This is a genomic window from Streptomyces sp. NPDC055815 (assembly GCF_053616475.1).
Window position 1 is genome coordinate 54045 of the sequence record NZ_JBSHDU010000007.1, and the last position, 54585, is coordinate 108629.

General features: G+C 71.6%; 68 protein-coding genes and 2 tRNA genes (2 of these 70 running past the window's edge). 60 read left to right on the forward strand and 10 right to left on the reverse strand.

Annotated elements, in window-relative coordinates:
• The 3 genes from ACWGN5_RS07380 to ACWGN5_RS07390 form a co-directional block, all read right to left on the reverse strand.
• Positions 1 to 324 carry the 5' portion of a signal protein gene (locus ACWGN5_RS07380; RefSeq protein WP_453511963.1) on the reverse strand. It extends 261 nt beyond the left edge of the window, so 324 of the gene's 585 nt are visible here — the first part of the coding sequence; it begins with the start codon at positions 322 to 324; its stop codon lies off the left edge, out of view.
• Positions 325 to 730: 406 nt separating this feature from the next.
• Entirely contained in the window at positions 731 to 1300 is a 570-nt protein-coding gene (locus tag ACWGN5_RS07385) for a GNAT family N-acetyltransferase (protein ID WP_453511965.1), read from the reverse strand.
• Positions 1297 to 2070: a GntR family transcriptional regulator gene (locus ACWGN5_RS07390; protein ID WP_453511967.1), complete on the reverse strand. Its 774-nt coding sequence runs from the start codon at positions 2068 to 2070 to the stop codon at positions 1297 to 1299. Before ACWGN5_RS07390 ends, ACWGN5_RS07385 begins: the two co-directional genes overlap by 4 nt.
• 654 nt (positions 2071 to 2724) lie before the next feature.
• Here ACWGN5_RS07390 and ACWGN5_RS07395 point away from each other — a divergent pair.
• The 16 genes from ACWGN5_RS07395 to ACWGN5_RS07470 all read left to right on the forward strand — a co-directional run bounded on the left by ACWGN5_RS07395 (position 2725) and on the right by ACWGN5_RS07470 (position 14916).
• Positions 2725 to 2991: a DUF6284 family protein gene (locus ACWGN5_RS07395; protein ID WP_453511970.1), complete on the forward strand. Its 267-nt coding sequence runs from the start codon at positions 2725 to 2727 to the stop codon at positions 2989 to 2991.
• The gene (locus ACWGN5_RS07400; RefSeq protein WP_453511972.1) at positions 2988 to 3326 is read left to right on the forward strand and encodes a hypothetical protein; all 339 of its coding nucleotides are present in this window, start codon (positions 2988 to 2990) and stop codon (positions 3324 to 3326) included. Before ACWGN5_RS07395 ends, ACWGN5_RS07400 begins: the two co-directional genes overlap by 4 nt.
• The gene (locus tag ACWGN5_RS07405; RefSeq protein WP_453511975.1) at positions 3323 to 4360 is read left to right on the forward strand and encodes a DUF2637 domain-containing protein; all 1038 of its coding nucleotides are present in this window, start codon (positions 3323 to 3325) and stop codon (positions 4358 to 4360) included. Before ACWGN5_RS07400 ends, ACWGN5_RS07405 begins: the two co-directional genes overlap by 4 nt.
• Positions 4357 to 4584: a hypothetical protein gene (locus tag ACWGN5_RS07410; RefSeq protein WP_453511978.1), complete on the forward strand. Its 228-nt coding sequence runs from the start codon at positions 4357 to 4359 to the stop codon at positions 4582 to 4584. Before ACWGN5_RS07405 ends, ACWGN5_RS07410 begins: the two co-directional genes overlap by 4 nt.
• Positions 4584 to 4919 carry an RRQRL motif-containing zinc-binding protein gene (locus ACWGN5_RS07415; protein WP_453511981.1) on the forward strand — a complete coding sequence of 112 codons (336 nt, stop codon included), beginning with the start codon at positions 4584 to 4586 and terminating at the stop codon, positions 4917 to 4919. Before ACWGN5_RS07410 ends, ACWGN5_RS07415 begins: the two co-directional genes overlap by 1 nt.
• A gap of 14 nt (positions 4920 to 4933) precedes the next feature.
• Positions 4934 to 5254, forward strand: coding sequence for a hypothetical protein (locus ACWGN5_RS07420; RefSeq protein ID WP_453511983.1), 321 nt, complete (start codon positions 4934 to 4936; stop codon positions 5252 to 5254).
• 14 nt (positions 5255 to 5268) lie between these two features.
• On the forward strand, positions 5269 to 5505 hold the full coding sequence (locus tag ACWGN5_RS07425) for a hypothetical protein (RefSeq protein ID WP_453511986.1): 237 nt from the start codon (positions 5269 to 5271) through the stop codon (positions 5503 to 5505).
• Complete coding sequence (locus ACWGN5_RS07430; RefSeq protein ID WP_453511989.1) at positions 5502 to 7127, forward strand: hypothetical protein; 1626 nt, start codon at positions 5502 to 5504, stop codon at positions 7125 to 7127. The genes ACWGN5_RS07425 and ACWGN5_RS07430 overlap by 4 nt, the downstream gene beginning before the upstream one ends.
• 2 nt (positions 7128 to 7129) lie before the next feature.
• A complete protein-coding gene (locus tag ACWGN5_RS07435; protein ID WP_453511992.1) occupies positions 7130 to 9223 on the forward strand; it encodes a hypothetical protein in 2094 nt (697 codons plus the stop codon).
• A gap of 376 nt (positions 9224 to 9599) precedes the next feature.
• On the forward strand, positions 9600 to 10103 hold the full coding sequence (locus ACWGN5_RS07440; RefSeq protein ID WP_453511995.1) for a hypothetical protein: 504 nt from the start codon (positions 9600 to 9602) through the stop codon (positions 10101 to 10103).
• Between the two features lie 10 nt (positions 10104 to 10113).
• On the forward strand, positions 10114 to 10470 hold the full coding sequence (locus tag ACWGN5_RS07445; protein ID WP_453511998.1) for a hypothetical protein: 357 nt from the start codon (positions 10114 to 10116) through the stop codon (positions 10468 to 10470).
• Between the two features lie 11 nt (positions 10471 to 10481).
• Positions 10482 to 10838, forward strand: coding sequence for a hypothetical protein (locus tag ACWGN5_RS07450; RefSeq protein ID WP_453512001.1), 357 nt, complete (start codon positions 10482 to 10484; stop codon positions 10836 to 10838).
• An 81-nt stretch (positions 10839 to 10919) separates the two neighbouring features.
• A complete protein-coding gene (locus tag ACWGN5_RS07455; protein ID WP_453512004.1) occupies positions 10920 to 11879 on the forward strand; it encodes a bifunctional DNA primase/polymerase in 960 nt (319 codons plus the stop codon).
• A gap of 191 nt (positions 11880 to 12070) precedes the next feature.
• Positions 12071 to 13231, forward strand: coding sequence for a DUF3631 domain-containing protein (locus ACWGN5_RS07460; protein WP_453512006.1), 1161 nt, complete (start codon positions 12071 to 12073; stop codon positions 13229 to 13231).
• A 204-nt stretch (positions 13232 to 13435) separates the two neighbouring features.
• Positions 13436 to 13633: a helix-turn-helix domain-containing protein gene (locus ACWGN5_RS07465; protein WP_453512009.1), complete on the forward strand. Its 198-nt coding sequence runs from the start codon at positions 13436 to 13438 to the stop codon at positions 13631 to 13633.
• On the forward strand, positions 13633 to 14916 hold the full coding sequence (locus ACWGN5_RS07470; RefSeq protein ID WP_453512012.1) for a tyrosine-type recombinase/integrase: 1284 nt from the start codon (positions 13633 to 13635) through the stop codon (positions 14914 to 14916). Before ACWGN5_RS07465 ends, ACWGN5_RS07470 begins: the two co-directional genes overlap by 1 nt.
• An 80-nt stretch (positions 14917 to 14996) precedes the next feature.
• Here ACWGN5_RS07470 and ACWGN5_RS07475 read toward each other — a convergent pair.
• Positions 14997 to 15069 (reverse strand) — tRNA-Arg (locus ACWGN5_RS07475).
• A 332-nt stretch (positions 15070 to 15401) separates the two neighbouring features.
• A tRNA-Ser gene (locus ACWGN5_RS07480) sits at positions 15402 to 15492 on the reverse strand.
• 237 nt (positions 15493 to 15729) lie between these two features.
• Between ACWGN5_RS07480 and ACWGN5_RS07485 the strand changes: the two genes are divergently transcribed.
• The gene (locus ACWGN5_RS07485; protein ID WP_453512015.1) at positions 15730 to 16155 is read left to right on the forward strand and encodes an SSI family serine proteinase inhibitor; all 426 of its coding nucleotides are present in this window, start codon (positions 15730 to 15732) and stop codon (positions 16153 to 16155) included.
• Positions 16156 to 16270: 115 nt separating this feature from the next.
• Positions 16271 to 20110, forward strand: a complete 3840-nt coding sequence (locus tag ACWGN5_RS07490; protein WP_453512018.1) for a PAS domain-containing protein — start codon at positions 16271 to 16273, stop codon at positions 20108 to 20110.
• A 35-nt stretch (positions 20111 to 20145) separates the two neighbouring features.
• Here the strand turns inward: ACWGN5_RS07490 and ACWGN5_RS07495 are convergent, their stop codons facing one another.
• The 4 genes from ACWGN5_RS07495 to ACWGN5_RS07510 form a co-directional block, all read right to left on the reverse strand.
• Positions 20146 to 21798: a long-chain fatty acid--CoA ligase gene (locus ACWGN5_RS07495; protein ID WP_453512020.1), complete on the reverse strand. Its 1653-nt coding sequence runs from the start codon at positions 21796 to 21798 to the stop codon at positions 20146 to 20148.
• A gap of 97 nt (positions 21799 to 21895) precedes the next feature.
• Positions 21896 to 23524 (reverse strand): recombinase family protein, encoded by a 1629-nt coding sequence (locus ACWGN5_RS07500; RefSeq protein ID WP_453512022.1) that lies wholly within the window; start codon positions 23522 to 23524, stop codon positions 21896 to 21898.
• A gap of 78 nt (positions 23525 to 23602) precedes the next feature.
• Positions 23603 to 23911 (reverse strand): hypothetical protein, encoded by a 309-nt coding sequence (locus tag ACWGN5_RS07505; RefSeq protein ID WP_453512025.1) that lies wholly within the window; start codon positions 23909 to 23911, stop codon positions 23603 to 23605.
• Between the two features lie 41 nt (positions 23912 to 23952).
• On the reverse strand, positions 23953 to 24330 hold the full coding sequence (locus ACWGN5_RS07510) for a helix-turn-helix domain-containing protein (protein ID WP_453512028.1): 378 nt from the start codon (positions 24328 to 24330) through the stop codon (positions 23953 to 23955).
• 319 nt (positions 24331 to 24649) lie between these two features.
• Here ACWGN5_RS07510 and ACWGN5_RS07515 point away from each other — a divergent pair, with 319 nt between their 5' ends.
• The 21 genes from ACWGN5_RS07515 (at position 24650) to ACWGN5_RS07615 (ending at position 36946) form a co-directional block, all read left to right on the forward strand.
• Positions 24650 to 24889: a helix-turn-helix domain-containing protein gene (locus ACWGN5_RS07515; protein ID WP_453512031.1), complete on the forward strand. Its 240-nt coding sequence runs from the start codon at positions 24650 to 24652 to the stop codon at positions 24887 to 24889.
• Positions 24886 to 25101: a hypothetical protein gene (locus tag ACWGN5_RS07520; RefSeq protein ID WP_453512034.1), complete on the forward strand. Its 216-nt coding sequence runs from the start codon at positions 24886 to 24888 to the stop codon at positions 25099 to 25101. Before ACWGN5_RS07515 ends, ACWGN5_RS07520 begins: the two co-directional genes overlap by 4 nt.
• 64 nt (positions 25102 to 25165) lie before the next feature.
• Complete coding sequence (locus ACWGN5_RS07525) at positions 25166 to 25558, forward strand: hypothetical protein (protein WP_453512036.1); 393 nt, start codon at positions 25166 to 25168, stop codon at positions 25556 to 25558.
• Positions 25555 to 25941 carry a hypothetical protein gene (locus tag ACWGN5_RS07530; RefSeq protein ID WP_453512039.1) on the forward strand — a complete coding sequence of 129 codons (387 nt, stop codon included), beginning with the start codon at positions 25555 to 25557 and terminating at the stop codon, positions 25939 to 25941. Before ACWGN5_RS07525 ends, ACWGN5_RS07530 begins: the two co-directional genes overlap by 4 nt.
• Positions 25938 to 27041 (forward strand): phage recombination protein Bet, encoded by a 1104-nt coding sequence (bet, locus tag ACWGN5_RS07535; RefSeq protein ID WP_453512042.1) that lies wholly within the window; start codon positions 25938 to 25940, stop codon positions 27039 to 27041. The genes ACWGN5_RS07530 and bet overlap by 4 nt, the downstream gene beginning before the upstream one ends.
• On the forward strand, positions 27038 to 27652 hold the full coding sequence (locus ACWGN5_RS07540; RefSeq protein ID WP_453512044.1) for a hypothetical protein: 615 nt from the start codon (positions 27038 to 27040) through the stop codon (positions 27650 to 27652). Before bet ends, ACWGN5_RS07540 begins: the two co-directional genes overlap by 4 nt.
• A 66-nt stretch (positions 27653 to 27718) precedes the next feature.
• On the forward strand, positions 27719 to 28132 hold the full coding sequence (locus ACWGN5_RS07545) for a hypothetical protein (protein WP_453512047.1): 414 nt from the start codon (positions 27719 to 27721) through the stop codon (positions 28130 to 28132).
• Entirely contained in the window at positions 28129 to 29433 is a 1305-nt protein-coding gene (locus ACWGN5_RS07550) for a DNA cytosine methyltransferase (protein WP_453512049.1), read from the forward strand. The genes ACWGN5_RS07545 and ACWGN5_RS07550 overlap by 4 nt, the downstream gene beginning before the upstream one ends.
• A gap of 90 nt (positions 29434 to 29523) precedes the next feature.
• Positions 29524 to 30444, forward strand: a complete 921-nt coding sequence (locus tag ACWGN5_RS07555) for a mucin-2 (protein WP_453512052.1) — start codon at positions 29524 to 29526, stop codon at positions 30442 to 30444.
• Positions 30441 to 31160: a zinc finger domain-containing protein gene (locus ACWGN5_RS07560; RefSeq protein WP_453512054.1), complete on the forward strand. Its 720-nt coding sequence runs from the start codon at positions 30441 to 30443 to the stop codon at positions 31158 to 31160. Before ACWGN5_RS07555 ends, ACWGN5_RS07560 begins: the two co-directional genes overlap by 4 nt.
• Positions 31157 to 31696, forward strand: coding sequence for a hypothetical protein (locus ACWGN5_RS07565; RefSeq protein WP_453512056.1), 540 nt, complete (start codon positions 31157 to 31159; stop codon positions 31694 to 31696). The genes ACWGN5_RS07560 and ACWGN5_RS07565 overlap by 4 nt, the downstream gene beginning before the upstream one ends.
• Positions 31693 to 31881: a hypothetical protein gene (locus ACWGN5_RS07570; protein ID WP_453512059.1), complete on the forward strand. Its 189-nt coding sequence runs from the start codon at positions 31693 to 31695 to the stop codon at positions 31879 to 31881. Before ACWGN5_RS07565 ends, ACWGN5_RS07570 begins: the two co-directional genes overlap by 4 nt.
• Positions 31882 to 32032: 151 nt before the next feature.
• On the forward strand, positions 32033 to 32509 hold the full coding sequence (locus tag ACWGN5_RS07575; RefSeq protein ID WP_453512061.1) for an HNH endonuclease signature motif containing protein: 477 nt from the start codon (positions 32033 to 32035) through the stop codon (positions 32507 to 32509).
• A complete protein-coding gene (locus tag ACWGN5_RS07580; RefSeq protein ID WP_453512064.1) occupies positions 32509 to 33000 on the forward strand; it encodes a single-stranded DNA-binding protein in 492 nt (163 codons plus the stop codon). Before ACWGN5_RS07575 ends, ACWGN5_RS07580 begins: the two co-directional genes overlap by 1 nt.
• Positions 33001 to 33080: 80 nt before the next feature.
• Positions 33081 to 34106, forward strand: a complete 1026-nt coding sequence (locus tag ACWGN5_RS07585; RefSeq protein ID WP_453512066.1) for a hypothetical protein — start codon at positions 33081 to 33083, stop codon at positions 34104 to 34106.
• Positions 34103 to 34735, forward strand: a complete 633-nt coding sequence (locus ACWGN5_RS07590; protein WP_453512068.1) for a hypothetical protein — start codon at positions 34103 to 34105, stop codon at positions 34733 to 34735. The genes ACWGN5_RS07585 and ACWGN5_RS07590 overlap by 4 nt, the downstream gene beginning before the upstream one ends.
• A gap of 100 nt (positions 34736 to 34835) precedes the next feature.
• Complete coding sequence (locus ACWGN5_RS07595) at positions 34836 to 35213, forward strand: hypothetical protein (protein WP_453512070.1); 378 nt, start codon at positions 34836 to 34838, stop codon at positions 35211 to 35213.
• On the forward strand, positions 35210 to 35494 hold the full coding sequence (locus ACWGN5_RS07600) for a hypothetical protein (RefSeq protein WP_453512073.1): 285 nt from the start codon (positions 35210 to 35212) through the stop codon (positions 35492 to 35494). The genes ACWGN5_RS07595 and ACWGN5_RS07600 overlap by 4 nt, the downstream gene beginning before the upstream one ends.
• Positions 35491 to 35976, forward strand: coding sequence for a hypothetical protein (locus tag ACWGN5_RS07605; protein WP_453512075.1), 486 nt, complete (start codon positions 35491 to 35493; stop codon positions 35974 to 35976). Before ACWGN5_RS07600 ends, ACWGN5_RS07605 begins: the two co-directional genes overlap by 4 nt.
• The gene (locus ACWGN5_RS07610) at positions 35973 to 36125 is read left to right on the forward strand and encodes a hypothetical protein (protein ID WP_453512077.1); all 153 of its coding nucleotides are present in this window, start codon (positions 35973 to 35975) and stop codon (positions 36123 to 36125) included. The genes ACWGN5_RS07605 and ACWGN5_RS07610 overlap by 4 nt, the downstream gene beginning before the upstream one ends.
• Before the next feature lie 14 nt (positions 36126 to 36139).
• Positions 36140 to 36946 (forward strand): hypothetical protein, encoded by an 807-nt coding sequence (locus tag ACWGN5_RS07615; RefSeq protein ID WP_453512078.1) that lies wholly within the window; start codon positions 36140 to 36142, stop codon positions 36944 to 36946.
• A 1-nt stretch (position 36947) separates the two neighbouring features.
• Here ACWGN5_RS07615 and ACWGN5_RS07620 read toward each other — a convergent pair whose 3' ends face one another.
• The gene (locus ACWGN5_RS07620) at positions 36948 to 37118 is read right to left on the reverse strand and encodes a hypothetical protein (protein ID WP_453512080.1); all 171 of its coding nucleotides are present in this window, start codon (positions 37116 to 37118) and stop codon (positions 36948 to 36950) included.
• 123 nt (positions 37119 to 37241) lie between these two features.
• On the opposite strand from ACWGN5_RS07620, the gene ACWGN5_RS07625 reads away from it, so the two are divergent.
• From ACWGN5_RS07625 to ACWGN5_RS07725, 21 genes are all read left to right on the forward strand, one after another.
• A complete protein-coding gene (locus ACWGN5_RS07625; RefSeq protein WP_453512082.1) occupies positions 37242 to 37496 on the forward strand; it encodes a hypothetical protein in 255 nt (84 codons plus the stop codon).
• A gap of 76 nt (positions 37497 to 37572) precedes the next feature.
• On the forward strand, positions 37573 to 37959 hold the full coding sequence (locus ACWGN5_RS07630; RefSeq protein ID WP_453512084.1) for a helix-turn-helix domain-containing protein: 387 nt from the start codon (positions 37573 to 37575) through the stop codon (positions 37957 to 37959).
• 135 nt (positions 37960 to 38094) lie between these two features.
• The gene (locus ACWGN5_RS07635; RefSeq protein WP_453512086.1) at positions 38095 to 38733 is read left to right on the forward strand and encodes a DUF4352 domain-containing protein; all 639 of its coding nucleotides are present in this window, start codon (positions 38095 to 38097) and stop codon (positions 38731 to 38733) included.
• Between the two features lie 271 nt (positions 38734 to 39004).
• Positions 39005 to 39214 (forward strand): Acb2/Tad1 domain-containing protein, encoded by a 210-nt coding sequence (locus tag ACWGN5_RS07640; RefSeq protein WP_453512088.1) that lies wholly within the window; start codon positions 39005 to 39007, stop codon positions 39212 to 39214.
• A gap of 35 nt (positions 39215 to 39249) precedes the next feature.
• Complete coding sequence (locus tag ACWGN5_RS07645; RefSeq protein ID WP_453512090.1) at positions 39250 to 39825, forward strand: helix-turn-helix domain-containing protein; 576 nt, start codon at positions 39250 to 39252, stop codon at positions 39823 to 39825.
• Positions 39797 to 41032 carry a PBSX family phage terminase large subunit gene (locus tag ACWGN5_RS07650; protein ID WP_453512092.1) on the forward strand — a complete coding sequence of 412 codons (1236 nt, stop codon included), beginning with the start codon at positions 39797 to 39799 and terminating at the stop codon, positions 41030 to 41032. Before ACWGN5_RS07645 ends, ACWGN5_RS07650 begins: the two co-directional genes overlap by 29 nt.
• Before the next feature lie 9 nt (positions 41033 to 41041).
• Positions 41042 to 41257 carry a hypothetical protein gene (locus tag ACWGN5_RS07655; protein WP_453512095.1) on the forward strand — a complete coding sequence of 72 codons (216 nt, stop codon included), beginning with the start codon at positions 41042 to 41044 and terminating at the stop codon, positions 41255 to 41257.
• The gene (locus tag ACWGN5_RS07660) at positions 41238 to 42830 is read left to right on the forward strand and encodes a phage portal protein (RefSeq protein ID WP_453512097.1); all 1593 of its coding nucleotides are present in this window, start codon (positions 41238 to 41240) and stop codon (positions 42828 to 42830) included. The genes ACWGN5_RS07655 and ACWGN5_RS07660 overlap by 20 nt, the downstream gene beginning before the upstream one ends.
• Entirely contained in the window at positions 42790 to 43914 is a 1125-nt protein-coding gene (locus ACWGN5_RS07665; RefSeq protein WP_453512098.1) for a phage minor capsid protein, read from the forward strand. The genes ACWGN5_RS07660 and ACWGN5_RS07665 overlap by 41 nt, the downstream gene beginning before the upstream one ends.
• A gap of 55 nt (positions 43915 to 43969) precedes the next feature.
• Positions 43970 to 44662 carry a hypothetical protein gene (locus tag ACWGN5_RS07670; protein ID WP_453512101.1) on the forward strand — a complete coding sequence of 231 codons (693 nt, stop codon included), beginning with the start codon at positions 43970 to 43972 and terminating at the stop codon, positions 44660 to 44662.
• 12 nt (positions 44663 to 44674) lie between these two features.
• Positions 44675 to 45883, forward strand: coding sequence for an SU10 major capsid protein (locus tag ACWGN5_RS07675; protein ID WP_453512104.1), 1209 nt, complete (start codon positions 44675 to 44677; stop codon positions 45881 to 45883).
• Entirely contained in the window at positions 45880 to 46185 is a 306-nt protein-coding gene (locus ACWGN5_RS07680; RefSeq protein WP_453512106.1) for a hypothetical protein, read from the forward strand. The genes ACWGN5_RS07675 and ACWGN5_RS07680 overlap by 4 nt, the downstream gene beginning before the upstream one ends.
• Positions 46169 to 46678: a hypothetical protein gene (locus tag ACWGN5_RS07685; RefSeq protein WP_453512109.1), complete on the forward strand. Its 510-nt coding sequence runs from the start codon at positions 46169 to 46171 to the stop codon at positions 46676 to 46678. Before ACWGN5_RS07680 ends, ACWGN5_RS07685 begins: the two co-directional genes overlap by 17 nt.
• Positions 46679 to 46683: 5 nt before the next feature.
• Entirely contained in the window at positions 46684 to 47115 is a 432-nt protein-coding gene (locus ACWGN5_RS07690) for a hypothetical protein (protein ID WP_453512110.1), read from the forward strand.
• Positions 47109 to 47429 carry a hypothetical protein gene (locus ACWGN5_RS07695; protein ID WP_453512113.1) on the forward strand — a complete coding sequence of 107 codons (321 nt, stop codon included), beginning with the start codon at positions 47109 to 47111 and terminating at the stop codon, positions 47427 to 47429. Before ACWGN5_RS07690 ends, ACWGN5_RS07695 begins: the two co-directional genes overlap by 7 nt.
• Entirely contained in the window at positions 47426 to 47785 is a 360-nt protein-coding gene (locus tag ACWGN5_RS07700; protein ID WP_453512115.1) for a hypothetical protein, read from the forward strand. Before ACWGN5_RS07695 ends, ACWGN5_RS07700 begins: the two co-directional genes overlap by 4 nt.
• Positions 47775 to 48209, forward strand: a complete 435-nt coding sequence (locus tag ACWGN5_RS07705) for a minor capsid protein (protein WP_453512118.1) — start codon at positions 47775 to 47777, stop codon at positions 48207 to 48209. The genes ACWGN5_RS07700 and ACWGN5_RS07705 overlap by 11 nt, the downstream gene beginning before the upstream one ends.
• 67 nt (positions 48210 to 48276) lie before the next feature.
• Positions 48277 to 48753: a phage tail tube protein gene (locus ACWGN5_RS07710; RefSeq protein WP_453512120.1), complete on the forward strand. Its 477-nt coding sequence runs from the start codon at positions 48277 to 48279 to the stop codon at positions 48751 to 48753.
• On the forward strand, positions 48750 to 49205 hold the full coding sequence (locus ACWGN5_RS07715) for a hypothetical protein (RefSeq protein WP_453512123.1): 456 nt from the start codon (positions 48750 to 48752) through the stop codon (positions 49203 to 49205). Before ACWGN5_RS07710 ends, ACWGN5_RS07715 begins: the two co-directional genes overlap by 4 nt.
• A gap of 146 nt (positions 49206 to 49351) precedes the next feature.
• Positions 49352 to 52468 carry a hypothetical protein gene (locus tag ACWGN5_RS07720; RefSeq protein WP_453512125.1) on the forward strand — a complete coding sequence of 1039 codons (3117 nt, stop codon included), beginning with the start codon at positions 49352 to 49354 and terminating at the stop codon, positions 52466 to 52468.
• A 12-nt stretch (positions 52469 to 52480) separates the two neighbouring features.
• Positions 52481 to 54585, forward strand: the 5' portion of a protein-coding gene (locus ACWGN5_RS07725; protein ID WP_453512128.1) for a hypothetical protein. The gene runs 1213 nt beyond the window's last position; the window shows 2105 of its 3318 coding nt (coding positions 1-2105); its start codon is at positions 52481 to 52483; its stop codon lies beyond the right edge, outside the window.

A 54585-nucleotide genomic window follows, 5' to 3' on the forward strand; every position in this document is an offset into this window, starting at 1 on the left:
GGCCGCACAGTTCCGACGGTCTCCGAAGGTGTTGACGACAGGCGCAGCAAGCGGACGCCCGCCAGGAACCTCGCACGCGCGCTTGACCTGGCCGCCGAAGGTTCCGGCCAGGAACCACACGTCGTCCGGCTGATTTCGTCCGCACGCGCTTCCGTCCGTGTCGCTGACAGGATTGGTCGCGTCGGGCTCCGAGGCTGCCCATGTCCACCACCGGCCTTGCAGCTCCGCAGAGGGGAGGCGCACGGTCTCCTTCGCCGGAGCGGTGCTCGCCAGCGCGGTGCTCGCCGGCGCGGTGCTCGCCGGCGCGGTGCTCGTCGGCGCCACTCGTTCCGTGTCCTCCGAGCCCGCGGCTGCCTGGGTCCCGCAGCCCGCCAAGGCCGCCATCACCACCGCGGTCAGACCCGCTACTCCAGCTTTGAACCTCATGTGGCCCCTCCCGATCGGACGCGCCGCCTTGTCCCCACCACCGACGCGACATGAGCGGACACGCTACCTGCGGGGCAGGACCGGACTGTCTTCACAACGCAAGAGGCCCGGACTCTCGTCCGGGCCTCTTGTCTGTGTGCACTCGGCAGGATTCGAACCTGCAACCTTCTGATCCGTAGGCGCGTGCCACTCCTCGTGACGCCCGATTACACCTGCCGACACACGCGGTCAGGCGGGCGTCACCACGGCTACTCGTCTGTGGCTGTCTGCTGTTGTGCGTGGACGTTGATGTCAGCGACTGATGTCAGGCGTTGTCGAGCCGTGAGCCCGATCCCACCAGGTCAGTGAGCCCATGCGCCGTACTGGACGTCGCTCGACGCTGCGCGAGCCACCCGGAGACCCGAGGGCCACCGTTGACCGCTCCCCCCTCAGTGACCGTTCGCACGTGCTCGAACCCGTGGCGGAGGTAGTAGTCCTGGAGTGGCTTGTTCGTGGTCCACGCGTCGAGTCGGAGCCATGTGGCGCCGGAACGATTCGCCCAGTCGCCTGCCCAATCGAGCAGTCGGCCGCCAAGGTCTTGGCCGGCGTGCGTGCGCGCCACAGTCAGCTTGTTCACAAACCGGGACTCCTCCTGGAGTTCCTGATCGTTCCAGAGACCTTCCTCCGCGTCTGGGGTCACTGTGATGGTCGCCGCCGTCGCCGAACCGTCGCGGACCATGAACACCACTCCGGCCTCGATCGTGCTCAGCAACTTGTCGGCCGGGTAGGGGCGCTGCCACTGGTCAGTGCCGAGGGCGGTGAGCCACGACGCGGCCTCCTGGCGGAACGCGAGCAGGACGCCCAAGTCGTCTGCGGTCGCTCGCTCGATGATCACTGGGGTTCGTCCTCCTGCCGAGCGGACAGCGTGCCGATCTCGTAGTTCATCCGGTTCAGGTCGCCCCGGAAGGTCGTGATGGTGCATCGGATGACCTTGTCCGCCGAGTAGCCAGTACGGGTCCAGAGCAGCACTGGGACGCCCGCGCCGATGTCGAGCAGCCTCGCTTCATCCGGCGTGGGCATCCGGGCCGCGATCTCGTCGAAGTAGCCGACCTGCTCGACGCCGAGACCGGCCAAGTACCGAGTCGTCCCCTCAGCGATGTCGCCGGGCTCCGCCAGTCGCGGAGCCTCCTTCACGAGCCAGTCGGGGTAGTAGGTGGCCTGAGTCGACCACGGCACGTCATCCACGAACCGATGACAGAACCGGAGAACGGTGGTCGACTCCCGCTCGACCTTGAGCCGCTCCGCCACATACTCGGTCGCCGGAGTCACCTCGACGCGGAACGTCTGGGTGGGGTGGCGGCCGGCGTTGGTGACGTCGGTGCTGTAGGCATCGCCGTTCTGCGGGAAGGTCAGATTCTCGAAGCGGGACGCGTTGAGCTCGAACACCTCATGCTTCCGAACCTCGTAACCGAGCCCCTGGCTCGACGAGATCAGACCCTCGCTGACCAGCAAGGCAAGGCCGGAGCGGACGGTGTTCCTGGAAGCGTCGAAGCGAGTACACAGGTCGGCCTCGGAGGGCAGGCGAGAGCCCGGCTTGTAGACGTCGTTGTCGATGTCGCGACGAAGCGCGTCCGCGACCTGCCGGTACTTCGGCTGCTTGTTCATGCGTCCATCATGACGCACTCGCTCAACTTGTTGGTACATGTAGGCCCCGATCGCTTGACGACTCACTGTCCGTGGGTGCAACATCACTGCATCAGCTTGTACCAACAAGCTGAGCAAGTGGTGCAACACCATTAAGTGTGCCCACTTATGGCGGCATTCCCGCTGGTTGGGGGCAGCTCCTGGAGTTGCCCGGCGCCCGGAGAGCTCCGGCTCGAAGGAAGCGACTGCGCTTTGAGAACTGAACAGTGGACACAGAACGACAGGCATCTGCGACAAGCCGCAGGCCCTGCCGCACGAACACTCCGGGTCGCCCTTCGGGTCGGCCGAGGAGTCCTCTACGTGCGGTGAGACAAGGGCAGAGATCGCATCCACACCACGCACCCATGTCCGCCCCGACGGAGGCCGACGTGAAGCAACGAAGAACCTGGGCGCCGCTCCCGCTGGACCGGCGGAGCGGCCGCGCCCACCGCGTCACCTGACCAACCGCAGCCGCCCGGCTGCGGCCGGTTGCCTCCTCCGCCCGTCCGGGCCCCTTCTCGGGGTTCCGTACGGGCGGGGTCGAGGGGAGCCGGATGGTTCCAACGGCGAGAGGCCCCGGAGCGGCTACTCCGGGGCCTCGTTCGGGCCGTTCCTCTGAGAAGGGAGCACGACCCAATGAAGTCCATCATCACACTCCCCGCCACCAGCGGGGCCCTGGCGTTCGACGGTGAGCCGTCGGGCGCGGAGCTGGACGCGGTCGAGCTGGAGATGCCGCTGATCCTGGCGGAGGTCGACCTGCTCGACGCGGAGATCATGACGATCCACCGCCCGGCCACGGAGCTGGACGAGCGGCGGATCCGGCGGGCCCGTAACCGGGTGCTGGCCGAGCGTCGGGACCTGACGAACCGCGTCGGCGCGATGCTGACGGGCGGTGCCGCGTGAGGGCCCGGACGCTGGCGGACCTGTCCGCCCCGCTGATGGTGCTGCGGCTGCTGGCGACGGAGTTCCCGGACCTGCCGGCCATGTCCCTGCAGGTTTCGACGATCTTCCCGGACCGGTTGTCGCTGACGTTCCACGACGACTGCGCCGGGTTCGAGGCGTGGCGCGAGGCCCTGAACATCGCCCCCGAGTCGGTCGTTCAGGATGTTCAGGGCGGCGGCCGGACCCGGGTCCTGGCCGCTCGCACGGACTTCGCGGGGGCAGTGGTCGAGCTGACCGGCTTCGCGCCGGTCCCGGCCATCGAGCCGGTGCCGACGGGTGCGGGGGCGCTGTCGTGAACGGTGTTCAGATCCGTTCAGCGGAGCAGGCCCTGAGCGTGGGCACGTGGCTGATCGTGGGCGGGGCGATGCTGTACTCGGTCCTCACGGTCACCCCGCTGATGCGGGCCCACACCCCCGAGGACTGGCGGTGGACGGCGCCGATTCTGCCGCTCGTGGTGGACGCGGCGGTCGTCATCGTGGTCCGTCTCGACTCGGTCCTGGCCCGTCTCGGCGGGCACGGCGGCCGGTGGCCCATCGCGCTGCGGTGGATGACCGGCGGCATGACCCTGACCCTGAACATCGGCGACTCCGCGCTCAAAAAAGACCTGGTCGGGGTCGCGGTCCACTCGGTGGCGCCGCTGCTGCTGATCCTGACGGCCGAGACCGGTCTCGCCTACCGCCGCTCCATCACCGCCGCCGTGACGGCGCTGGAGGAGCGGGAGCGGGCCGAGCGCCGGCAGCGTGAACAGGAGGCCCGGCAGCGCGCCGAGGAGGCCGAGCAGGCCGACCGGCGGCGGGCCGATGAGGAGGAGCGCCGGGAGCGGGAACGCCGGGAGTTCGACGCCCGGATGGCCCGTGAACAGCGCGACCACGAAGCGGCACTGGCCCGTGAACAGGCCGAGCGCGAGGAGCGTGCGCAGCAGGCGGAGCGGGACCGGATCGCGGCCGTCGAGCGGGCGGAGCGGGAGGCTCGTGAACGCGCTGAACGCGAGCGTGAACAGCAGCGCCAGGCCCGTGAACGCCGTGAACGTGAGGCCGTCGAGCGTGCCGAGCGCGATCGTCGGGAGGCCGTCGAGAAGGCCGCGCGTGAACAGCGTGAGCGTGAGGAGCGGGCCGAGCGTGAACGCGCCGCGCTCCTGGCCGCCGGCCCCGCGCCGGTGAAGCAGTCCGAGGAGCAGGCCCGCCAGACCGTGGCCGCCGCGTACGCGACCGGAGTGCCGGTGCGGCAGGCCGCCGAGCTGTGCGGCTGGTCCGTCGGCTGGGTCTCCGCCCGCTACCAGGAACTGCGCGACACCACTGCCGCCCCGGCTCTGGAAGGAGTGTCCCAGTGAAGCTCTCCCCGAACACCAACCCGCCCGCGCCCACCAACTTCCTCATCCGGTTCCACAACCAGACCGGCGCCGCCGTCGACGTCACCAGCTCGGGTCACTCCGGCCGCTGGCACTGCCACGGCTGCGGCGACGGCTCCCACATGCCGCAGTCGATGCTGACCGCCCGCAGCATCGCCAACGAGCACGCCGCCACCTGCCGGGCCTCCTACCACCGGCTCCGGTGATGGGAAGCCTGCCCGTCTACCGCTGGCGTCTGGCCCCGGAGGGGCTGGCGACGTTCCGGCAGCTGAGGGCGCTGGGGCTGCGGCCGGCCGGTCAGCCGGTCGTGGCCCAGCTCGAACGCCCCCGCCGCCGGCGCGATCCGCTGGTCGCTTTCCTCTACCGCGTCGACCTGGCCCGCCCGGTCCGGCCGATGACCCCGGCCCGGTGGGCGGCCCTGGAGCGGGCGAACGCGGCCCGCCGGGTCTGCCCCTGCTGCGGGCGGGACGCCGGATACCGGATCCCTCCCTCGCTCGGCATGTGCGTCCCGTGCGCGGACGCCCCCCAACTCGCTGCTTGACCTGGAGGTTCTTCGTGAACACCAAGATTCGCCGGCACAACGCGGTGATGGCGGGCGCCGGACTGGTGGCCGTCGCCTGCGGCGCGGTCGTCGCGCTGCGGCTCGACGCGTACGCGGTGCCGTTGTGGCTGTCGGCGCCGTGCGGCTACGCGATCGCGTCGGGTCTGCTGACGCTCGCGGCCCGCGCGGCCGGCGCCCTCGGCACCACCACGTACGCGTGCACGGTGCTGGGCTGCACCTTCTCCGCCCGCCTGCGCTGGGCCGGTCCGGCCGAGCACCGGCGCTGGCAGGAGGCCGCCGCCACCCACCCCCAGCACCTCATCCCCCGTTCGTGACCTGGAGGTTCCCCATGCAGAACAACCATCCCCAGGGCACGCACATGTACGTGCTGTCCCTGCAGAACAGTCAGATGAGCGCCTGCACGATCTCCGGCACCTACACCCCGCCGCCGGGAGCCACCCGGTTCGACATCCTCAACCGGCTCCGGCTCGACGCGGTCCGTCAGTACCCGTCGATGGAGGGCTCCATCGTCGTCTACTTCGCCCTGGAGACGAACGACCTGACCGGCGAGGGGGTGGCCCGGTGACGGACCTCAGCACCGAGCCGATCCTCACCACCCCGGAACCGGTCCCCCCGGCCGACCCGGCCCCCAGCCTCGCACCGGAGCCCTCCGAGTCCGTGGGGAAGTCGGGTGTGGAGCACACGGCGGGCGGCTGGCCGGTCGTTCCCCTCGCCCTGACCGGCGCGAACGCCACGGTGACGATGCTCGCCGGGGCCGCGCTCGTCGGCGGCCCCATCGCGGCGGCCGTCGCCGTGACCGGCGCCGTCGTCCTGGGCGCCACCACTGCCCGCACCAGCAAGAACAACGCCCGGCAGGCCAAGGCGAGCAAGATCGGCACCGGATCGGTCGGGAAGTCGGCCGACGGGTCGGGCCGTGTCCCGTCCCAGCCCAAGCGCGGTTCCACCTCCGGGACCCGTACGGGGGCGAGTTCTCCCGCGTCGGGGAAGAAGACGGCCCGCTCCGGTGCCGCCGCGGGCACGCTCCGCTCCGCGAGCGGACCTGCGGCCGGTCAGCGCGGCGGCCGGAAGGCGGGTGGCCCGGCCGCCACGTCGGCCGGGTCCGTCTCGAAGGTCCCCGGTCCGAAGGGGCGGGTGTCCGGCAGGAGTTCGACCCCGTCGGCGGTGAAGCCACGGGGCCGGGTCGGGCAGGTCAGGGCGCTGCGTGAGCAGGCCCGTTCGGTGCAGCCGTCGAAGGCGGGGCGGCGTGCGGAGACCACGGCGGCCCGCCGTCAGGTCGCCGATGCCCGCCGGGCCGCGAAGCACGATGCCCGCACCACGGCCGCCGCGAAGAGGGGGCCGGTGGGCCGGTCGGTCGGGAAGGCCGCCGGCCGGGTCGGATCCGCCCGCGGCACCGCCATCGAGCGGCTGCGGAAGTCGCGGGACACCTCGGCGGCCGGGAAGGTCGCCGAGCAGCGGGCGGAGGTCCGCAAGGCCCCCGCCAGGGCGAGGGCCCGCAAGGCGCTGTGGAAGTCGGCCGCCCGGTTCCAGGGCCGCCGACTGCTCGCCGCCCTGCTCGCCGGGGCGCTCGGCCTGGTCGGCCTGGTCACCACCCCGCTCGGGCGCAAGCTCGGCTGGGCGTGGCTGCAGCACCCCGGCCGCCGCCTCTACGCCCGCCTGCTCAAGAAGGCGAGCGAGGAGCGGGAGGACCGGGACAGCGTCACCCGCGCGGAGCTTGTGGTCCTGGAGGCCGTCGCGGACGCCGAGGCCGCCGACGAGGCGGACCAGATCGGGGACACGGCCCAGCGTCCGGCCGGACTGGTCCCCAGCATCCCCACCACCAGTGAGAACAGCGAGGGAGAGATCGTGTCGGGTTTCCGGTTCGAGGAGTACGCGGCGGAGATGGAAGCGGCCGCCAACAGCTATGAGCCCGAGAACGCCATGGAGATCCTCGCCATGGTCGAGGGGCTGCCCGCCGCCCTGACCAGCGTGGCGAACGTGATGAAGGTCCTGGCCGAGCGCGCCGACTCGGAGTTCCCGCTGGAGAAGGAGGTCGCGGACGGCTTCAACGACATCTTCGGCGCCCTCATGTCGGCGGTCGCGGTCGCGGAGGACATGGGGCCGCTGTTCCGGCAGGCCCACGAGCAGGACATCGCCCGTCACGAGGACCCGCGCAACGGGCCCGAGGCCGAGAAGGGATGGAACGTCTGACCATGGCCCCCAACACCGCCACCACCACGGGGCCGGTGTGGGACTGGGCGGCCGGTCACGGACCCGTGACCGGCGCCCTGTCCGCCACCACCGGAGCCCTCGCCCTCGCCACCACCGGGGCCGCCACCGGCATGCCCGCCGGATGGGCCCTCGCCGCCGGCGCCGCCGGAGCGATCGGCCACACCGTCACCAGCCTCCGCGAGCGCCTCGCCGCCCGCACCATCGGCATGCGCGCCGCCTCCTGGCTGCTCGGGGCCGGGTGGACCACCTGGGCCATCACCAGCGGCCCGCTGACCTGGACCGCCCTCGGCTCCCTCGCGACCCTCGGCGTCGGCATCGGGGCAGCCGCCCGCTCCACCCTCCTGCACGAAGAGGCCCGCGAACTCGAGGCCCTCGCCGCGGCCGAACGCCAGGTGTCGCGCGAACTGTCGGCCGAGCGGCGGGCGATCGCCGCGGAGTGGGTGGACCGCATCCAGCGCGTGTGCGGGCTGACGGTCCGGGTCCTGGCGGTGGAGATGTGGCCGACCGGCACCGGCTTCACCATCGACGCCGAACTCCCCGCCGGCGGCACCACCTACGACCGCATTGCCCGCGAGTCCGCCCGGCTGTCGGCCGACGCCCGTCTGCCGCACGGCTGCACCGCGTCCGCCTCGCAGGGCATCGACCAGGGCCGCGTGCTGATCGACGTCACCACGGTGAACGTGCTGGCCGAGGAGGTCACCTACCCCACCGACTACGGCCCGCTGTCCCTGCTCACCGGGATTCCGTGGGGGCTGCGAACGGATGGCCGGCAGGTGCCGGTCTACCTGCGCGAGCAGTGCGCGCTGGTGGTCGGGCCGACCGGGTCGGGCAAGACGAACATGGTCCACACGATCCTGGCCGGGTTCGCCCGCACCACGGACGTGCTGACCTGGGTCATCGACCTCAACGCCGGATCCGCCGGGCTCCCGTGGGTCCGCCCCGCCCTCACCGGGAACGGGCAGGGGATGCGGCCGGGCGTGGACTGGCTCGCCTCCAGCCACGAGGAGGCCGCCCTGATGCTGGACGCGGCGGTGCGGATCGCCAAGCACCGCAAGATGGCGTATCAGGACCTGATGGCGCAGGCGAACACCGACCTGCTGCCGATCTCCGCGCGGATCCCGCAGATCGAGATCGTCATCGACGAGGGCGCGGAGATCCTCACCAGCATGGACCGCCCCTCCAAGATGCTCGCGGCGAAGATTCTGGAGGTGATCCGGATCGCCCGCGCCATGGGCATCCGCACCGTCCTGACCGCGCTCGGCGCCACCGGCTCGGTGCTGGGGAACCTGATGATCCGCCGGGAGGGCAAGGTCCGGGTCGCGCTGACCGGCGGGGAGACCGAGGGCATGGACCTGGGCAAGCAGTTCCCCGGCTCTCGGGGTCTGCGGGTGGACCAGGCCCCCTACAAGGGCTCCGGGTTCATCGGCACCCCCGAATCACCGGCCGGCCTGTTCAAGTCGTGGCGGATCCTGCCCAACCAGATCCGCGACATCGTCGCCGCCACCTCCGACCGCCACCCCGCCCTGGACGCCGTCTCCCTCAAGGCGGCCGGGCCGGACTACGCCCGCCGCTGGGACTCGGCCCGCACCGCGTGGATGCACGACCACACCCCCAGCGCGGCACCGGCCGAGCCGTCCCAGACCGGCACCGGGGGCGGGCTGAACCTCTCCGCGCTGCGGACCGCCGAGCCGTCCGTGGTCGAGTCGGAGGCGGACCGGCTGGCGCGGGAGTTCCGCGAGCAGATCGACGCCCAGTTCGCCACCGCCCCCGAGCCGAACCAGACGGAGCCGCCGGCCGAGCGGCCGACCGCGGGCGGCGGGCTGAACCTGTCCGCGCTCCGCGACGAGGACAACGCCGCCCGCACCGCCGCCCTCGCCCTGCTCCTCGCGGCCGGGCCCGAGGGCACCGGGGCGTCCGCGATCGCCCGGGCGCTGGCCGAGGAGCACGGCACCTCACGGCAGACGGTGGTCGGCTGGCTCAAGACGTGGACCGACGACGGCACCGCCGTCCGCGTCGGCACCGGCACCAAGGCCCGCTACGTCCACCACCGCCACGCCCCGCCCGAGGGCCCGTGAGCGGAGATGTGGGGGGTGGGGCCACGGAGTCCTCATTCCAGTCCCGAGCTGGCTGCCGGGGCCCTTCCATACCCACCCCCCATAGCCGCGAGTCCCTCACGATCTCCGTCCGGCCCAAGGCCCCGGACGCTACCGGAGACCACTGACAACACCCCGGGGCGGGACTGCTTGTCGCCTGTCGCCCACCCCCACCGGGAAGGTCCCTGGGCGGCTTGCCGAGGGCCGGAAACGGCTTGTGACCTGCAAGGCGACAAGTGACAAGACAAGACAAGCGACAAGCCGCACGACAAGTCAGACGACAAGCGACACGACAAGCATGACACCGGCCGGACCCCCACCCGCGGGGGCCGGCCGCCGTCGTTGAAGGGACCAAGTTGTGCACGCCGACACCCCGTACGAGATCACCCCCACCACCCCCTACAGCACCCCGCTCGACCGCCCGACCCCGGTGCAGCGGCCGGTGATCCTGCCCGCCGAGATCCCGCCCGGCGTCGACTGGGTCACCCTCCCCAACGGGGTCCGCACCCTCGCCTACACCTACCCCACCGCCCCGACGCCCGCCGCTGTTCCGGCCGCGCAGCCGATCCCTGCGTGGGCCAAGACCACCGCCCTGCTCGCCCCCACCGTCGGCGGCGGGATCGCCGCCGCCGGCATCGGACTCTCCTACGCCGCCCCGGGACTCATCGCCATGAGCCACGCCCTCTGGTCCGCCGCCCTCGTCGTCGCCGCCGTCATCGCCGTCCCCGTCCTCCTGCGCACCGCCCGCCGAGCAGCAACCGGCACCGACAGCCGCGGGGCGGGGTCGACGACGCACATCACGCAGAACATCACCGCGACCGGCCTGTTCGGCCGCGCCAACGGCACCATCAACCACCACTGAGGAGATCACCGTGTGCCAGTTCGTCGAGCGCCGCATCGACACCGCGACCACCGTCACCCGCGCCGGTCTCGAAGCCCTCCTGTTCGAGGCCAGGGGCGACCTGGACTGGGCCGACCGGCAGCACCTCCTCCACCACCTGTGCGAGCCCGAGAACGGCCACAAGGCGCTGCTCCGGCTCCTCGCCGAGCTCATCGCCGCCACCCGGGACACGGTGCGCGAGTGGCACCCGAACCACGAGGCCGTGATCGCGACCCTCGACCAGGCCGCGACCCACGTCGCCGACCTGACCGAGCTCATCGCCACCGCACGCACCCTGCTGACCCCCGCCGCCCGGCTCGACGTCCTCACCTTGCCCGACGGCCGGTAGGGGCCGGAGCCGTGGAACGGGCCCCGTGCCTGGACTGGGGCGACAGCAGCCACTTCGACCGCACCCGGGACCTGCCGTGCTGCCTGTGCGGCAGGCCCACCCCGATGCGGTCCCACAACAAAGAGCCCGTCCACAAGGTGTGCGCCGAGGCCTGGAACGCCGCCCACCCGGGCGAGCCCCGCCGCTACACCCGACCCGCCAAAGACCGCCCCCAGTACGACGTCGGCACCTGGCGGTTCCACAACGACGGCCCCGTCACCGACACACGCGCACCGATCCTCGGCCAGACCATCACCAACTCCCTACGCCCCGCCGCCCGCGCGATCGAGGGCCCCAGGCAGGAGCAAAGCGGCCTGTTCGCCGCGTGACAGCACGAAGGGCGGCCCCCGTCTCGGCAAAGTCCGGGGCCGCCCTCCATCCAGCACACTCACGAACTGGAGACATCCAGCATGACCCAACCGCCCCCCGCCCGGCGAGAGGACAGCGACCCGCTGTCCATCGACCTGCCGGGCCTGAACCTGCTCGCCCACGCCGTTGCCGCCGCCGAACGCGGCTGGCACGTCTTCCCACTCCGCCCCGGCGACAAGCGGCCCGCCGGCCACGCCGAATCCCGCTGCCCCCGTACCGGCCGGTGCGCGGACGGGCACAAGACCCCCGAGCAGCGCGCCACCACCGACCCCGACCTGCTCGCCGCCGCGTGGACCCACGCCCCGTACAACATCGGCATCGCCACCGGCCCGTCTGGGCTGCTGGTGGTCGACCTCGACACGCTCAAAGAGGAAGACGAAGAAGGAACGCCTGACGGCGTGACTTCACTCAAGGCGCTCTGCGAGCGCGCCGGGCAGGCCGTCCCCCACACCCACCGGGTGCGGACCGCGCGCGGCGGGATGCACCTGTACTTCACCCGGCCCGACAGCGTCCGGCTCGGCAACACCGCCGGACGACTCGGCAAGCGGATCGACACCCGGGGCTGGGGCGGCTACGTCGTCGCCCCCGGCAGCCGCACCCCCGACGGTGCGTACGAGGTCCTCGACGACCGCCCGCCCATCCCGCTGCCCGACTGGCTCCACACCGCGCTCACCGCCCCGCGCGAGACCCCCCACAGTCCGGCCCCGGCTCTGGCCGTCGCCCTCGGCGGCGGGACCCGCGCCGCCGAGGTGGCCCTGGAGCGCGAGACCGCCGCCGTCCGCTCGGTCCAGGAGGGCGGCAGGAACGCACAGTTGCTCGCGTCCGCACGGGCGGTGGGGCGGTTCGTCGCGTGGGGCGACATCCCCCGGCACGTGGCCGAGGAGGCTTTTCAAGCGGCGGGGGAGACCTCCGGACTGCCGGCGGCCGAGTGCCGCTCCACGATCCGCAGCGCCCTCGACTGGTCCATCCGCACCGCCCACCCCCGGCCGGCCGCCGCATGACCAGCCCCGAAACCTCCCCCTTGAAAAGCCCCACCCCCACCGCGCACCGGCCCGCAGCCGCCGAACCGGCCCCGTCACCGGACGCCGTGGGCGCCCCAAGGGTCGTCGCCGAAGGCGTCCCTTCTGGTTCTGACCCGCACCCGGCCGACCACACCGACCGCACCCCCGCTCCCGCACGGAGGGACACCCACATGCCCGAGCCCATCGACGGTGCCGCCCTGCTCGACGAGGTGGAGGCCTTCCACCGCCGGTTCAACGTCTTCCCCCGCGAGGCCGCCTACGTCGCCGTCGCCCTGTGGGACGCACACGCCCACCTCCTCGACTGCTTCGACTCCACCCCCCGACTCGCATTCCTCTCCCCGGAGCCCGGTTCCGGCAAGTCCCGCGCCCTGGAGATCGTGGAGACCCTCGTGCCCCACCCGATGGTCGCGGTCAACGCCAGCGCCGCCGCCCTGTTCCGCGCCGTGTCCAGCGGTGAGGGGCGGCCGACGATCCTGTTCGACGAGATCGACACCGTCTTCGGCCCCAAGGCTGGGGACAACGAGGAACTCCGCGGCTTCCTCAACGCCGGCCACCGCCGCTCCGGCGTCACCTACCGGTGCATCGGCGACGGTGGCAACCAGACCGTTCAGGCCTTCCCGTCCTACACCGGCGTCGCGGTCGCCGGTCTCGGCTCCCTGCCCGACACGATCCTGACCCGCTCCGTCATCATCCGGATGCGACGCCGGGCCCGGAACGAGAAGGTCGAGCCGTTCCGACAGCGGCTCCACGAGAAGGAAGGCCACGCGCTGCGCGAGCGCCTCGCCGCATGGGCCGAGCAGGTACGCGAGCAGGTACGCGACGCGTGGCCCGAACTCCCCGAGGGAGTCACCGACCGGCCCGCCGACGTGTGGGAACCCCTGCTCGCCGTCGCGGACGCCGCCGGGGGCGAGTGGGGCAAACGCGCCCGCGCCGCCTGCGTGGAACTGGTCAAGGCTTCCCAGACCGACGACAAGGGTTCCCTCGGCATCCGGCTCCTGACCGACCTGCGCGACCACGTCATGGTCGGCGTGGACCGCCTGCCCACCATCGCCGTCATCGACCGCCTCAACGCCCTCGACGACGCCCCCTGGGCCGACCTCCAGGGCAAGCCGCTCGACTCCCGGCGTCTCGCCCGGATGCTCGCCGACTACATGACCAGCGACAACGAGCCCATCGCTTCCCGCAACATCCGCACCGCCGGCGGAGTCCTCAAGGGCTACTACGCGACCGACCTGTACGACGCGTGGCAGCGCTACTGCCCGCCCCCCTCCCAACAGCCGCTACAGGCGTCACAGCCGCTACAGGCCAGCTCACAGCCGATCTTTGCGTAGCGCAGACCCCCTGATGTAGCGGCTACGCACACACGTCACACCCGCCCCGCCCGACCCCGTCGGCCGGGGCGGGAACGTGCTGTAGCCGCTACATCCAACCGATCCGCTACACGCAGCACGCCGCTGACCTGCGATGTAGCGGCGAAGCGCATGTAGCGGACCTCTCAGAGGGGCTCCAAGGCCCCACTCGTCAGGAGGCATCCAGTGGCGACCATGCTCCCGACCACCCACATCGCCGTGACCGTCCCCGAGGTCATGGCCGCGCTGAAGCTCAGCCGCTTCAAGGTCTACGACCTGATCCGCTCGGGCGCCCTGCCCAGCTACACCGAGGGACGCGCCCGTCGCATCCCGCTCGACTCCCTGCACACGTACATGCGCAACAAGCTTGAGGAGGCTGCCTGATGGCCAAGAGGCGCGCCAACGGAGAAGGCACCATCACGAAGCGTTCGGACGGCCGCTACCAGGCCGCCGCGTACGTCTTCCGGCCGGACGGCACCCGCACGCGGAAGTTCGTCTACGGCAAGACCCGCGACGAGGTGAGCGACAAGCTCATCGAGATGCAGAACCAGACCCGTCAGGGCATCCCCGCCGCCACGTCGGCCATGCCGTTCGGGGACTACCTGACCTACTGGCTCGGTGCCATCGCCCCGACCCGGCTCAAGCCCGCGACGCTCAACAGCTACGAGGGGCTCACCCGGCTCTACATCCGGCCGGCCCTCGGGAAGAAGCGGCTCAACCGCCTCTCACCCACGGACGTCCGGCTCTTCCTCGCCGCGTTCAAGGACGGCTGCCTGTGCTGCCTGCGTGGGGCGGACGCCGCCCGGCCCGAGGGCGAGCGGAACTGCTGCGCCGTGAACAAGTGCTGCAAGCGCGGCCCTTCGGCCCGGACCGTGCAGTACGTCCACGCCGTGCTCCGGTCGGCCCTCCAGCAGGCCGTCCGCGAGGAACTGATCGCCCGCAACGTCGCGAAGATCGTGGAGACCCCCACCGTGAAGCGTGAAGAGGTTCGTCCGCTCGACGCCGGAGAGGCCCGGCTGCTCCTGAAGACCGCCCGAGACCACCGGCTCTACGCCCTGTGGCTGCTCATGGTCTCCACCGGCCTGCGCCGCGGGGAGGTCCTCGGGCTCACGTGGTCGGACGTCGACCTCAGCGCCGGACAGCTCCGGGTCCGCCGGAACCTCCAGCGCATCAAGCGCGAGCTGCTCTTCGGCACGCCGAAGACCACACGGTCCATCCGTACGGTCTCGCTCCCGAAGCGGTGCGTGGACGCGCTCCACGTGCACCGAGCGACCCAGGATCAGGAGCGGAAGGTGGCCGGCGAGAAGTGGAAGCCGCTGGACCACCAGCCCGGCGGGCTCATCTTCACGACGTCGACCGGCAGAGCGACTGACCCCCGGAGCCTGAACCGCATGCTCACGATCCTGTGCGCGAAGGCCAAGGTGCGGCGCGTACGCGTGCACGACCTCCGGCACACGTGCGCCTCCCTGCTCCTCGCACAGGGCGTGGACGCCCGGATCATCATGGAGACGCTCGGGCACAGCACCATCACGATGACGCTCGACACCTACGCGCACGTCATGCAGACGACGCTGAGGGCCGCAGCCGATCGGATGGACGACGCCCTGGGGATCGACGACCTCGGCGAAGAAGGCGGTGAGGCGCCGGAGGAATCCCCAGCCGAGTGATCGGGTCGTACGCCCGCGTTGATGTCACCCGCTGATGTCAAAGGCCCCCTGGACGATGTCCGGGGGGCCTTTGACCTGTGTGCACTCGGCAGGATTCGAACCTGCAACCTTCTGATCCGTAGTCAGATGCTCTATCCGTTAAGCTACGAGTGCTTGTTTTTAGTTCTTGTCTCCGTTCCCCCGGCCCTTTCGGCCCGCTGTCCCGGCGACAGGAAGAACATTACATGAGTCCCGCCGTCATGTGAAATCCATTCCCCCCACCCCTTGTGACCTGCGAAAACGTCACGGTGAGGGTCGAGTGAGGGGTGGCGGGCGAGGGGGCGCGGGCCGGGTGGGTGGGGCGAAAAGGCGGGGAAAGAGACCGGGGTCACACCTTCGGGGGCCGGAGGCGGAAGTCGGCGGTCGAGCTCGGTGGTGGAGCGGTTCGCGGGCCGGTCCGGAACGGCCGAAGCCCCGGCCTTGTGGGCCGGGGCTTCGGTGTGGGGCGGAGGCGGAGGGATTTGAACCCTCGATGGGCTTTAAGACCCAAACCGCATTAGCAGTGCGGCGCCATAGACCGGACTAGGCGACGCCTCCATCGCACCTCGCGCATACGCGGGTGGTGCGTGCAGATGATGACACAGGCGAACCGGCTGTCACCAATCGATTCTCACCGTACTAGTCCTCCGGGGTCCAGGGCAAAGCCCTGCCCGCCCGAGTCCGCCCCGCCCGGCGCACCCCGGTTGCGCAACGCCGGGGCGCCCGGAGCGTTAGAGGGGGCGGGCGCGTCGTGCACCCGCGCCCGTCGTACTCCCCGTGCTTCTGGAGATCCGCATGCTGCGCAGTCTCGTCCTCTCGACCCTCGCCACCGCCGCCGTCGGGACCGCCGGCCTCGGCCCGCTTCCGCCGCTGGCCCTGTTCTCGTCGCCCGACTCGCTGACCGTGACGGTCGAGAAGAGCGGCCACCCGGACGCCGACGGCACCTTCGAGCTGACCTGTGGCGACCGCGCCAAGGGCAACCACCCGGCCGCGGACAACGCCTGCAAGCGCCTGGACCGGCTGGCGAAGGAGGGCGCCGACCCCTTCCTGCCCGTCCCCCAGGACCAGATGTGCACCCAGGTCTACGGCGGGCCCGCACTCGCCCACGTCACCGGCACCTGGCAGGGCCGCAAGGTCGACGCCCGTTTCTCCCGGGCAAATGGGTGCGAGATCGACCGTTGGCAGAATCTGGAGCCGCTGCTTCCCCTTGTCCGGGGATGACGGCCGGAGGCTCCCTTAGACTCCCCTCAGTGACAGGCTGCGGCCCGAGGGGCAAGATGGGGCCGGCCGGCCGATAGGGCGAGCACGTGCAGTGCGTCAGGGAGGAAGCGTCGTCGTGAGCAGCAGGCCATCCCGAGGCGCTGCTCGCCTCGCAGCCATACTCGACGCCCTCCCCGACGGCCTCGTGCTCGTCAACTGCAACGGCACGGTCGTCAACGCCAACACCATCGCCCTCGGCATGTTCGAGACGCCCGGCACCGCGCTCGTCGGGCGCGGCCTGCTCGATCTGCTGCCGAGCTTCGACTCGCGCCTCATCCCCGGCTCCATGCGCCGCCCCGAGGGCGCCGACGAGCGGGGCCGTACCAAGCCCGCGCGGATGATCGCCCGCCGTACCGACGGCAGCGAGTTCCCCGTCGAGGTGACCAGCGCCAGCCTGGAGGACGGCCGCGAGGCCTACGACTCGTACGGCGGCTACACCGGCGACGAACTGCTCATGCTCGTCGTACGGGACCTCACCGGCACCCTCGACACCGAGGCCGAACTCGCCCGCTCGCAGCGCCAGACCGAGATGATCCTGCGCGCCGCCGCCGAGGGCGTCGTCGGCACCGACACCGACGGCCGTGTCGTCCTCGTGAACCCCGCCGCCGCGCAGATCCTCGGCCACCGCGCCGGCGAGCTCGGCGGCCAGGAGCTGCACCCGCTGATCCTCGCCAAGCGCGCCGACGGCGAGCCCTTCCCGTACGAGGAGTCCCCCCTCGCCGACACCCTCAAGTCCGGGCGCAAGCACCGGGTCCGCGGCCAGGTCCTGTGGTCGAAGAAGGGCGAACGGGTCCCCGTCGACCTGACGACCGCTCCGGTACGGGACGGCGACCAGCTCGTCGGCGCGGTCATGACCTTCACCGACCGCAGGCCGTACGAGCAGCTCGCCGAGGAGCACGCCGCCGAGCTCACCCGGCTCACCGAGCGGCACGCGGCGGAGCTCGCCGACCTGGCCGAGCGGCACGCCGCCGAGCGCGAGACGCAGGCGGAGAAGTACGCCTCCCTCGCCGCCCGCCACGAGCAGCTGACCGCCGTCCTCGCCGAGTCGCTGCGCGGGCCCCTGGACGAGCTCCGCACCCAGCTCGGCACCCTCGCCGCCGACGACGCCGGACAGTTGTGGCCCGAGGCCAACCAGGTCCTGCACCACCTGGCCGCCGGCTACGCCCGGATGACGACCCTCGTCGACAACGTCCTCGGCTACCAGCGCCTCGACGCCGGTGCCGAGGAGCTCGACAAGGCCGTGGTGCTGCTCGACGGGATCGTGACCGCCGGCATCGACTCCGCCGTCGAGCTCATCGGGCCCGGCCGCGCCCAGTTCGCCGTCCACGCGCCGCCCATCGAGGCCGAGGTCGACGCCGCCCGTCTGACGACCGCGCTCGCCCATCTCGTCGCGGACGTCGCCGGCGTCGACGCGACCGGCAAGAGCAAGGCCGAGCGGACCCCCAGCGACTCCACGATCGTCGTCGCGGCCGCCCAGCGCGGTGATGTCGTACGGATCGAGGTCCGCGGCCCGTACGCGGGCGGCGACCCCGTGCACGGGCCCGTCGTGCGCGGCATCGTGGCGGCGCACGGCGGCGTCGTGCAGACCCACGAGGTGCCGGGGACCAGCGGCGGCGCGTACGTCCTCGAGGTGCCGCTCGGCGCGGGCCGGGGCACGGTTCCCGCGCCGCCGCGCGACGACGCGCCCTCGGGCGGCCGCGAGGCCCTCGCCCTCCCGGCCCAGGCCTCTGGCCCGAACCCGGGGGCGGACACGGGCATGAACCCGGGGGCGAACCCGGGGGCGGACACGGGCATGGGCATGGCCGGCGGGACTGCCGCCGGGACGGGCGCTGCGCTTGGCCTTGCCGCCGGGCCCGTTCCGGCCTCCGTGTCCGGTCCGGTGCCTGTTTCCGGTGCCTCCTCCCATCCCGTGCCCGTTCCCGGTGCACCCTCCGGTCCCGTCCCCGTTCCCGGCGTCAGCGCCGACTCCGCTTCCGTCGTCGCTCCCGGTGGGATTCCCGGCGCGGGGACGGCTCCGGGTGCGGCTCCCGGTGCCGCCATCGCCCTCGGTCCCGCCCCCGAGGCCCCCGGTGGCGGGCGGCGGCGGGCTCGACGGGCGTCCACCGATGCCTTCCTGGAGAGCGCCGTCGCGCCCGAGGGCGAGGTGCCGGGCGGTGCCGGGCCGAGTGGGCGGCGCCGTGCCCGTACGGGAGAGGCCGCCGAGCTGATCCCCGCCCAGCAGAACACCGCCGTCGACGCCCCCGTCGAGCCCACCGGGCGCCGCCGTGGCCGGCCCGCCGAGGGCTCCGTCGTGACCGCCGCCGAGGGTGCGCAGGGGCGTGCCGCGCTCGGCGCCGCCGTGCCGCCGCAGGGCGTCGCCGTCGAGCCGACCGGGGCTCCCGCCCTGGCCCGCGCCCTGCCCTCCGTCGCCTCCGAGGAGGCTCCGGCGCAGCCGAGCGGGCGCCGTCGGCGCGCGCTGGCCGCCGCGCAGGAGCGGGCCGCCGCGGCCGAGGCCGGGCCCCGTACGCCGTTCGCACTGCCGCCCGCCGATGCCGACCGTGGTCCCGAGACGGCCCCGCCCGGTCCGCTGCCCGTCTCCGACGAGGGGCAGCACGAGGCCGTGCGGGGTGTCCCGGGCGACGGCCACACGCCGCCGCAGGCCCATCCGCAGGCCGAGTCCCCGGTCGAGCCGACCGGGCGGCGCCGGGCCGTGGCGGTCCCGCAGCCGGAGGCCGCCTCGCGGCCGGCGCCCCAGCCCGCGGCCCCGTCCGTGCCCCGGCCCGTGGCGCCGAACACCACGGGTTCCGGCACCGGTTCCGTACCGCTGCCTCCCGAGCTGCCGATGCCGGCGACCGTGTCGAAGGACTCGACCCAGGGGCGGGCGTTCAGCGTCCGTACCCTCGGGCAGGGCGTCCCGTTCGTCCCGCCCGCGGCCGCTCCGGCCGCGCCCGCCGGGCCCTCCAACGGCTCCGGGCGGCGGCGCAGGCTCGCCACCCCGCCCGAGGTCGACCCGCCGGCCGTGGCCGAGGCCAGGCCGCATCCGCAGCCGACCGCCCCGGCCCCCTCGCCGCACGACACCCCGGCCGAGGGCCGCGCGTACGCCATAGGGGCGCCCGCCGAGGGCTCCGCCGAGGGGCCCGAGCCGCTCGACGGTCCCGGCGGCGCGGTCGAGGTCGCCAACCGGCCCGCCCCGCGTCCCGTCGACGACGAGCTGCCCCCGGAGCCCCTCGACAACCCGCGCCGGCTGCTCGTCTGGCCCGCGCCCGACGTCACCACCCAGCAGGCGCTGAGCGACCGCGGCTACCGGCCGGTGATCGTGCACTCCCGCGAGGAGGTCGACGCGCAGATCGCCGCCTTCCCGGCCGCGCTCTTCGTCGACCCGCTGACCGGTCCCATCACCCGTACGGCCCTGCAGTCGCTGCGTCAGGCGGCCGTCGCCGCCGAGGTGCCGGTGCTGCTCGCGGCCGGGCTCGGGCAGGCGACGCGGGAGGCGGCGTACGGCGCCGATCCGGCCGTACTCCTCAAGGCGCTCGCTCCCCGCGACAGCGAGCAGCACCCCTCGCGGGTCCTGCTGATCGAGGAGAACGAGACCATCGCGGAGGCGCTCGCGGCCACGCTGGAGCGGCGCGGGATGCAGGTCGCGCAGGCGGAGACGGACACCGAGGCGGTCATGCTGGCCACCCAGACCCGGCCGAACCTGGTGGTGATGGACCTGATGCAGGTGCGCCGCCGCCGGGCCGGGATCATCGACTGGCTGCGCGCGAACGGCCAGTTGAACCGCACCCCGCTCGTCGTCTACACCTCGGCCGACCTGGTCGAGGAGGAGCTCCCGAAGCTGGAGTCCGGCGAGACGGTCCTGTTCCTCGCCGAGCGTTCGAACAGTGCCGAGGTGCAGGCTCGGATCGTCGACCTGCTCGCGAAGATCGGCACCAACTAGCCCCTTCGGACGAGTTGGTGCCGATCTTCGGCGGATCAGAGCTGGGTGACGTCCAGCTCGCCCTCCGCGTACTGCCTGCGGATGACCTTCTTGTCGAACTTGCCGACGCTCGTCTTCGGCACCGCCGGCACGATCGCCCAGCGCTCCGGCAGCTGCCACTTGGCGATGCCGCCCTCGTCGGCGAGGAAGGCCCGCAGCGTCTCGTAGTCCGCCGTCGAGCCCTCCTTGAGGACGACGGTCGCCAGCGGACGCTCGCCCCACTTGTCGTCCGGCACCGCGACGACGGCGGCCTCGGCGACCTCCGGGTGGGCCATGAGGGCGTTCTCCAGCTCGACGCTGGAGATCCACTCGCCGCCCGACTTGATGACGTCCTTGGCGCGGTCGGTGAGGGTGAGGTAGCCGTCCGGGCTGATCACGCCGACGTCGCCGGTCTTCAGCCAGCCGTCCTCGCTGAACTTGTCCGCGGGCCGGATCTCCTCGGCGCCGATGCCGCCGAAGTACGAGCCCGCGATCCAGGTGCCGCGCACCTCCAGCTCGCCCGCCGACTCGCCGTCCCAGGGGAGGTGTTCGCCGCCGGGGCCGACGAGGCGCGCCTCGACACCGGCCGGGAAGCGGCCCTGCGTGACCCGGTACGGCCACTCCTCCTCGGGGGTGAGGCCGTGCGGCGGGTGGGCCATCGTGCCGAGCGGGGAGGTCTCGGTCATGCCCCAGGCGTGGCAGAGGCGGACCCCGAGCCGGTCGTACGCCTCCATCAGGGAGGGCGGACAGGCGGCGCCGCCGATGGTGACCTGGCGCATCGAGGAGAGGTCGCGGGGGTTCGCGGTGACCTCGGCGAGCAGGCCCTGCCAGATGGTGGGGACGGCGGCCGCGTGGGTCGGCTTCTCGCGCTCGATCATGTCGGCGAGCGGGGCCGGCTGCAGGAACCGGTCCGGCATGAGCATGTTGATGCCGGTCATGAAGGTGGCGTGCGGCAGGCCCCAGGCGTTGACGTGGAACTGCGGGACGACGACCAGGGTCGTGTCCTTGTCGGTGAGGCCCATCGACTCGGTCATGTTCACCTGCATGGAGTGCAGGTAGATCGAACGGTGCGAGTAGACGACGCCCTTCGGGTCTCCGGTGGTGCCGGAGGTGTAGCACATGGCCGCGGCCGTACGCTCGTCGAGCTCGGGCCAGTCGTACGAGGTCGGGCGGCCGGCGATCAGCTCCTCGTACTCGTGGACGCGCGGGGTGGCGCCGTCGAGGAGGGAACGGTCGCCCGGGCCCGCGACGACGACGTGCTCGACCGTCGGCAGGTGCGGGAGCAGCGGGGCGAGGAGGGGGAGCAGCGAGCCGTTGACGAGGACGACCCGGTCGGCGGCGTGGTTGACGATCCACACCAGCTGCTCGGGGGGCAGGCGGAGGTTGAGGGTGTGGAGGACCGCGCCCATGGAGGGGATCGCGAAGTAGGCCTCGACGTGCTCCGAGTTGTTCCACATCAGCGTCGCCAAAACATCCTCTGGCTGAACACCGAGCTCGTCGCGCAGGGCGTGAGCCAGCTGTGCAGTTCGGTCGCCGACCTCGGCGAAGGTCCGCCGCTGCGGCTCCGGCTCACCGGTCCAGGTCGTGACCGTGGAGCCTCCGTGGACTCTGCGGCCGTGCTCCAGGATCCGGCTGATGTTGAGCTGTACGTCCTGCATGGTGCTGTACACGGGGCGTCCTCCCGGTGGGCGCTACGTGGCAAGGGGTGTGGAGATTCTGCGCACGTACCGCGCGGTATGTCACTACCCGAGAGTACGAAAGTTGCCATCAATCACTGGCGGAACTTGCCCAAGGGTCGGGCTCGAACACAGGGTGGATCTGGATCTCGACACCGGCTGACCCCTTGTCGTGGCGAACGAGGGCAACCCGCCGCAGGAGCTTGCGGTAGGCCGCGTTTTTCTCAGCCGTGCTGTAGGCCTTCCACTCGGCGAGCAGGTCGCGCAGGACGGGCACGTAATCGGCCCGGAGGGGCGTCACCTCTTCCTGCGGTTCGGGTGTCTTGGCGAGGACCTTCTCGGCAGCGGCACGGCGGTCACGGAGTTCGGCAAGGGCGTCGTCATACTCGTCGGGGCCGTACTCGTCGGGGTTCTCGTTGTAGTCGGCGCGGAGGCGGGCGATGGCCTTGCGGGTCTTCTCGACCTCAGCCTGCGCGCGGGCGCGGGCCCGTACTCGCTGCGCCTGCTCGCGGGCAACGCGCTGGGCCTGGTCGTCGTGCTGCTCAGTGGGCGGGGCGTCCATGATGCCGCGGGCAGCCTCACGCTCCATCCAGGCGAGAACCTCTACCTCGACGAGGTCGCGGCGGATGTAGACCCCGATGCAGGCGAGGGGGCCGGCCTTCGCCCGGATACTGCATCGGTACGCGTGGCCAGGCTTGGAGGGCCCGTGGGTGTTCTTCTGTGTGGTGAGGGCGGTTCCCATGCGGCACTGTGCGCACTTGACGAGCGAGGTCAGTTCGTAGAGGCCGACGCGGGAGCGTGGTGCGGTGTTGCGGATCTCTTGGCGCCGTTTCTGGTACGCCTCCCACAGGTCAAAGTCGACCAGTTCCTCCCACTTGCCCTGGATCTTGATGTGGCGGCGGCAGTTCCCATTGGTCCTTCCACAGCGGCATCCAGGGTCGTGGACGGTGAGCAGGCCGGCGGGGAATCCGGAGTCCATGTAGCGGGTGAGGGTGTCGGTGGTCCACAGGGTGTCTTGGGTGGTGCGCCATCCGTGCTGGTTGAGGTGGATGGCGAGCGCGGAGAACCCAACGCCGTCGATGTACTGCCGATAGAGGTCGGCGATGACGGGGCCGTACTCCTCGTCGATCTCGTACCGCTCGTTCTGGAGCCTCAGACCGCCGGGGACGGTTGCGTCGGGGACTCGTCGGGGGTGCCAGATGTAGCCGGAGCGCTTGCGGCCTTGCGCAGGGAGGCCGAGTTCGTACCGGCGGTATCGGTGGGTCTCGCGCCACTGCTCTCCAGCGCGGTCGCTCTCGAAGGCGCCGAACTCCAAGATCATGCCGCGCTGAAACCGGCCGACAGCGGTGGTGGCGTCGATCTGCTCGGTGGCGCTCTCCAGCTGGCCGCCGGCGCGTTCAAGGCGGGCGAGCCAGAGGGCGTTGCCGGTGCGGTCGCGGCCGAAGCGGCTGTAGCGCCAGACGGCGACGCCTCGGGCCTCGCCTGCCTCGACGCGCTCGATGGCTCCGGTGATCTTCCGCTTGAAGTGTCGGCCGGAGACGTCGAGGTCCGTGATGAGCGGTTCGACGAGGCGGCGGCCGGTGCGGCGGGCCCACTCCCGGAGTGCCTTCTCCTGGAGCTCGGGGCTGATCTTCTCCTCGCGCCATGTCGAGACGCGGATGTAGCCGAGCCACAGTTCGTCATCGTCCGCAGTGATGTCGGGGGGCGGCTGAGTACGCATGCCGGTTCCTTTCGGATACGGGTATGCCTCGGCGCGGTGTGCGCCGAGGCATGGTTTGGGTGTGCGTGTGGGGGGTGGTTACTGGGGTGCTCGCCGGGAGAGCGGGAGCACTGGTGCGGTGCTGTCGGCGGCGAGTTGCTGGGCCCGTTTCTGGTCTTGAACGAGGTAGAGGTAGGCCCGGGTTTCGGACGTGGTCTCGATGTACGTCCGCAGGGGAGCAGCCATGGCGGCGAGGAGGGTTACTCCGGTGGTGACGAGGACCCACCCGATCGCCACGGGGCTGGTGCTCCTCATGTCGGCGGTGAGAGCGACAGCCTGCGTGGTGAGGCCGATGGTGACCAGGGCGGCACCGGCTACACCGGTGCCGATGATCGTCCGTGGGGTCAAGCGGGTGGCTCGTCGAGACATGCGGGGTGCTACCTCTCTCCCTATGGCCAGTGGCCGATGGCGCGTAGTACAGCGATTACGGCCTCTTCTGCGGCGGAGTCGCCGTCAGTGAGCGCCTTTAGGTGGTCATGCTTCGTGAGGCCGGTACTGCGTTCCTCCTCGGTGGGGAGGAGGCCGGCCGCGATGAGGACGCGTGTGGGGGGGTAGTTGAGGGCCTGCGCGATGATGCGTGCGGTGCGGATGTCGGGGTCAGTCCCGCCCTTGAGGAGGCGGGAGAGGATGCCGGGGTGTAGGCCGGAGTCTCTGGCGAATCTGGCCTGCTCGCCGCGTTGGTCGATGTCGTAGCCGCGGAGGCGCATTTCGCCTGTGAGCCAGTCGGGGAATGCTGCTGGCTGCTGCGGGTGGTGGGAGCCGCTCATGCCCGCACTGTATCGCGCGCGAGATGTATGACGGCAGAGGAATGCAGCGCTCCGGCGCGATCACTTTCCCTCCCTGGTGCGTGGGTCGTGCACAGTGCGTGCCGACGTTATCCACGCTGCGTTCGAACATGCAACCAATTCTCACAGGTAGATGCCGGGTGCATCAGGTCCGCGTAATCGAACACATTGTTGGTTTCGGGTATGCCAGCGGCAAAGCCCCAGGTACGCGGACCGTGGCGCGTTCGTCTCTCACTCGGTACAAACGTGCTACGTTTATACCGAGCGCGAGACGAACGAACCGCGCCCGAGAGGAACGACCATGCCTGTCACCTACGACCGCACGCACGTCGTCGCAGTACTGCACTCCCACGGCATCACCGGTCAGCGGCAGCTCGCCCGTGAGATCCGCGTCGCCCCCATGACCGCCCGCCGCATCCTCCGCGGCGAGGGCGAGGTGTCCGGCCGCGTCATCGCCGAACTGCACCAGCGCTACGGCATTACGCCGGCCTCGCTCCTCATCCCCTCCATGCTCACCGCACCCGAGCAGGCCCGCGCATGAGCACCCAGGTCACCCCCCGACATGTCGCGTTCGCCGACGCCCGCGCCGTCATCGACCGCGCACGAGCACGCATCGCCGCCGACCGCGCAGCAGGCCGCCTCACCCCCGAACACGCCGCGCTGATCGACGACCTGTGGGGCCCCGTTCCGGCCGCCGCCGTGCACCGCATCACCCCCGGCAAGGGGGCCACGCCCCAGCCGCTCGCCGCCTGACACGCAAAAGGGCCGCCCGGATGCGACCCGGACGGCCCGACTGATCCCCCGAAAGGAACCAGCGATGAACCCCCAGCGTACCGGCCTCCTCGCCGCCAAGATGCTCCGAGGCGCGCAGGCCTACCGGCGGCAGGTCGCCTTCCGCGACGACCTCGCCGCCCGCCTGCACCACATCGCCCCCGGCGCCACCCGCGTCCACCTCACCCCGGTCACGACCGACGTCGACGGCACCATCCGCCGCCAGACCCTCGTGTCCCTGCTCGACGCCGTCGGCTACACCGTCACGGCCCCCATCGGCGCGCACCGCGCCGCCCGCCGCCTGATCGTCGACGCCTTCCCCGGCGCCGACTGGGACAAGCCGCAGGTCTTCAACGCGGCGTACGGATTCCTGGCCGTCAACGTCCCGGCGGCCCCGGTCGAGCTCGGCGTCGAGACCGCCCCGGCGGTGACGGCGTGATCCGCCCGCAGCTCTCCGCCGACGGCTCCACCGTCCGCCTCCCGCTCGCCGACCGTACGGCGTCCCTCCTCGACGACCTCGCGGTCGCATACGCCGAGGACCCCGCCGGAATCGGTCTGCTCCTCACCGGGCACGCCGCCGCCGTGCTCAGCCTCGACTTCGCCGCCGCGAGCGACGCCGCACACGACGTGGACCGCTCGATGCGGGCCGCCGAGGCGGACGGCACCCGCGAGGCCCTTCTCGACGAGCTGCCGATCGACCACCAGCTCGACCCCTTGCTCGGCCCGGACGACGCGATCACGCTCGCGGGCCGCATCACCCGACTCGCCGGCCGCATTCGCCACGGCTACACCCGCAACGCCCGCAAGGAGCCCCGCCCGTGACCGTCACCACCCTCCCCACCGCCCATACCGCACCGGTCGCCGCCTCCGTCGCGACCGCGGGCGCCCTCGCCATCCGGCCCGAACAGACCTCGTGGACCCCCGAACAGGCCGCCGTACTCCGCCAGTCCGGAATCAAGGAGCAGGTGACCTCCGCCGAGCTGTCCGGCTTCCTGCACCTGTGCCAGCGCACCGGCCTCGACCCGTTCTCCCGGCAGATCTACCTGATCGGCCGGTGGAGCAAGAAGGACGGCCGCGACGTCTACACCCCTCAGACCGGCATCGACGGGTACCGCGTCATCGCCCAGCGCGTGACTGCGCAGACTGGCGGCACGTACGGCTACGAGGACACCGTGTGGTGCGACCCGTCCGGCCGGTGGCGTGACGTGTGGCTCGCCACCGAGCCCCCGGCCGCCGCGAAGGTGACCGTGGTCAGGAACGGGCAGCGGTTCTCCGCCGTCGCCACGTTCCGCGAGTACGTGCAGACCTTCACCGACGGCAACCCGAAGGGTCTGTGGGCGAAGATGCCCGCCGGGCAGATCGCGAAGTGCGCCGAAGCCCTCGCGCTCCGGAAGGCCTTCCCGCACGACCTCTCGGGGGTCTACACCGACGAGGAGATGGCGCAGGCGGACAACCCGGCTCCGCAGATGCAGCAGGCGGCGCCCCAGCAGGCGGACGAATGGTCGACGGCCGCGCCGCGACGCAACTACCTCGCCGAGGCCCACGCCGCCGGAACGGTCGAGGAGGTCCGGGAGATCTACCGGGCCGCCGCGTCCGAGTTCGGTCCGGGGACGGCGACAGCGCAGGAGATCGCGGAGATCGGCCGCCAGCTCGCGGCCAACGGTGAGGCCCCGACGGAGGACAACGCGGAGCCGTCCCCTGGCGAGGAGCACGCCGACGCCCACGGCCGCCCGGAGGGAGAGACCCGCGCTGTGCCGCTGGACCCCCCGGCCGCCGCCGAGCAGGCACTCCGCCTCGCCGCGTCGCGCGCGAACCTGCTCACCCTTGACGACGACTTCGAGCGCATCTACGGCCTCCCGATCTCCGAGGCCGGCGCCGCCCAGCTCCACGCCTTCCGGAAGAAGATCGAGGGGGCCGCATGAGCGCCGTCGAGGTGAAGGTCGAGGCGCCGGACCCGGCGTACCTCGCGGCCGTCCTGCGCCGCCGTCAGGCGATGCGCGCCCAGCTCGACCACGCCGAGGCGATGTTCGAGAACGTCAACACCGAGGCCACCGCCCTCCTGGACCGCCAGTACCGGGCCACGAAGAGCGTGAAGGCCGACGTCACCCTCGACGACGACACGAAGTTCGCCACGGTGACCCGGGTCGGCGGCGAGGCCGAGGCGAAGGTCACCGACCGCGAGGCGTTCGCGGCATGGGTCAGGGACACCTACCCGGAGTTCTTCGACTTCCGGATCGTCCCGGCCCGCACCGAGGTCGTCATCAACAACGCGTTCATCGACCGCGTCCTCGGCGCCGTCAACGCGGCGAACTCGCCGCAGTACGCGGACCCGGAGACGGGCGAGGTGCACGACGTACCGGGCGTCGCGATCCGGGGGACCCGAAGCCCTCACTTCCGGTGGCTGTTCACCCGGGCGAGCAAGCGTCAGCCGCTCGACGGCCGCGAACTGGTCGCCGAGGCACTCGCCGCCGACCGGCTCGACCTCGATACCCCCCTCGCCCTGGAGCAGGCCGCCGCGCCCGAGCAGTCCTGACCTCCCGTACGACGGCCCGCCCCGCCTCCCCCGACCGGGGCGGGCCCCTCGACCAGGAGCACCACCATGGATCAGATCAATCTCGGCAGCCTGCGCCGCGAGTTCGACCGGCGGTCCCGAGCGACTTCCGACGGTCACCGCGAGTGGACCGGCACCACCGTCACATCCTCCGGTGTCGGCCGCTTCCGCTACCAGGGCCGCGACTACTCCGCCTACCAGGCCGCCTACATCCTGCGGACCGGCCGTCTGCCCGTGGGCACCGTCCGGCCGACGTGTGAGCACCCGAAGTGCTGCGCCCTCGCCCACGTCGACGACCGGGCGGCCCGGCAGCAGGTCCGCGCCCAGTATGCGGCCGTCGTCGGCATCCGGCACAAGACCCCGAAGTGCGGCCATGACCCGGCCGTTCACGGGCGCTACCGGGAGTCGGGGAAGCGGTACTGCGAGGCGTGCAACAACCCGCCGAAGCAGGCCGCCGCGTGACCGGCCGCGCGCGCCTCGACCGCGCCCGCCGCCTGCTCGACACCGCGCCGCCGGCCCCAGTCCACGGGCAGCTCGCCGTGGACGACGGCCCCCGCCTCGGCAGCTTCTGCACCGGCTACGGCGGCCTCGACCAGGCCGTGGAGGCCGTGTTCGGCACCACCACCGCCTGGACCTCCGACGTCGACGACGGCGCCAGCCGGATCATCGCCCACCGCATGTCCGGCGTCCCGAACCTCGGCGACCTCACCACCACCGACTGGCAGGCCGTCCTCGACCAGCACGGGCCGGTCGACATCGTCTGCGGCGGCTACCCCTGCCAGCCCTTCAGCGTCGCTGGCAAGCGGAAAGGAACCTCCGATGAGCGGCACATCTGGCCCCACATCGCAAACGCCCTTCGCGTTCTACGACCCCGCTACGCGGTCTTTGAGAACGTCGCAGGGCACCTTCGACTGGGATTCGACACCGTCCTCGCCGACCTTGCCCGCCTCGGGTTCGATGCGGAGTGGTGCCTTGTACGCGCGTCGGAGGTCGGCGCTCCCCACCAACGCAAGCGGCTCTTCCTCCTCGCCTGGCCTGCCGACGCCCAGGGCCCGCGACTCCCGGGGGAAGGGCTTCGAGGACGCGCTGCCGAACGTGGTGCAGCTCTTGCCGACACCGACCGCCTCGGAAGCGACGGGCGGACAGCACGCGCCGAACAAGCAGGGCGGGAAGTCTCTGCGGGCGACGCTGCTGCCCACGCCGACCGCAACGCCCTACGGCAGCAACCGGTCACCCAGCCCGGGCGCCGCAGTACGGCCGTCGCTGAACTCTCTGGCGCCCACGCTGCTGCCGACACCGACCGTGGCAGATTCCCGCGGGACCCGGAACGCCACAGCGGGTCGGCGGACGGACAACCCCAACGTGGTCCTCGGCTGGACGCTGACGGACCTGGCGTACAGCGGGAGGCTCCTGCCGACACCGCGCGCGTCGGACGGGGAGAAGGGCGGCCCGAACCAGCGTGGTTCGAAGGGCGACCTGGCCTTGCCGGCAGCAGCACACCGGATTGGGGCCCCTACGCCACCGCCATCGCCCGCTGGGAACACATCACCGGACGCCGTGCCCCATGGGCAACTGACGATCGACGCCGCCTGACACCGATGTTCGTCGAATGGCTCATGGGCCTCGACTGGGGCCACGTCACCCACGTCCCCAGCCTCACACGAACCCAGCAACTTAAGGCCCTCGGCAACGGCGTCGTGCCCCAGCAGGCCGAGGCCGCCATTCGGCAGCTGTACGCCCGCGCCTTCGGCCTCGTCACCTGACCGCCCGCAGTAGCCCCCCGCACCGTCCTGGGGCGAGGCCGGACTCCGATCCCCTCTCCCCGGGCGCACCACCCCCGACAGGAGCACCCCGTGACGTGGTTCAAGGTGGACGACACCGCCCACAGCCACCCGAAGTTGATCAAGGCCACCAACGCGGCCGTCGGCCTGTGGATGCGGTGCGGCGCGTACGCCGCCCAGCACCTCACCGAAGGTGTCGTGCCCGGCGTCGTCGCCCAGCTCTACGGCACCGCGCCGCAGGCCCGGAAGCTGGTCGCGGCCGGCCTGTGGCACGAGCACGGCCACGCCTGCCCGCACCCGAAGTGCCGTCAGCCGGCGCCCGGCGACTTCTACATGCACGACTTCCTGATCTACAACCCGACCCGCGCCCGGGTCGAGGACGAGCGGTCGAAGGCGGCCGAGCGGCAGGCCCGCGGAAGGGCCCGCCAGGCGGAAAAGCGCTCCGATTCGACGACGAACGCTCCTCGTTTCGACGACGAATCGACGGCGAAAGAATCTGAACGCTCCTCGAACCGAGACGCGTTTTGGGACGGATCCGCAGGTCAGGAGAGGGCGTCACACCGTGACGGTACGGACCCGTCACGGTGGTCCCGACCCGACCCGACCCGTAGTACCTCCTACGGAGGTACTCCCCCTGTAGTCCCCCAGGAGCGTCCGGGACCGGCCGGGCCCGCCGAGCAGCTGCTCGCCCGATGGTGGGAGACCTACGGCCGGACCACCGCCCAGAGCCGGACCACGATCGGCCGCGCCATCGCCGACGCCCTCGCCAACGGCCTGGACTCCGACACCCTCTGGTCGGCCCTCGACCGTCTCGGCTCCCTCTCCAAGCCGATCACGGGCGGAACGTTGCAGTTCGCCCTCTCCGAGCTCCGCCGCCCCGCCCCCGGCGCCGACGTCATCCCGCTCGACGCCGCCCGCCCCGGCCGCGTCGCCCGCGCGGCCGGTCTGTTCGCCGCCGCCGCCGGAATCACCCCCCAGGAAGGTGCCCAGTGACCCGCGAAGAAGTCGCAGCCCTGCTCGCCTACGCCGTCAGCCTCGACCCACGCACCGCGCCCGCCACCGAGGCCGAGGCCGCCGAGCGCCTCAACCAGTGGTTCGCCCTCCTCGCCGACGTCGCCCCACGCGCCCCGCACCCCGAGGGACGGCACTGGGACGCCTCGCAGGCCGTCCACCACCACATCGCCACCAGCCCCTACCCGATCAAGCCGAGCGACGTGTCGAGCCGGTGGCACGCCTTCCGCCGCGACGTCCTCTCCCGCCACATGGACCCGCTTCCCGACGTCGACCCCGACGACGAGGAGGCCTACCGCACCGCCCTCGCCAACCACCGCCGCGCCATCGAGACCGGCCGGGAGGTCGCCACCCCCCGCGCCCTCATGCCGGGCGAGGCCGGCACCCGCGAGCAGCGCGAGCAGGCCAACGCCGCCCGCCTCGCTGCCCTCGGCACGTACATGCCCCGCACCGTCGCCGACGCCCTCGCGCCCTACCGCCGAGTCCGCGCCGAACGCGAGCGCCTCGCCCGCGAGGGGGCGCCCGACGCCCTCGACGTCCCGTGCACGTGGTGCAAGGCCGAGACCGGGCAGCCCTGCCGCGACATGCGCCTCAACCCCAGCAACGACGCCACCCACGTCCGCCGCCGCACCACCCCGCACCCCTCCCGCCTCGACGCCGCCACCGCCCACCGTCACGCCCAGGAGACCGCCGTATGAGCCACCGCCAGCGCCGCCGCCGCGCCGACGACCGCACCCAGAACCGCCGCGAGTTCCTCATCACCGGCTCCTGGGACAACAACCCCGACGACCCCACCCGCATCCCCACCCGAGACCCGAGGGAGGCCCGCCGCGTCGCCCGCAGCCTTGCCTCGAAGGCGGCATACGTGATCGTCGAAGAGTTCACCGCCCGCCGCACGTGGGTAACCGCCTACGAGCTCGACGGGCCCGCCCTCGTCGCCGAACAGGGTGCCGCTGAGGCCGCCCTCGCCGCCGGATGGCCGCCCGCCCCGGCCGACTACCGGCCCGACGCCGACGACCGCCACCGCACGTGGCTCGCCGAGCAGTTCGTCGCCGACAACCTGCGCGTCGAGGCCCGCACCCGCGCCGAGGCCCTCGCCGCCGAGCAGGCCGCCCGCCGACGCCGCATCGCCAGCGAACTCGCCCGCACCTCCCGCCAGCTCATGACCGCCCCGCCCGAGGCCCGCCCCGACTACCGCCGCGCGGCCCGCCACATGACCGGCGCCCAGCGATGACCACCCCCACACCGATCCCCGACGCCGCCACCGCCGTCATCCGCGCTGTCCTCGAAGACGAAGGCATCGGCGACCTCCTGTACCGGCCCGAACGAACCGCCCAACGCGTCGCCAGAAAGCTCCGCGCCGCCGGATGGGAACTCCGGATCATCCCGCCCGCAATCACCCCGGAGAACGACAACTAGCCCCCACGGAGAGGGCACGCAGAACCGGACAGCGCCGCCCCCTCCGTGATACGTTCCTCGCGAGAGATGAACATCCCTGCCTCGCACGGAATGCCCATCGCCAAGTCGAGAGCGCCACGCGCTTAGCACGCAGAGCAGGAGGCCCGAGCCCATGACCCCCGCAGAGCGATTCGCCGCCAAGGTCACCACCGCCGGCCCCCTCAGCACCTACCGCGACGCCCCCGGCCCCTGCCACCTCTGGACCGGCGGAGCCCGCAGCAAACGCCCCCACGACGCAGGCCAGTTCGGCGAGTACTACGGCGCATTCCACCTCGACGGCCGCACCGTCCGCGCCCACCAGTACGCCTACGAACAGGCCCACGGACCCATCCCCGCCGGCGCCGAAGTCGACCACCGATGCCGCCGCCGCAACTGCGTCAACGTCGCCCACCTCGAACTGGTCGACCACCGCACCAACACCCTCCGCAGCACCGGCCCCACCGCGCTCAACGCCCGAAAGGTGCGCTGCATCCACGGCCACCCCTTCACCCCCGACAACACCCGCAGACGCCGCGACGGCTCCCGCCGCTGCATCACCTGCGAACGCACCCGCCCCCTCATCACCACCACCGAAAGGACGGCCGCCTGATGGCCGGAGACACCGTCATCACGGTCGTCGGCAACCTGGTCGACGACCCCGAGCTCCGCTTCACCCCCTCCGGGCAGGCCGTTGCGAAGTTCCGCATCGCGTCCACCCCCCGCACCTTCGACCGCCAGGCCAACGAGTGGAAGGACGGCGACAGCCTGTTCCTGACCTGCTCCGTCTGGCGCCAGGCCGCCGAGAACACCGCCGAATCCCTCACCCGCGGCACGCGGGTCATCGTGCAGGGCCGACTCAAGCAGCGCTCCTACGAGGACCGCGAAGGCGTCAAGCGCACCGTCTACGAGCTCGACGTCGACGAACTCGGCCCCTCCCTCACCCGCGCCACCACCACCGTCACCAAGACCACCGGCAACTCCCAGCGCCAGCAGCCCCAGAACGGTGGCCAGCAGGGCGGCTACGGCAGCAGCAACGGCTACGGCCAGCAGCCCCAACGCGACCAGTGGAACACCGGCAGCACCGACGAGCCCCCGTTCTAGACCCGCCGCGCGGCCGACCGGACGCCGCGCCGGCCGCGCGCGCGAACACCTCGACCTGACCGAGACAGGAGCAACCCCTGATGACCGACCCCGACCGCCCCGACTTCCCCGGCGTGACGATGTCCGAGATCCGCGAGGCCCTCGGCCACAAGACCGCGGCCCCGGACGCCGAGCAGCCGATCGAGGCCGGCCAGACGTACCGGCCGACCGAGCACAACAAGGCCCGCTCCCCCGAGGACCGCATCACCGTGACCGAGGTCTACCTCGGCGAGGGCCTGGACGAGCAGACCATCGCCTACGACATCGCGTCCACCGACCACCGGGGCCGCCCCGCCAAGTCGAGCAGCGCCCTGCGCGAGTCCGTGTTCCGGAAGTGCTACGCCCTCGACACCCCCGAGCCCGACTCCGAGTCCCCGGCCGAGACGCTCGCGCGCGCCGTCGCCCTGCTCGACTCCCTCGACACCGTCGCGTACGTCATCGCCACCCCCGACACCGACGGCGCCCTCGACGTGAACGCCAGCGCCCGAGGCGTGGACGCCCGGGATGCCAGCAGCGCATTCCGGGCCGCCGCCCGAGGTCTCCTCGGTCAGCTCCGCATGGACCTGCCCGCGTTCCTCGTCAGGGAGTTCGGCAAGAGCAGCCGCGCCGCCTTCCTCGACCGCATGCTCGTCGAGGGGCAGCCCGTGTCGGGCGAGGTCCGCGAGGGCACGGCCAGACCGTGCGCGCCCGGTTGCACCTGCCGCCGCGCCTCGGTCGAGGTCACGGGCACCACCGACCCGGCCGCGGCCGCCCGCGCCATCGAGGAGGCCCTCGCCCCGCTCCGCGCCGCCGTGAGCAACACCAGGGAGCAGCAGCGGGCCAAGGCGAAGGCCCAGGTACTCCGCGAGGTCGCCGACGGCCTGGAGGACCGCAACGGCAGGTGCGGCATCGGCGACGGATGCGAGCGCTGCTCGGCCCGTGCCGCCGAGGTCCTCCGCCTCCGCGCCGCCGCGACCGAGCTGGAGACCGCGGCCCGCCCCGCCGGCTGCACGTGCGGCGTCCCCACCGACCCGACCGCCGTCCACCGCACCGACGCGCCCTGCTACGTGAAGGACACCGACCAGTGAGCACCCCCGAGCCGACCGGTGACCACTTCACCGAGGCCGCCATCCGCCGCAGCGCCTACCTCGACGCCGCGAACATCGCCGCCGAACCGGGCCCGAACACCTGCGGATGCGGTGGCTGCGCCGAATGCGCCCGCTACTACGTCGCCCAGGAACTCCGGCGCCTCGCCGACCACTACACCACCGCCGAACAGCCCACCGGGCTTACGTGGGAGGCCCGCGCCGACCACGCCATCCGCCTCTACGCCCGCACCGCGATCGAGCTGGAGGACGCGAAGGCCGAGGCCGCCCGTCTCCGGGCGCGCGTGACCGAGCTGGAGCAGGCCGCGACCTTCAAGGGCATCACCCCGGTCGTCACGTACGTCGACGAGGTACAGCTCGGTGCCACGCCGACGCCCGTGGAGCAGTGCGCGCAGCACCCGGCCGCGCCCCGCATCGGCGACATGTGCGGCGGCTGCACCCAGTACCCCGCCGACATGACCGAGGCGCCCGAGGACACCGTCCGCCGGTATGCCCGCCGTCTCCACGCCGTCGAGCAGCTCACCGCCGGCCGTCCCAGCTACCACACGGTCACCGTCAAGCAGCTGCTCACCGCCATGAGCGACGCCGACGACGAGCCCACCGACGGGTGATCGGCTTCCTGGCCACGGTCGCGTACGTGCTCCTCGTGAGCCTGAGCGCGGCCGTGCCCCTCGGCCACCCCGCCCGCCACCACCGCCCCAGGGACCACCAATGACCGTGAACCTGCCCACCGTCACCCCCGCACTCCGCGACGCTGCGGAGAAGCTCCGCGCCCTCGCCGCCCGTGCCGTCCACCAGGACCGCCCCCGCTGGTTCCTCGGCCACACCCTCGGCAGCAAGACCCCCGTAGTCCTCGACGACCACGAGCAGCCGTCCACACTCGTCGACGTGTGGGCCGAGCGCCGCGAGGACGTGAACGCCTACCTCGCCGCGTACGCCTCCCCGCACGTCGCCCGCGCCGTCGCCGACTGGCTCGGATGCGAGGCCGCCCTCGCCGACGAGGAGCGCGGCCGGCCGTCCTGCTCGTGGTGCGGAACCGATCACGCCCAGACCATCGCCGCCCTGATCACCGGAGAGGCCGACCAATGATCCGCCCCAGCGGCACCCACTACTACACCGAGACCACGATCTACCACGACGGCGTTCTCTCGTGGGCCTGGGTTGTCCGGATCCGCGAGCCCTACGAAGACCTCGACCGCATCGACGGCTGGGCCCTCACCGAGAAGCGAGCCCACCGCAAGGCCGCCGGAGCCTCCCGCCGCCTGATGCGCAGAGCTCGCAGCTACACGTCCATCACCACCGAGGCCGATGGCACCAGCAGCACCGACACCCCTGGGCGCCTCAACGAGCCTGAGGAGGCCGACCGATGAACACCCGCTCTCCGGCCCGCCAGGCGCGCGCCCGCGACCGCATCGACCGCCGCGCCGCCCTCCTCGTGCTGCTCGACCGCCTCGACCGCCTCTCCCCCGCCGAGGGCGCTCTCCTCCGCGAGTACGTGCTCGCTGAGCTCACCGAGGCCGACCAGCTCACCCGCGCCCGCCGCGGCCTCGACCGCGCCCGCGACCGCATGCAGTACCGCCTCGACGCCGCCGAGGCCGCCATGGTCGAGGCCGAGCAGGACCGCGACGAGGCACGCAGTTGGGCCCGTCACGGCTACGAGATTGGACAGCGCAGCTGCACCTGGAGCGACTACGGAGTCGCCCCCGCGTGGCTCACCGAGGAACAGCCGGCCAGCGTCCCACCCGTCCACATCGGCGACGGAGCCAACGCCGAGGACTGTCCCGCCTGCTCCGGCACCAACCCGCCGTACCCGTTCATCTGCCCCGGCCAGCCCCAGGAGCCGACCCCGTGATTCTTCTCCTCGGCCTCGTGCTCGGCGGTCTCTCCGGCGGCATCACGTACGCCCTCACCGCCGAGGCCAGCCTCGCCCTCCTTGTCGGCATCGTCGCCACCGTCCTCACATGGCTCGGCGCCGCCACCCTCCTCTTCCTCGACGACTGATCGGAGCAGCCCCCGTGACCACCGTTGCGCTCCCCGAGCACGCCCTCACCGCCGCCGCCGACCTTCGCGCCATCCGCGAGCAGTGGGGCGACCTCCTCGACGCCATCGAGCAGCGCCCCGCCGACCAGTGGCCGCCCGTCGACAACATCCGTGAGCACCTCGCCGCCCCGGTCACCGAGGACGAACCGCCCGTCGGGCGCCTGCCCCTGGTACTCCGCCAGCACCCCGCTCCGGCCAACCTCGATGCCCTCGACGCCGCCATCGAGACCGAGCGGGCGATCTTTGCGGCGTGCGACGACATCGCCGCCCGGTACCAGCGGTCCGTACGGTTCATCGACACCGGGCGCAGGGGCCGGTATCGGTATCAGCCCGACCCGGCCGAGAACGACGACCCGAATCGGTGGACGCCGGTCACGACGCGGGGCGCCGTCCTCGCCCCGGGATCCCGCCGGTACGGATTGCACTGGGCCGCCGTCTGGCTGGAGGCGCGCGTCCTCGGCGAGCAGTCCGGGGACCTATTCAGCTCGATCGGCGGCGACACCCTCGTCGGCCTCGCCAACGTCACCCGGACCGCCCGGCGCCGCATCGAGCAGGCCCTCGCCCGCGCCGGACGCCGTACCGACCTGCTCGACCCGTGCCCGTGGTGCCGCGGCCCGCTCTTCGCCCGCACCGCGCCCGGGGGCGAGCCGTCCGTCTCATGCCAGACCGGCGAGCCCTGCGCCGCGCCCGTCGCCCTCGACCGGGGCCGGCGCACCTGGCGGGGCGCGGACCTCGCGGCACTGTGGACTGCACTGGAGGCGGCGCGGAAGGGCGCGGCGTAGGTCAGCTGTGGTCGGCCGGGCGGTCCGGCAGCGTCTCCGTGTCACCGACGAGCCACCGGAGGAACTGCCGGATCGCCTCGCCGCGACCGTCCTCACCAACGGCCGCGCCCGCCCGCTCCCACAGGTCGTCATCGACCCGGATCGTTCTGCGAGTCGTTCCCTTGCCCGGCATCAGGTTCTCCGTCCCGTCATGGCATCTGAGCGTATCGATTGCGGTGTCATGACACCACCGCTACCTTGGGTGTCATGACACCCCGCCGGTCCTGACCCGGCCGTCACCCAAGGGAGCACCCCCATGGAGAACACCACCGCCAGAACGCTCAACGAACGCCTCGACGCCGCCGAGCAGGCCGCCGCCGACGCCTTCGACGCCACCACCCGCGCGGTCGAGGCCGTCGAGCACGCCGAAGACACCGGCGCCGCCGCCGAGACGATCGAGGACGCCGAGGCCCTCTACGCGGCCCGCCTCGTTACCGAGGCCGAGGCCACCGAAGGCACATGGCGCGGCGAATGGATCGGCGAGCACCCGGCCACCGACGCCTCCACCTGACCCCGAGCACACAACGGGCCCGCCCGGCTTCCTGACGGCCGAGCGGGCCCTCACCACGACAGGAGCAACCCCCGTCATGGCTACGCCCACCCTATCCGCCGAGGAGCGGAACACCCGCGCGCACCAGCTCTCCGCCGATGGACACTCCCTCCGCGCCATCGGCCGCGAACTCGGTATCCATCACGTCACCGTGGCGCGCATCCTGCGCACCACCCCCGCACCACAAGGCGCACCAGAGGACGCACCACAGGACCCGACCAGCGGTGACGCCCCCGCACCAGACGATGCACCGACCGCACCACCCATGCACTTCAACCTGCCGACCGAGCTGATCCAAGACCTGAACGTCCTCGCCGACAAGACGACTGGCGACCTCCCCGCACCACTGGTGCGCGCCATCCACGCCGCCGCCGACCGCCGGCGCGCCGCATGGATGCGCGGCCTGATCCAGCTCCCCGACTGAGCACCGCCAGAACGCCCCGCCCCCTTGAAGCCCCGGCACGCACCCACGCGCCGGGGCCTTCCCATACCCCTCCCACGGCCCGCTCCTGCCCGATAGGTTCACGGAGTCGTCACACGAACCACACCGGAGCCCGCCATGCCCCAGCCGCCCCAGTACGGTCCCCCGCAGACCCCGCCGCCCGGTTGGGGCCCGCCACCCGGCCAGCCCGGTCCCTACGGTCACCCCGGCCCGTACGGACCGCCGCCGCCGAAGAAGGGCATGGGCGCCGGCGCCATCGTCGCCATCGTCCTCGGCAGCATCGTCGGCGTGATCATCCTCCTCGGCATCATCGGCGCGGCCATGAGCGACAACACCACGGCGAGCAGCGACGACGCGCCCACCCGAACCGCCACGACCGCCCCCGCGCCGAAGCAAAGCGCCGCCCCGAAGGAGAAGCCGGCCGACGACGCGCCGATCACGCTCACCGCGGCGCCCGCCAAGTTCACCCCGTCCGTCCTGCACGACGGCGGCGCGTACACCAGCGTCACCGTCACCATCACCAACCGCGGCGACGAGACCATCAGCACCAACCCGCTGTACTTCACCGTCACGGACAGCACCGGCGCCAAGCACGCCGCCGAACTCGGCATGGACAAGCACCAAATGGACCTCCTCAAGCTCGCGAAGGGCGAGAAGGCCACCGGCATCATCACCGTGAAGGGCAAGATCACCCCGGCCTACGTGACCTTCACCGAGGGCATGTTCGGCGACGGCGTACGAGGCGACGTGAAGTAGCCGGCCTCGTCCGGTCGCCCGCGCAGCCGCGCCCGCGATGGACGCCGTTACCGTTCCGTGATCTAATCGGGGGCGACCCCGGCGTGCCCGGAATCGGACGGTCGCCTGTCCTGGGAAACCTCGACACCCGCTTTCGCGGCTCAAGTCGACTGACGATCCGGACGCCGTGCGCGTCCCAACACCCCGCCACACACCCCCCGGTGGCGGGGTGTTCGCATGCCTGCCTGCGGTTGCCGAGGAGGCCCGCCGTGAAGCCCTGAGGAGCACCCCCATGGACCCCTACGACATCGAGCACCGGTTCGCCTTCCACGCCGCGACCACCGACGAGAAGCGCGACGCCCACGGCAGCGTGCGCCAGGAGTGCCGGCGCCTCGCCGACCACATCAACGAGACCTGCCCCGACGGCCGCGAGAAGTCCCTCGCCATCACCGCCATCGAAGAGGCGATGTTCTGGGGCAACGCTGCGCTCGCTCGCGCGTAGCCCTGCCGAGACCGCCCTCGGCGAGGAGGTGAGTCGTGGCCGCCCGCCCCATCACGAAGAGAGACCGGGACCAGGTCCGCGCACTCCACGCCGAGGGCCTCAGCCGCAACGCCATCGCCCGCAAGATCAACCGCTCGCCCTCGACCGTGTCGAGCATCGCCACCGATCTCGGCCTCTCCTTCGACCGGGCCCCCCAGGTCGAAGCCGCAACCGCCGTACGCAAGGCCGACTTGGCTGCACGGCGCGCCGCCATGGCCGAGACGCTCCAGGACGTAGCCGAGCGCGAGATCGCAAAGATGGTGCAGCCTCACCTCTACTGGGAGTGGGGCGGCAAGGACCACAAGTACGACGAGCGGATGCAGCCCGAGCCGACCCCGGCCGACCGGCGCACCATGATGGCCACGGCCTCCGCCGCCCTCGACCGCTCCCTGAAGTTGGTCCCCCCGAAGGACGACGGCGCCGCCGAATCCCGCTCGGTGATCGGCGACCTCATGGCCGGCCTCCTCAGCAACTACGTGGCGCACCACGGCGCGCCCCCGCCCGAGACGGACGAGCCTGACGCAGACGAGGGGGGTGGCCCCGATGCGGACACCCCTTCCGCTGTCCCGTAAGCAGGTCGACTCGATCGTCGAAGCCCGCGCCTTTCAGAACATCTGGGAAGGCAGCGTCCGCAGCGGGAAGACCATCGCGTCCCTCCTCGCGTGGCTCGGCTTCGTAGCCGACCGGCCCGAGGGCGGCGAGCTGGTCATGGTCGGGCGCACCCGCGACTCCCTCGCGCGCAACGTGTTCGGCCCGTTGACCGACCCCAGCGTGTTCGGCCCGCTCACTCGGGACATCCACTACACCAGTGGCGCCCCGACCGCGAACGTCCTCGGCGTCACCGTGCACTGTCTCGGCGCCAACGACGCCCAGGCCGAACCGAAGGTGCGCGGCCTCACCTGCGCCGGCGCGTACGTCGACGAGCTGACCACCCTTCCCCGCACCTTCTACGACCAGCTCAACGCTCGTTGCAGCGTCGAGGGCTCGAAGATCTACGGGACCACCAACCCCGACAACCCGCAGCACTGGGCCCGGCAGGAGTACCTCCTGCGCCCACGCGAAACCCGGCTCAAGTCCTGGCACTTCCAGATGGACGACAACCCGGGCCTGTCCGAGGCGTACAAGGCCCGTACGAAGGCGTCGTACCGAGGCCTGTTCTACAAGCGCAACGTGCTCGGGTTGTGGGTCATGGCCGAGGGCGCCATCTACGAGGCATGGGACGAGGCGACGCACGTCGTCGACGAGCTGCCGGCCATGCGCCGCTACTGGCTCGGCATGGACTACGGCACCGTCAACCCGACGAGCGTGATCCTCCTCGGCCTCGGCGACGACGGACGGCTCTACGCCTGCGCCGAGTGGCGCCACGACTCCCGCAAGGCCATGCGGCAGATGACCGACGCCCAGTACTCCGAGGCCATCGGCGCATGGATCCGCGACCAGCGCGTCACCCCCGAGTGGTCGTTCATCGACCCCAGCGCCGCTAGCTTCATCGCCCAGGCCTTCGGCGACCGGACGCTCCCGAACATCGCGCGCGCACAGAACGAGGTCGTCGACGGGATCCGCTCCGTCGCCTCGCTCCTCGCCGCCGGCCTGCTCCGCGTCCACCGCTCATGTACCGGCCTCATCGAGGAGATGCCCGGATACGTGTGGGACGAAAAGGCCGCCGCACTCGGCGAGGACAAGCCCGTCAAGATCGCCGACCACAGCGTTGACGCGCTCCGGTACGCCGTTCACTCCACCGCCCACGAGTGGCGGCACCTGCTCGCCCTCGCCGCGTAAGGAGGCCCCGTGCGCTCCCGCGCCCCACTGCCGCCGTTCCCCCGTTGGACCGGGGCCCACATCGTCATCAGCCGACCCCGCCCACTGCCCACCGTCTTCGACAACGGCCGTGGCGAGCTGTACGTCGTCCTCTCCGCCCGCGTCACCTACCGCGCCCGCCTTTGGGCCCTGTGGCGCACCCTGACCCGACAGGAGGTGAGCACCGATGCCGCTCCCCTCCTCTGACACCACGTGGCCGCCGATCGACCCGCTCGTGCAGTCCGACCTCGCCGACTGGGACGCCTGGTACAGCGCGGAGCCTGACCGCCTGGAACAGCGCTACGCCGGTCGCGGCACCGTTGGCGCTCCCAACCGGCCGTCCCAGTACGCCGGTGGCCTGCGCGGCCGTGTGGCCCGCTGGTTCTGGGGCAACCCGACCCCCGACGGCGAGAAGCGCGACAAGCTGCATATCCCGCTCGCGGGCGACATCGCGCGAACCAGCTCGGGCCTGCTCTTCTCCGAGCCGCCGAAGCTCATGAGCGACGACACCGCCACGCAGCAGCGCCTCGACAAGCTCGTCATCTCCGGCCTGCATCCCACGCTCCTGGAGGCCGGCGAACTCTGTGCCGCGCTCGGAGGCTCGTACTTCCGCGTCGTCTGGGACGAGGACGTATCCGACCGGCCGTGGATCGACGCTGTCGCCGCCGACCGGGCCGTGCCCGAGTTCCGGTACGGCAAGCTCGTCGCGGTCACGTTCTGGACGGTGCTCCCCGACCCGGACGGCCCGGACGGGCGCCGTGTGTTCCGGCACCTGGAGCGCCACGAGAAGGGCCGGATCTTCCACGGCCTGTACGAGGGCACCGGCACCACACTCGGCGCTGTCCGCCCGCTCGCCGACCACCCGGCTACCAAGCCGCTCGCCTCCCAGGTTGACGCGTTCGGCGGCCTCGACACCGGCGCACCCGACCACTTGACCGCCTCGTACATGCCTAATGTGCGCCCCGCGCGGAGCTGGCGGCACATTCCCAGCGCGGCCTACTGGGGACAGTCCGACTTCCAGGGCATCGAGGGCATCCTCGACTCCCTCGACGAGTCGTGGTCGTCCTGGATGCGCGACATCCAGAACGGCAAGGGCCGCATCATCGTTGCTGACTCCCTGCTCCAGTCCCACGGCCCCGGCAAGGGCGCGAGCTGGGAGGAAGAGAAGAGGGTCTTCACCGGCCTGAACATGCTCCCGAAGATGGGCGACGCAGGATCCCCCATCGACGTCGTTCAGTTCGCGATCCGCGTCGCCGAGCACCGCGAAACGTGCGCAGCGCTCGTCAACGAGGCCGCCCGAGAGGCCGGCTACTCCGCGAGCACGTTCGGCGAGGCGTCCGAGGGCGCAGCGGTGACCGCCACGGAGATCCGGGCTCGGCAGCGCCGCACCCTGATGACCCGCTCCCGAAAGGCCCTGTACGCCGCGCCCGCGCTCGCGGACATCACCGCGGCGCTCCTGGCCGTCGAGGCCGGATGGCGGTTCGGTGTGAAGGGCCTCGACCTCACAGAGGAGCCCCGCGTCGAGTTCGAGGACTCCATCAGCGAGTCTCTCGGCGAACTCGCAACCACGGCCGAGCTGCTCCGCCGTGCCGAGGCCGCCTCGACCGACACGCTCGTACGGATGACGCACCCCGACTGGGACGACGACCAGGTCGCCGCCGAGGTCGACGCGATCCTCGGCGAGACCGGCCGCGGCCCAACCGCCGACCCGACCCTGACCGGAGCGGAGGGAGATGCCGATGCCGGTTTCCCCAGCGATGGCGGAGGACCTCGCCCATGAGGTAGGCGCCCTGTACCGAGACGCCGAGGGGGCGCTCCTGGAGCTGCTCGCGAAGGCCCTGGAGGCAGACATCGAGTCGCCCAGGTGGGCCGAGCTCAAGCTCGCCTCGGTCGGCGACCTCCGGGCCGCCGTCGAGCAGGTCGCGGACGCCCTCCAGACCGACACCACCGGCGCCGTACGGACCGCCCTGGTGACCGCGTACAACCGCGGCCGTCAGGCGGCCGTCGCCGAGCTCGGCGCACTCGACATCGGCCGCGAGCTCGTCGCCCGCGACACCCTGCCGAACGCGCCCGCCGTCGACCGGCTCGCCGCAAGCATGGCCGACGACACCCGACCGCTCTACCAGCGGATCACCCGGGCCGTCGTCGACACCTACCGGCGAATCGTCGCCCGCGTCTCCGGTACCCAGCTGCTCACCGGCATGACCCGACGCCAGGCGAGCCAACGGGCTCTCGATCAGTTCGCGGGTGCCGGGATCACCGGCTTCGTCGACTCCGCCGGGCGCCGCTGGGAGATGGCGTCGTACGCGGAGATGGCTGTACGGTCCGTGACCGCGCGGGCCGCTGTCGAGGGACACATCGACGCCCTCGCCGAGATCCGCGTCGGCCTGGTCATCGTGTCCGACGCGCCCCTCGAATGCCCTCTCTGTCGACCGTGGGAAGGCGAAATCCTCACCCTCGGCCCGACCAACGGCCCCCACACCGTCCGGCTGCCGAACGAGCTCAACCATGGCCGTACGACGGTCGCCGTGCACGTAGCCGGCAGCCTTGTCGAGGCGCGCGCGTCAGGCCTCTTCCACCCCAACTGCCGCCACAGCCTCAGCGCCTATTTGCCGGGGGTGACAACCCGGCCGCCGCATCACGCGACGCCAGGCACGACGTACGAGGACACCCAGCGACAGCGCGAGATCGAGCGGCACATCCGCCGCTGGAAGCGCGTCCAGGCTGCTGCCATGGACGACACCGCCCGCCGGAAGGCCGGGGCGAAGGTCCGGCAGTGGCAGGCCGCCCAACGCGCCCACGTGGCCGCGCACCCGCACCTGCGCCGCAAGCCCGCGCGCGAGCAAATCGGCTCCGCGCGCTGAACACCCCGCCCGCACGCCGCACGGCACACGGGCACACCCGAAACGGGAGATCACCATGCACACCCCTTTCCACCACCCCCAGGCCACGTACCCCGCGGGGACCGTCGTCGGCTACCGCCGCAACGGCGCGCCGATCTACGTCATCGCGGGTGGCAACGGCGAGGGCGAAGGCGGCTCCGGCGGCACCCCGCCCGCCGGTAACCCCGTCACCCCGCCCGCCACGCCCCCGGCTCCAGCTCCGCCGGCCGCCCCGAGCGGCGACGGCACCGACTGGAAGGCGGAGGCCCGCAAGTGGGAGCAGCGAGCCAAGGACAACAAGGGCGCCGCTGACGAGCTGGCCACGCTCAAGGCCGCGAACCAGACCGAGCAGGAACGGGCCGTCACCGCCGCGGAACAGGCAGGCCGCACGGCCGCTGCCGCCGAGTACGGCGCCAAGCTCGCCGCCGCCCAGTTCGAGACCGCCGTCGCCCGCGCCGGGATCGACCTCGGCGAGGCCGCCGACCTGATCGACACCACCCGGTTCGTCGACAAGGACGGCGTGGTGGACACCGACGGCATCACCGCCGCTGTCGCCAAGCTCGCGAAGCTCGCCCCGCGCGGGCCCGGTCGCTCCGGCGGCGACCTCGGCGGCTCCGGCGGATCCGGAGACCAGCCCTCCATCGACAAGCAGATCGCCGAAGCCCAGGCCAACGGCCACTGGCAGCAGGTGATCGCCCTCAAGCGGGCCAAGGCCCGCGGAACCTCCTAAGGAGCACCCACCATGGCCAGCATCACCGGAATGGGAACGAGCTTCAACCTCCCCAACTACGCGGGCGAGCTGTTCTCTCTCACCCCGGCCGACACGCCGCTCCTGTCCGCCATCGGCGGCCTGACCGGCGGCGGCATGACGTCCAGCACCGAGTTCGAGTGGCAGACCTACGGCCTGCGCGACCCGAGCCAGACCACCCGCGTCGAGGGCGCGCCCGCGCCGACCGCCACCAACCAGGACCGGCAGAAGGTCCGGAACGTGGCCCAGATCCACCAGTCCACGGTGTCGGTCTCGTACACCAAGCAGGCCACGGCCGGGATGCTCACCACCCCCGGCGCCGCTCCGTTCCGGGGCGTCGACGGCTCCAACCCCGTCACGAACGAACTGGACTGGCAGGTGGCCCAGGAACTCAAGTCCATCGCCCTGGACGTGAACTGGTCCTTCATCAACGGCCAGTTCGCCAACCCGACCACGAACGCGACCGCCCGCAAGACGCGCGGTCTCCTGGCGGCCGTCACCACGAACCGCATCTCGAAGGCCGCGGCCGTCACCGGTGCGACTTCGGCGACCGACACGATCACCTCGACCGCGCACGGCCTCGTCGACGGCGACAAGATCGTGTTCCGGGACACCTCGACCGCGACCGGCATCGTGGCCGGCCGCACCTACTACGTCGACCAGATCGACGTGAACACCTTCAAGGTGTCCGCCTCGCTCGGCGGCGCGCCGCTCACCCTCGGCACCGCGACGGGCATCTCGTACGTGAAGCCGACCACCGTCGCGACCACCACGTCGGACATCGACAACCTGCTCCAGCTCGCCTACGACAACGGCGGCATCTCGACGCAGGACACCGCGGTCATCATCGCGAACTCCTCGCAGAAGCGCGGGATCACGCGCGCCTACGCGGACGCCTACGGCAAGTCCGTGCTGATCACCGAGGGCAACCGGAACGTCGGCGGCGTCTCCGTCGACACCATCGAGACCGACTTCGGCCGCCTCGGGATCATGATGGACAGGCACATGCCCCAGGACACGATCTGCGTCGCGTCCCTGGAGCAGCTCCGCCCGGTCTTCCTCAACGTCCCCGGCAAGGGCGTGTTCTTCGAGGAGCCGCTCGCCAAGACCGGCGCGTCCGACGAGGTGCAGCTCTACGGCGAGATCGGCCTGGAGTACGGCAACGAGCGGGCGCACGCCGTCATGAACGGCCTCGCGCTGTGATCGAGTACGTGAGGGCCAGCGGCCCGTACGTCGCGGAGCGTGTGCGCCCCGTTCCGGGATCTCCGGAGGCGGAGGCGTACGCCGCTCTGGCGGCCGACCCGGGATCGGGCTGGCGTGCGGTGGCCGTCGAGCCGCCGGCGCTGGTCGCCCCGTCCGCCCCTGAGCCGCCGGCGAAGTCGGCCACGAAGGCCGAATGGGTCGCCTACGCGATCACGCTGGGGGCCGACGAGGGCGGGGCCGAGCAGGCCACGAAGGACACCCTGATCACGACCTACGGAGGCGACAGTGCCACTGACCAGTGACATCGGCGTATCGGTCTCGGCCACGCTGACCAAGGCCGGAGACCTGTCCACGGCGGCCGACCCGCTGTCGTGGCGCCGGGCCCTGCACCTGGAGCCCGGTACGAGCGCGGGCAAGGCCGACACCAGGTTCGCGGACACGCGGACGCTCGCGGCCTCGGCGACCGAGGATCTCGACCTCGCCGGTACCCTCACGGACATCTTCGGGACCGTGGTCACCTTCGCCCGGATCAAGGGCCTGTTCATCAGTGCTGCGGCCACGAACACCAACAACGTGATCGTCGGCGGCGCGGCCTCGAACGCGTGGGCGGCGCTGCTCGGCGCGACCGGCACGCTCACGCTCCGGCCGGGCGCGTCCGTGGCGCTGATGACCGGCTCGACCGATGCGACCACGTACGCGGTCACCGCGGGCACCGCCGACCTCCTCAAGGTCGCCAACAGTGCGGCGGGCACGCCCGTGTCGTACGACATCGTCATCATCGGCGCCAGCGCGTAGAGGGGGTGGTCGCCATGGCCCGTGTCTACGCGACCCCCGATCAGTACGTGGCATACACCGGCGTCTCTCCGGCCCCGGCCGACATCTCGGTTCGGCTCCGGCGCGCGTCCGTGTTCCTCGACTCGCGGGTCTTCCGTCTGTGCGCGTACGCGGTCGACGACGCCGGAATGCCAACCGACACGCTCGTCGCCGCCGCGTTCGCGGACGCGTGCTGTGCACAGGTCGAATGGGGCGTCGACGTCGGCGACCTTACGGGCGCGGCCGGGGTCGGTTGGGGCAGCGTGGAGATTGGCTCCGCGAAGCTGTCCCGGTCGGTCACTGCCACGTCGGGAGACGAGGCGCCGGGTCGACAGATCGCACCGGCCGTGTGGGACGCGCTCCGCTCCCCGGACCTGACGCCCGACCTGTTCCTCATCGGGGCGGTGACGACGTGCTGACGCCACTCCCGAGCTTCATGCTCGGGCACGCTGTCACCGTCGAGCCATACCTCGGGGCCGGCGCGTACGGCCCGAATTTCGGCTCGCCCGAGTCCGTGCGGTGCTTCCTCGACGAGCAGACCCGGACGGTACGCGACCCGTCCGGGCAGGAGGTCACCTCCTCGTCGGCGTTCTACGCCCGGCCGGGTCTCGTCTGCCCGCCCGAGTCGCGGGTGACGCTCCCGGACGGCCGGGTCACGCGAGTCATCGCCCGCCTCGACCGGTCCGGCGGTGGCATGCCGACCCCGGACCATGTGGAGGTGCAACTCCTGTGAGCCCTCAGTACACCCGGTTTCGGTCCGGGAACGCGCAACGACTGTGGACGTCCCGCGGCCGGCGCCTCGCAGGAGAGGGCCTCCAGAAGGGCCTGGAGCACGTCCTTGGGGAGGCCCGGAAGATCGTGCCGTTGGAGGAGGGCACCCTCGAACGCTCCGGCCGTGTGGTCCGCGACGGCCTGAACGGGGCGGTCACCTTCGACACCGTGTATGCGGTCGTCCAACACGAGAACCTCGACTACAAGCATCTCCCGGGCAGGAGTGCCAAGTACCTGGAGATCCCCATGAACCGGGAGAGGGACGTCGTTCTTCAACTCATGGCGGTTGACCTGAGGCGGTGGTTCCGTGGCAGATGATCCCGACCTCCTCGACGGCCTCGCTCGCTACCTGACCGAGCGCGGCCTCGTCACTTACGACCCGACCGGCGCCGGCGGGGACTGCTTCTTCGAGGTGATGCCGGCGGCGCCGGACGAGGCAGTCGTCCTCACCATCTACGACGACCGGGCCGAACCGGACTCCCTGCTCCCGTACGACGAGCCGCGCGTCCAGGTCCGCGTGCGCGGCACCCTCGACCAGCGGGTCTCCCGACGCCGCTGCCGCGCAGTCCGCTCCGCCCTGCATGGCCTCGGCCCCGTCACCCTGCCCGGCGGGACTGAGCTGGTCCTGTCCGTCTGCCTCCAGGGCGACGCCGCGTTCCTCGGCGCCGACGACAACCGGCGCACCGAGCACGTCGCCAACTTCCGTATGGAGATCGTGAGCCCGACGGCCCACCGCTCCTGACCCCTTCCAGTTCCCGAGCCCGCGCCGTTCCCGGCCGCGGGCTCTTCGTCATGCCCAGGAGGGCCCCATGGCACCCCGCAAGTACAACGCGCGCGACGTCGAATTCGAGATCGAGGACTTCCTCAACCCGGGCACCTGGGTGCCCTTCCGTACCGCCGAGGGTGGCTCGGGTGAGGGCGGCATCAACACGTTCTCGAAGAGCCGCGACTACGAGTCGACCGACACGACCACCTTCGGCTCCAACGGTGATGCCGAGACCCAGACCATGCAGGTCGGCAAGTCCATGACCCTGGAAGGGTTCCGACTCAAGGACCCGCAGACCGGCGCGCTGGACCCTGCGATGGCGCTGGCCGAGCTCCAGTCGGACCGCAAGGGGAATGACTCCCTGTGCGGCTTCCGGTTCGCGGCCCCCGGCGACACCACGTGGGAGGTCTGGCAGGCGACGTGGCAGCTCGGTGACGAGGGCGGCGGCAACAACGACAAGGTGTCGTGGTCCGTCACCATCACGCGCTCGGGCTCCGCGACCACGGCGGTGAAGGCGTGACCGCCCGAAACGAGTCCTGGGACAAGTTCTGGTCCGAAGTCTCCCGAGGCGGGACCGAGGTGATCCGCGGCGTCACCGTCACCGTCCCCACCGACATGCCGCTCATCGTCGAGCGCCGCGTCCAGGAGCTCCAGGACTCCGCCAACCTCGACGACGTGGCCGAGCTGGTTGGCCTGATCTTCGGCGTCGACTGCATGGAGCAGTGGCGTGAGGCCGGCATGGGCCTGCGCGAGTTTCAGACCGTACTCACGTGGGGCCTCGCCCACGCCTCCGGCAACCCGCTGACCTTCGCCGAGGCGTACGAGCTCGTCGAGCAGGGCGAGGGAGCACGGGCGGGAAAAGCGCTGCCGAACCGAGCCGAACGGCGCGCGCGATCGAGCGGCACTGGTGGGCGCTCGAAGCGGACTTCCAACGCGAGTACGGCCTCGAACCGCACGCGATCGCGCACCTGACCAGGCGCCGTTTCTACGCCCTTATCTCCGGCCTGTCCCCCGAGTCCATGTGGCGGCGGATGGCCGAGGACGAGATCTCGATCGTCGACGACCCCGCAGAGATCCGGTCCGCCCTGAGATCCACCTGACCCGAAGGAGGTCCCCTCATGGCGCTCACGATCGGTGAGCTGGTCGGACGTATCGATGTCGACGATTCCGGCATGCGGCGAGGTCTGACGGATGCCGAGTTGCGCATGCGCGGCTTCCAGCGGGACACCGAGGGGCGGCTCCGGACCCTCTCCGGCCGGTTTGCCTCGCACAGCGAACAGGTAGCCCTGGGCTTCCGGCAGGCAGACCGCGAGGGCCGCCGGTTCTCCCTGTCGCTCGGCCGAGTCGGCTCCTCCGCAGGCGCCCTCGCGGGCGCGGCGGCGCAGGCCGGCCTCATGGCGGCGAAGGTCGGAGCAGTCGCACCGGCCGCGGCCGGTGCCGCCGCCGCGCTGGCGAACATCGCTCCCGCGGCGGCCGTCGCCGCCACAGCCGTTTTCGCCCTGGCGCAGGCCGGCGGCGCGCTCAAGATCGGTATCTCGGGTGTCGGCGAGGCCATCGGCGCGAGCTTCAAGAGCGTCGGCGGCGCGGCGGGCGGCGCGGCGGACAACACGAAGGCCGTCGCGGCAGCACAGCAGGCCCTCAAGGACGCGGTGAAGAACGCTGCCGAGGCGAACGAGAACGCCATCGAGCAGGTCACGGACGCCGAGGAGGGCCTCGCAGATGCCCAGAAGGAAGCTCGTGCGGCGCAGCTCGCCCTCAATGACGCACGGAAGCAGGGCGCCCGCGACCTGGAAGACCTGAACAACCAGCTCGCAGATGCCGAGTTGGACCAACGCGACGCGGTCCTGGACGTCGCCGACGCCGAGCAGGCCCTTGCCGAGGCGCGCGCGAAGGGCGACCCGAAGGACATCGAGCGGGCGGAGCTCGCTTACGAGCGGGCCACACAGCGGCTCAAGGAGCAGCGCACCGAGACCGAGCGCCTCCGCAAGGACACGGCGGCCGCGAACCGAGCCGGCGTCGAGGGCACGGATGCGGTCCGGCAGGCGCAGGAGCGGATCGCGGACACGCAGCGGACCGTGAAAGACCGTGAGGAAGACCTCGCGGACGCCCGCAAGGAAGCTGCCCGTACGGCGGCCGACGGCATCGAGCAGGTGCGTCGGGCGCAGGAGGCCCTCAACGACGCCATGAACCCCAGCGGCGGAGGCGGCGGCGGGGGTGTGGATCCGTTCGCGGAGGCCATGGCCAAGCTCGCCCCGGCTGCGCAGGAGTTTGTGCGCGCGGTCATTGCGCTCAAGCCGGCGTGGGACGCGCTGCGCCTGGACGTGCAACAGCATCTTTTCCAGGGCCTCGCGAGCGAGCTGACCCGGACAGCTGGCAGTGTGCTGCCGGTCCTGCGCCGGAACCTGGTCGGGTCGGCCGACGCGCTCAACCTGATGGGCAAGGGCGTGCTCACCGCGGCCCGGCAGCTCGCGGACAACGGCACCCTCGGCAGGGCGATGGGTTCGGCCACGGTCGGCCTGCACAACCTTTCCCGGATCCCGGGGCAGGTCGTGACCGCCCTCGGACAGCTTGCCGCGGCGGCCGGCCCGAGCTTCGAGCGGCTGACCCAGGCCGGCGGAGCAGCCTTCGACCGGCTGACGAAACGGCTGACGAAGGCCTTCGAGTCGGGCGCCCTCCAGGAGGCGATCGAGCGCGCCATCGACCTGATCGGTGACCTTGCCGAGGTCGTTGGGAACGTCTTCGGAATCCTCGGCTCCGTCTTCAAGGCCGCGGAGGTGTCCGGCGGCGGCATGCTCGGAGTGTTGAAGGAGATCACGGGCGCCCTCAAGGACGCCTTCGCGTCGCCGGAGGTACAGGGCGGGCTGCGGGCACTGTTCGAGGTGATGGCCCAGGTGGCGCGATCGGCAGCCCCGATCCTCGTCTCCCTGGTTCGCACGCTGGGACAGGTCTTCAAGGCTCTGGGACCGCCGGTCGAGCAGCTCGTGAAGCACCTCGGCGACGGCCTGCTCCGGATCGCCGTGGCACTCGGCCCGGTCGCGGTCGAGCTCGCCAAGGCCTTCGGCGAGCTGGTCGTGATGGCGCTCCCGCTGGTCGACCTCGCGGCCGATCTCATCGCGGGCGCCCTGCCGCTCCTCGCCCCGATCTTCAAGCTGATCGGGGAGCAGATCAAGGCCGCGGCGCCTTTCGTGGCTGCGCTCGCGAAGGCGGCCGGCGAGCTGCTGATGCCGATCCTCGACGCGCTCGGGAAGGAGGTTCTGCCCAAGCTGCTGCCGCCACTGATCGAGCTGGCGAACGAGCTCTTCCCGCTCCTCGCCGACGCCGTCGTCGAGATGACCCCGAGCCTGACCGACCTCGGCGTCGCGTTCGCGGACCTGCTCGTCGAGCTGGCGCCAGTGATCGTGCAGATTCTGGAGCTCGCCGTTGCTCTGCTTACGCAGCTAATGCCGCTCATCGTGCCGCTGATCGGCCTCCTGACGAGCCTCTCCTCTGGGGCGCTGACGGCGCTGGCAGGGGTCATCACCCGCTATGTCATCCCTGCTGTACGGGCGATCGCTGCTCTCCTGCGTGGTGACTTGTCCGGGGCTCTGGCCCAGGCGAAGACGATCGCCCGGAACTACTCGGAAGACCTGGTCCGAAACTTCGTGACGATGAAGGACCGGGCGTCGAGCGCCTTGTCGAAGCTCAGCGAAACCGCTTCCCGTCTGGGACGCGAGACCGGGCAGAACTTCATGAACAACGTGCGGTCCGGTCTCCGCGAGCTTGACGAGGTCTTCGGCGGCCTGCCCAGTCGAATGGTCGCCGCCCTCGGCGATCTCGGCAGCACTCTCTACCAGTCGGGTCGCGACATCCTTCGGGGCCTGATCAACGGCGTCCGGTCGATGCTCGGCGACCTGCGCGCCACCCTCGGCGACATCACGACCAGCCTGCCCGACTGGAAGGGCCCGCCGGAGACTGACGCCCGGATCCTCACCCCCGCCGGCCGGTCGGTCATCGCTGGCTTCCAGGCCGGTATCCGGTCGCAAGTCCCCGCCCTACAGCGCCAGCTCCAGGGCATCACCACCAGCCTGCCCGGCATGGGGCTCGGGGCTTCAGGCGGAGGCGCGTATGCGGCTTCCGGGGCCTCGGCGCAGCCGATCGTCATCGAGCTTCACGGCGACGGCCTCAAGGACACCATCACCCGCATTGTGCAGACCAAGGGCCGCGGCAACGTGCAAGTGGCTTTCGGTCAGCCCTGATTGGAGGATTCGATGCCGGTTCCCGATGCCCGCGTAGAGCTCCAGATCGGAGGCGTCTGGACCGACGTGACACAGCACGTCGTCCAGTCCACCGGTGTGCAGCTCTCCTACGGCCGCTCCGACGAGGGCCGTCCCGTGGACCCGGGGACCGGCGCCCTTACCCTCCTGTCACCGGACGGCCTGTACTCCAACAGGAACCCCAGCTCGCCGTACTACGGCAAGCTCGGGCGCAACACTCCGATCCGGGTCAGCACCGCCGGCGGCACTCATGCTCTGCTGGTCCCCCAAGGGGTGGCCGGACGGGCGACCACGCCCGATCACGCCTCGCTCGACATCACAGGTGACCTCGATGTCCGGGTCGATCTCCACCCCGCCCTGTGGCAGGGAGCAGGCATCGGCTACGAGCTGGCTGGAAAGTACGTCACCGCGGGCAATCAGCGCTCTTGGAGGCTGATGGTCACTGGCGAGGGCGAGCTGCTGTTCAGCTGGTCGCCGACTGGCAGCTCGGACCTGGAGCACCGCTCACAGAGGATCCCTGTCCTGCGCCAGCGGCAAGCCGTCCGCGCCACCCTGGACGTCAACAACGGCCTCGGTGGGTACACCCTCACCTACTACGTGGCCCCGACCCTGGCAGGGCCCTGGACGCAGATCGGCCAGACGGTCACCACCAGCGGAACAACCGGGATCTTCGCTTCCACGGCGCCGCTGGAGGTGGGTGACATCGCGGTGCTGGGCTTCACCAACACCGAACGCCGGATCTATGCCTTCGAGCTGCGTAACGGCATTGGCGGCCCAGTCGTCGCGGCGCCCGACTTCACCGCGCAGCCTCTCGGTACGAGCCCCTTCACCGACAGCGCCGGCCGCGCTTGGACGATTGTGAACGGCGCCACCATCACCGACCGGTCCATCCGCGTCATGCACACGGTGCCTACGTGGCCGGCCACCTGGCACCGGTCCGGTCATGATGTACGCGCGCCGATCGAGACGGCGGGGATCCTGCGAAGGCTCGGACAGGGCAAGAAGATGCTGGCGTCCACGCTGCGGCGCCGTATCCCGTCCTACACGCCCCTCGCGTACTGGCCGTGCGAGGACGGCAGCACCGCCACGCAGGCCTCCTCGCCCGTCGAGGGCGTCGCCCCCCTGCGAGTCACCAAGTGGTCTTTCGGGCAGGACGACACCTTGGCCGGCTCCTCGCCGCTGCCGAGCGTGGATGCCAGCGGCACCATGGCCGGGGCCGTCCCGGTTTCGGCAACGATGCCGTCTGAGTGGTCGGTGCACCTCTTCTACAAGGTCGACAGCGCCCCGGCCACCAATCAGGAGATCTTCTCCTGGAAAACCGACGGCAGCCTGAAAACGTGGCGAATCTTCCTGCGCAGCGGTGTCGCCACAATTCAGGCCCTCGATTTCGAGAACACCGGCCTGATCAACCAGGAAATCGCGGTCGGCGCCGACGTCTTTTCGGGGTGGCAACGGCTCATGATCCGTGTCACCGAGATTTCATTCGGCACCATTCGTTGGGATATCTCTTGGACCAACATTGGCGGCGAGACCGGCAGTTTCAGCGACACGTCCATCAACACGGCTGGTGCGGTCACCCAGATCAACACCAAGTTCGGCGCTTTCTCCGGATTGCGCGTCGGGCATGTCACCGTACTGCCCACCGGATCAGCAACGTTGGCGCCGTTGCCCTTCTACGGCGCCGACACCGGATGGGACGGCGAGGAGGCAGCGGATCGACTGGTCCGCCTCGGCACCGAGGAGGCTCAGACACTCGCGCTCAGCACGTGGCAGGGCGACCCGACCAGGAACTCCGAGTTGCTGGGACCGCAGCGTCCGGGCGCGCTCCTGGACCTGTTGCAGGAGTGCGCGGACTCGGACGGCGGGATCCTTGCCGAGGACCCTCAGCGGATGGCGCTGCTGTACCGGGACCGGACGAGCCTGGAGAACCAGGCCCCGGTGATCATCCCCTACGGAAAGCTGACGACGCCGTTCGAGCCGTCGGAGAGCGACCTGCGTCTCCGTAACGACGTCACGGTGGAGCGGATCGGCGGGAGCTCGTCCCGCGTCGTGCAGGAAACGGGGCCGCTGTCGGTCGCCGAGGTCGGTGTCTACGACGA

Excerpts from the sequence above, each read along its gene's own strand:
- ACWGN5_RS07390 (WP_453511967.1), bottom strand. The coding sequence starts at position 2,070 with ATGAACAAGCAGCCGAAGTACCGGCAGGTCGCGGACGCGCTTCGTCGC.
- ACWGN5_RS07395 (WP_453511970.1), top strand. The coding sequence starts at position 2,725 with ATGAAGTCCATCATCACACTCCCCGCCACCAGCGGGGCCCTGGCGTTC.
- ACWGN5_RS07415 (WP_453511981.1), top strand. The coding sequence starts at position 4,584 with ATGGGAAGCCTGCCCGTCTACCGCTGGCGTCTGGCCCCGGAGGGGCTG.
- ACWGN5_RS07425 (WP_453511986.1), top strand. The coding sequence starts at position 5,269 with ATGCAGAACAACCATCCCCAGGGCACGCACATGTACGTGCTGTCCCTG.
- ACWGN5_RS07435 (WP_453511992.1), top strand. The coding sequence starts at position 7,130 with ATGGCCCCCAACACCGCCACCACCACGGGGCCGGTGTGGGACTGGGCG.
- ACWGN5_RS07455 (WP_453512004.1), top strand. The coding sequence starts at position 10,920 with ATGACCCAACCGCCCCCCGCCCGGCGAGAGGACAGCGACCCGCTGTCC.
- ACWGN5_RS07460 (WP_453512006.1), top strand. The coding sequence starts at position 12,071 with ATGCCCGAGCCCATCGACGGTGCCGCCCTGCTCGACGAGGTGGAGGCC.
- ACWGN5_RS07470 (WP_453512012.1), top strand. The coding sequence starts at position 13,633 with ATGGCCAAGAGGCGCGCCAACGGAGAAGGCACCATCACGAAGCGTTCG.
- ACWGN5_RS07485 (WP_453512015.1), top strand. The coding sequence starts at position 15,730 with ATGCTGCGCAGTCTCGTCCTCTCGACCCTCGCCACCGCCGCCGTCGGG.
- ACWGN5_RS07500 (WP_453512022.1), bottom strand. The coding sequence starts at position 23,524 with ATGCGTACTCAGCCGCCCCCCGACATCACTGCGGACGATGACGAACTG.
- ACWGN5_RS07510 (WP_453512028.1), bottom strand. The coding sequence starts at position 24,330 with ATGAGCGGCTCCCACCACCCGCAGCAGCCAGCAGCATTCCCCGACTGG.
- ACWGN5_RS07515 (WP_453512031.1), top strand. The coding sequence starts at position 24,650 with ATGCCTGTCACCTACGACCGCACGCACGTCGTCGCAGTACTGCACTCC.
- ACWGN5_RS07520 (WP_453512034.1), top strand. The coding sequence starts at position 24,886 with ATGAGCACCCAGGTCACCCCCCGACATGTCGCGTTCGCCGACGCCCGC.
- ACWGN5_RS07525 (WP_453512036.1), top strand. The coding sequence starts at position 25,166 with ATGAACCCCCAGCGTACCGGCCTCCTCGCCGCCAAGATGCTCCGAGGC.
- ACWGN5_RS07540 (WP_453512044.1), top strand. The coding sequence starts at position 27,038 with ATGAGCGCCGTCGAGGTGAAGGTCGAGGCGCCGGACCCGGCGTACCTC.
- ACWGN5_RS07545 (WP_453512047.1), top strand. The coding sequence starts at position 27,719 with ATGGATCAGATCAATCTCGGCAGCCTGCGCCGCGAGTTCGACCGGCGG.
- ACWGN5_RS07565 (WP_453512056.1), top strand. The coding sequence starts at position 31,157 with ATGAGCCACCGCCAGCGCCGCCGCCGCGCCGACGACCGCACCCAGAAC.
- ACWGN5_RS07570 (WP_453512059.1), top strand. The coding sequence starts at position 31,693 with ATGACCACCCCCACACCGATCCCCGACGCCGCCACCGCCGTCATCCGC.
- ACWGN5_RS07575 (WP_453512061.1), top strand. The coding sequence starts at position 32,033 with ATGACCCCCGCAGAGCGATTCGCCGCCAAGGTCACCACCGCCGGCCCC.
- ACWGN5_RS07580 (WP_453512064.1), top strand. The coding sequence starts at position 32,509 with ATGGCCGGAGACACCGTCATCACGGTCGTCGGCAACCTGGTCGACGAC.
- ACWGN5_RS07585 (WP_453512066.1), top strand. The coding sequence starts at position 33,081 with ATGACCGACCCCGACCGCCCCGACTTCCCCGGCGTGACGATGTCCGAG.
- ACWGN5_RS07595 (WP_453512070.1), top strand. The coding sequence starts at position 34,836 with ATGACCGTGAACCTGCCCACCGTCACCCCCGCACTCCGCGACGCTGCG.
- ACWGN5_RS07600 (WP_453512073.1), top strand. The coding sequence starts at position 35,210 with ATGATCCGCCCCAGCGGCACCCACTACTACACCGAGACCACGATCTAC.
- ACWGN5_RS07605 (WP_453512075.1), top strand. The coding sequence starts at position 35,491 with ATGAACACCCGCTCTCCGGCCCGCCAGGCGCGCGCCCGCGACCGCATC.
- ACWGN5_RS07620 (WP_453512080.1), bottom strand. The coding sequence starts at position 37,118 with ATGCCGGGCAAGGGAACGACTCGCAGAACGATCCGGGTCGATGACGAC.
- ACWGN5_RS07625 (WP_453512082.1), top strand. The coding sequence starts at position 37,242 with ATGGAGAACACCACCGCCAGAACGCTCAACGAACGCCTCGACGCCGCC.
- ACWGN5_RS07630 (WP_453512084.1), top strand. The coding sequence starts at position 37,573 with ATGGCTACGCCCACCCTATCCGCCGAGGAGCGGAACACCCGCGCGCAC.
- ACWGN5_RS07635 (WP_453512086.1), top strand. The coding sequence starts at position 38,095 with ATGCCCCAGCCGCCCCAGTACGGTCCCCCGCAGACCCCGCCGCCCGGT.
- ACWGN5_RS07640 (WP_453512088.1), top strand. The coding sequence starts at position 39,005 with ATGGACCCCTACGACATCGAGCACCGGTTCGCCTTCCACGCCGCGACC.
- ACWGN5_RS07650 (WP_453512092.1), top strand. The coding sequence starts at position 39,797 with ATGCGGACACCCCTTCCGCTGTCCCGTAAGCAGGTCGACTCGATCGTC.
- ACWGN5_RS07660 (WP_453512097.1), top strand. The coding sequence starts at position 41,238 with ATGCCGCTCCCCTCCTCTGACACCACGTGGCCGCCGATCGACCCGCTC.
- ACWGN5_RS07665 (WP_453512098.1), top strand. The coding sequence starts at position 42,790 with ATGCCGGTTTCCCCAGCGATGGCGGAGGACCTCGCCCATGAGGTAGGC.
- ACWGN5_RS07670 (WP_453512101.1), top strand. The coding sequence starts at position 43,970 with ATGCACACCCCTTTCCACCACCCCCAGGCCACGTACCCCGCGGGGACC.
- ACWGN5_RS07675 (WP_453512104.1), top strand. The coding sequence starts at position 44,675 with ATGGCCAGCATCACCGGAATGGGAACGAGCTTCAACCTCCCCAACTAC.
- ACWGN5_RS07710 (WP_453512120.1), top strand. The coding sequence starts at position 48,277 with ATGGCACCCCGCAAGTACAACGCGCGCGACGTCGAATTCGAGATCGAG.
- ACWGN5_RS07720 (WP_453512125.1), top strand. The coding sequence starts at position 49,352 with ATGGCGCTCACGATCGGTGAGCTGGTCGGACGTATCGATGTCGACGAT.